Origin of the sequence: Phenylobacterium sp. LjRoot225 (genome assembly GCF_964252855.1) — a bacterium.
Lineage (GTDB): Bacteria > Pseudomonadota > Alphaproteobacteria > Caulobacterales > Caulobacteraceae > Phenylobacterium.
In genome coordinates this window covers 1-55887 of sequence record NZ_CAXUPL020000002.1, presented here as the reverse complement: position 1 = coordinate 55887, position 55887 = coordinate 1, and the positions used below count along the sequence as shown (strand labels likewise).

At 69.4% G+C, this 55887-nt stretch carries 51 protein-coding genes, 1 tRNA gene and 1 pseudogene (1 of these 53 only partly in view); 26 read left to right on the top strand and 27 right to left on the bottom strand.

Going from position 1 to position 55887, the window contains the following annotated elements; genetic code table 11:
- The 6 genes from ACSQ2B_RS10600 to ACSQ2B_RS10575 all read left to right on the top strand — a co-directional run.
- A protein-coding gene (locus tag ACSQ2B_RS10600) for an ABC transporter ATP-binding protein (RefSeq protein WP_436049702.1) crosses the window boundary here: on the top strand, positions 1–484 show its 3' portion. It extends 341 nt beyond the left edge of the window; the window shows 484 of its 825 coding nt (coding positions 342–825); the start codon falls outside the window, past its left edge; the stop codon is at positions 482–484.
- Complete coding sequence (locus ACSQ2B_RS10595) at positions 484–1287, top strand: ABC transporter permease (RefSeq protein ID WP_436049700.1); 804 nt, start codon at positions 484–486, stop codon at positions 1285–1287. Before ACSQ2B_RS10600 ends, ACSQ2B_RS10595 begins: the two co-directional genes overlap by 1 nt.
- A 52-nt stretch (positions 1288–1339) precedes the next feature.
- Positions 1340–1966 carry a glutathione S-transferase family protein gene (locus tag ACSQ2B_RS10590; RefSeq protein WP_436049699.1) on the top strand — a complete coding sequence of 209 codons (627 nt, stop codon included), beginning with the start codon at positions 1340–1342 and terminating at the stop codon, positions 1964–1966.
- Positions 1963–2508 carry a DUF1697 domain-containing protein gene (locus ACSQ2B_RS10585; protein WP_436049698.1) on the top strand — a complete coding sequence of 182 codons (546 nt, stop codon included), beginning with the start codon at positions 1963–1965 and terminating at the stop codon, positions 2506–2508. Before ACSQ2B_RS10590 ends, ACSQ2B_RS10585 begins: the two co-directional genes overlap by 4 nt.
- 138 nt (positions 2509–2646) lie before the next feature.
- A complete protein-coding gene (locus ACSQ2B_RS10580) occupies positions 2647–3060 on the top strand; it encodes a hypothetical protein (protein WP_436049697.1) in 414 nt (137 codons plus the stop codon).
- Between the two features lie 56 nt (positions 3061–3116).
- Positions 3117–4487, top strand: coding sequence for a L,D-transpeptidase family protein (locus ACSQ2B_RS10575; RefSeq protein WP_436049696.1), 1371 nt, complete (start codon positions 3117–3119; stop codon positions 4485–4487).
- A 6-nt stretch (positions 4488–4493) separates the two neighbouring features.
- Here the strand turns inward: ACSQ2B_RS10575 and ACSQ2B_RS10570 are convergent, their stop codons facing one another.
- Positions 4494–5096 (bottom strand): alpha-ketoglutarate-dependent dioxygenase AlkB, encoded by a 603-nt coding sequence (locus ACSQ2B_RS10570; RefSeq protein ID WP_436049695.1) that lies wholly within the window; start codon positions 5094–5096, stop codon positions 4494–4496.
- Between the two features lie 117 nt (positions 5097–5213).
- On the opposite strand from ACSQ2B_RS10570, the gene ACSQ2B_RS10565 reads away from it, so the two are divergent.
- Positions 5214–6338, top strand: coding sequence for a mechanosensitive ion channel family protein (locus ACSQ2B_RS10565; protein WP_436049694.1), 1125 nt, complete (start codon positions 5214–5216; stop codon positions 6336–6338).
- 101 nt (positions 6339–6439) lie between these two features.
- Positions 6440–7225: a glycosyltransferase family 2 protein gene (locus ACSQ2B_RS10560; RefSeq protein ID WP_436049690.1), complete on the top strand. Its 786-nt coding sequence runs from the start codon at positions 6440–6442 to the stop codon at positions 7223–7225.
- Positions 7226–7261: 36 nt separating this feature from the next.
- Here the strand turns inward: ACSQ2B_RS10560 and ACSQ2B_RS10555 are convergent, their stop codons facing one another.
- Entirely contained in the window at positions 7262–7888 is a 627-nt protein-coding gene (locus tag ACSQ2B_RS10555) for a DUF4142 domain-containing protein (RefSeq protein WP_436049689.1), read from the bottom strand.
- A 250-nt stretch (positions 7889–8138) separates the two neighbouring features.
- Between ACSQ2B_RS10555 and ACSQ2B_RS10550 the strand changes: the two genes are divergently transcribed.
- On the top strand, positions 8139–9059 hold the full coding sequence (locus tag ACSQ2B_RS10550) for a sugar kinase (protein WP_436049687.1): 921 nt from the start codon (positions 8139–8141) through the stop codon (positions 9057–9059).
- Positions 9060–9344: 285 nt separating this feature from the next.
- Here the strand turns inward: ACSQ2B_RS10550 and ACSQ2B_RS10545 are convergent, their stop codons facing one another.
- Both ACSQ2B_RS10545 and radC read right to left on the bottom strand, forming a co-directional pair.
- Entirely contained in the window at positions 9345–9596 is a 252-nt protein-coding gene (locus ACSQ2B_RS10545; RefSeq protein WP_436049685.1) for a GlsB/YeaQ/YmgE family stress response membrane protein, read from the bottom strand.
- 134 nt (positions 9597–9730) lie between these two features.
- The gene (gene radC, locus ACSQ2B_RS10540; RefSeq protein ID WP_436049684.1) at positions 9731–10477 is read right to left on the bottom strand and encodes a RadC family protein; all 747 of its coding nucleotides are present in this window, start codon (positions 10475–10477) and stop codon (positions 9731–9733) included.
- A gap of 111 nt (positions 10478–10588) precedes the next feature.
- Here radC and ACSQ2B_RS10535 point away from each other — a divergent pair, with 111 nt between their 5' ends.
- The gene (locus ACSQ2B_RS10535; RefSeq protein WP_436049682.1) at positions 10589–10897 is read left to right on the top strand and encodes a putative quinol monooxygenase; all 309 of its coding nucleotides are present in this window, start codon (positions 10589–10591) and stop codon (positions 10895–10897) included.
- Between the two features lie 18 nt (positions 10898–10915).
- Here the strand turns inward: ACSQ2B_RS10535 and map are convergent, their stop codons facing one another.
- The 4 genes from map to sfsA all read right to left on the bottom strand — a co-directional run bounded on the left by map (position 10916) and on the right by sfsA (position 14991).
- Positions 10916–11737: a type I methionyl aminopeptidase gene (map, locus tag ACSQ2B_RS10530; protein ID WP_436049680.1), complete on the bottom strand. Its 822-nt coding sequence runs from the start codon at positions 11735–11737 to the stop codon at positions 10916–10918.
- Between the two features lie 122 nt (positions 11738–11859).
- Complete coding sequence (locus tag ACSQ2B_RS10525) at positions 11860–13419, bottom strand: cytochrome P450 (protein ID WP_436049678.1); 1560 nt, start codon at positions 13417–13419, stop codon at positions 11860–11862.
- Positions 13420–13595: 176 nt separating this feature from the next.
- Complete coding sequence (locus tag ACSQ2B_RS10520; protein WP_436049676.1) at positions 13596–14231, bottom strand: TetR/AcrR family transcriptional regulator; 636 nt, start codon at positions 14229–14231, stop codon at positions 13596–13598.
- A 64-nt stretch (positions 14232–14295) separates the two neighbouring features.
- Positions 14296–14991 (bottom strand): DNA/RNA nuclease SfsA, encoded by a 696-nt coding sequence (gene sfsA, locus ACSQ2B_RS10515; RefSeq protein WP_436049674.1) that lies wholly within the window; start codon positions 14989–14991, stop codon positions 14296–14298.
- Between the two features lie 52 nt (positions 14992–15043).
- On the opposite strand from sfsA, the gene ACSQ2B_RS10510 reads away from it, so the two are divergent.
- The gene (locus ACSQ2B_RS10510) at positions 15044–15802 is read left to right on the top strand and encodes a competence/damage-inducible protein A (RefSeq protein WP_436049672.1); all 759 of its coding nucleotides are present in this window, start codon (positions 15044–15046) and stop codon (positions 15800–15802) included.
- A 73-nt stretch (positions 15803–15875) separates the two neighbouring features.
- On the opposite strand, the gene ACSQ2B_RS10505 is transcribed toward ACSQ2B_RS10510, so the two are convergent.
- The 6 genes and pseudogenes from ACSQ2B_RS10505 to purU all read right to left on the bottom strand — a co-directional run bounded on the left by ACSQ2B_RS10505 (position 15876) and on the right by purU (position 21400).
- The gene (locus ACSQ2B_RS10505; protein WP_436049670.1) at positions 15876–16601 is read right to left on the bottom strand and encodes a capsular biosynthesis protein; all 726 of its coding nucleotides are present in this window, start codon (positions 16599–16601) and stop codon (positions 15876–15878) included.
- Positions 16598–18190 (bottom strand): phosphotransferase, encoded by a 1593-nt coding sequence (locus ACSQ2B_RS10500; RefSeq protein WP_436049669.1) that lies wholly within the window; start codon positions 18188–18190, stop codon positions 16598–16600. The genes ACSQ2B_RS10505 and ACSQ2B_RS10500 overlap by 4 nt, the downstream gene beginning before the upstream one ends.
- Before the next feature lie 6 nt (positions 18191–18196).
- Positions 18197–18305 (bottom strand): annotated as a pseudogene (locus ACSQ2B_RS10495) (hypothetical protein); the annotation flags it as partial.
- 19 nt (positions 18306–18324) lie between these two features.
- Positions 18325–18687 carry an HAD hydrolase family protein gene (locus ACSQ2B_RS10490; RefSeq protein ID WP_436049668.1) on the bottom strand — a complete coding sequence of 121 codons (363 nt, stop codon included), beginning with the start codon at positions 18685–18687 and terminating at the stop codon, positions 18325–18327.
- Between the two features lie 104 nt (positions 18688–18791).
- Positions 18792–20417, bottom strand: a complete 1626-nt coding sequence (locus ACSQ2B_RS10485) for a GMC family oxidoreductase (protein ID WP_436049666.1) — start codon at positions 20415–20417, stop codon at positions 18792–18794.
- Between the two features lie 140 nt (positions 20418–20557).
- Positions 20558–21400 (bottom strand): formyltetrahydrofolate deformylase, encoded by an 843-nt coding sequence (gene purU, locus ACSQ2B_RS10480; RefSeq protein WP_436049664.1) that lies wholly within the window; start codon positions 21398–21400, stop codon positions 20558–20560.
- Between the two features lie 156 nt (positions 21401–21556).
- Between purU and ACSQ2B_RS10475 the strand changes: the two genes are divergently transcribed.
- On the top strand, positions 21557–23089 hold the full coding sequence (locus ACSQ2B_RS10475; RefSeq protein ID WP_436049662.1) for an acyl-CoA carboxylase subunit beta: 1533 nt from the start codon (positions 21557–21559) through the stop codon (positions 23087–23089).
- 95 nt (positions 23090–23184) lie between these two features.
- On the top strand, positions 23185–25164 hold the full coding sequence (locus tag ACSQ2B_RS10470; protein ID WP_436049660.1) for an acetyl-CoA carboxylase biotin carboxylase subunit: 1980 nt from the start codon (positions 23185–23187) through the stop codon (positions 25162–25164).
- 150 nt (positions 25165–25314) lie between these two features.
- Here ACSQ2B_RS10470 and ACSQ2B_RS10465 read toward each other — a convergent pair whose 3' ends face one another.
- Positions 25315–25758, bottom strand: a complete 444-nt coding sequence (locus tag ACSQ2B_RS10465) for a hypothetical protein (RefSeq protein ID WP_436049658.1) — start codon at positions 25756–25758, stop codon at positions 25315–25317.
- A gap of 210 nt (positions 25759–25968) precedes the next feature.
- Here ACSQ2B_RS10465 and ACSQ2B_RS10460 point away from each other — a divergent pair, with 210 nt between their 5' ends.
- From ACSQ2B_RS10460 to ACSQ2B_RS10450, 3 genes are all read left to right on the top strand, one after another.
- The gene (locus tag ACSQ2B_RS10460) at positions 25969–28377 is read left to right on the top strand and encodes a TonB-dependent receptor (RefSeq protein WP_436049656.1); all 2409 of its coding nucleotides are present in this window, start codon (positions 25969–25971) and stop codon (positions 28375–28377) included.
- Positions 28378–28537: 160 nt separating this feature from the next.
- Positions 28538–29278, top strand: coding sequence for an NUDIX hydrolase (locus ACSQ2B_RS10455; RefSeq protein ID WP_436049654.1), 741 nt, complete (start codon positions 28538–28540; stop codon positions 29276–29278).
- An 84-nt stretch (positions 29279–29362) separates the two neighbouring features.
- A tRNA-Leu gene (locus ACSQ2B_RS10450) sits at positions 29363–29449 on the top strand.
- Positions 29450–29467: 18 nt separating this feature from the next.
- Here ACSQ2B_RS10450 and ACSQ2B_RS10445 read toward each other — a convergent pair.
- From ACSQ2B_RS10445 to ACSQ2B_RS10430, 4 genes are all read right to left on the bottom strand, one after another.
- On the bottom strand, positions 29468–29773 hold the full coding sequence (locus tag ACSQ2B_RS10445) for a hypothetical protein (RefSeq protein ID WP_436049653.1): 306 nt from the start codon (positions 29771–29773) through the stop codon (positions 29468–29470).
- Positions 29774–29867: 94 nt separating this feature from the next.
- Complete coding sequence (gene scpA, locus ACSQ2B_RS10440; RefSeq protein ID WP_436049652.1) at positions 29868–32033, bottom strand: methylmalonyl-CoA mutase; 2166 nt, start codon at positions 32031–32033, stop codon at positions 29868–29870.
- Positions 32030–33457 carry a methylmalonyl-CoA mutase family protein gene (locus ACSQ2B_RS10435; RefSeq protein WP_436049650.1) on the bottom strand — a complete coding sequence of 476 codons (1428 nt, stop codon included), beginning with the start codon at positions 33455–33457 and terminating at the stop codon, positions 32030–32032. The genes scpA and ACSQ2B_RS10435 overlap by 4 nt, the downstream gene beginning before the upstream one ends.
- 91 nt (positions 33458–33548) lie before the next feature.
- Positions 33549–36329 carry an ATP-binding protein gene (locus ACSQ2B_RS10430; RefSeq protein WP_436049648.1) on the bottom strand — a complete coding sequence of 927 codons (2781 nt, stop codon included), beginning with the start codon at positions 36327–36329 and terminating at the stop codon, positions 33549–33551.
- Positions 36330–36618: 289 nt separating this feature from the next.
- Between ACSQ2B_RS10430 and ACSQ2B_RS10425 the strand changes: the two genes are divergently transcribed.
- The 7 genes from ACSQ2B_RS10425 to ACSQ2B_RS10395 all read left to right on the top strand — a co-directional run bounded on the left by ACSQ2B_RS10425 (position 36619) and on the right by ACSQ2B_RS10395 (position 43353).
- Entirely contained in the window at positions 36619–37611 is a 993-nt protein-coding gene (locus ACSQ2B_RS10425; protein ID WP_436049647.1) for an NAD(P)H-dependent flavin oxidoreductase, read from the top strand.
- Positions 37612–37721: 110 nt separating this feature from the next.
- Positions 37722–39227 (top strand): porin, encoded by a 1506-nt coding sequence (locus tag ACSQ2B_RS10420; protein WP_436049645.1) that lies wholly within the window; start codon positions 37722–37724, stop codon positions 39225–39227.
- Between the two features lie 23 nt (positions 39228–39250).
- On the top strand, positions 39251–40288 hold the full coding sequence (locus ACSQ2B_RS10415; RefSeq protein WP_436049644.1) for a sulfate ABC transporter substrate-binding protein: 1038 nt from the start codon (positions 39251–39253) through the stop codon (positions 40286–40288).
- Positions 40285–41175: a sulfate ABC transporter permease subunit CysT gene (cysT, locus tag ACSQ2B_RS10410; RefSeq protein ID WP_436049642.1), complete on the top strand. Its 891-nt coding sequence runs from the start codon at positions 40285–40287 to the stop codon at positions 41173–41175. The genes ACSQ2B_RS10415 and cysT overlap by 4 nt, the downstream gene beginning before the upstream one ends.
- A complete protein-coding gene (cysW, locus tag ACSQ2B_RS10405) occupies positions 41172–42014 on the top strand; it encodes a sulfate ABC transporter permease subunit CysW (protein WP_436049640.1) in 843 nt (280 codons plus the stop codon). Before cysT ends, cysW begins: the two co-directional genes overlap by 4 nt.
- Positions 41992–43068, top strand: coding sequence for a sulfate/molybdate ABC transporter ATP-binding protein (locus ACSQ2B_RS10400; RefSeq protein ID WP_436051005.1), 1077 nt, complete (start codon positions 41992–41994; stop codon positions 43066–43068). Before cysW ends, ACSQ2B_RS10400 begins: the two co-directional genes overlap by 23 nt.
- Positions 43069–43095: 27 nt before the next feature.
- Positions 43096–43353, top strand: a complete 258-nt coding sequence (locus ACSQ2B_RS10395) for a DUF5961 family protein (RefSeq protein WP_436049638.1) — start codon at positions 43096–43098, stop codon at positions 43351–43353.
- Positions 43354–43365: 12 nt separating this feature from the next.
- On the opposite strand, the gene ACSQ2B_RS10390 is transcribed toward ACSQ2B_RS10395, so the two are convergent.
- The 5 genes from ACSQ2B_RS10390 to ACSQ2B_RS10370 form a co-directional block, all read right to left on the bottom strand.
- Entirely contained in the window at positions 43366–45972 is a 2607-nt protein-coding gene (locus ACSQ2B_RS10390; RefSeq protein WP_436049637.1) for a M1 family metallopeptidase, read from the bottom strand.
- Positions 45973–46011: 39 nt separating this feature from the next.
- On the bottom strand, positions 46012–47454 hold the full coding sequence (locus ACSQ2B_RS10385) for an MFS transporter (RefSeq protein ID WP_436049635.1): 1443 nt from the start codon (positions 47452–47454) through the stop codon (positions 46012–46014).
- A complete protein-coding gene (locus ACSQ2B_RS10380; protein ID WP_436049634.1) occupies positions 47454–47909 on the bottom strand; it encodes a MarR family winged helix-turn-helix transcriptional regulator in 456 nt (151 codons plus the stop codon). Before ACSQ2B_RS10380 ends, ACSQ2B_RS10385 begins: the two co-directional genes overlap by 1 nt.
- Positions 47910–47990: 81 nt before the next feature.
- The gene (locus ACSQ2B_RS10375) at positions 47991–48317 is read right to left on the bottom strand and encodes a hypothetical protein (RefSeq protein WP_436049632.1); all 327 of its coding nucleotides are present in this window, start codon (positions 48315–48317) and stop codon (positions 47991–47993) included.
- Positions 48318–48408: 91 nt separating this feature from the next.
- Complete coding sequence (locus ACSQ2B_RS10370; protein ID WP_436049630.1) at positions 48409–49173, bottom strand: PhoH family protein; 765 nt, start codon at positions 49171–49173, stop codon at positions 48409–48411.
- A 312-nt stretch (positions 49174–49485) separates the two neighbouring features.
- On the opposite strand from ACSQ2B_RS10370, the gene ACSQ2B_RS10365 reads away from it, so the two are divergent.
- The gene (locus tag ACSQ2B_RS10365; RefSeq protein WP_436049628.1) at positions 49486–50052 is read left to right on the top strand and encodes a gamma carbonic anhydrase family protein; all 567 of its coding nucleotides are present in this window, start codon (positions 49486–49488) and stop codon (positions 50050–50052) included.
- On the opposite strand, the gene ACSQ2B_RS10360 is transcribed toward ACSQ2B_RS10365, so the two are convergent.
- Both ACSQ2B_RS10360 and ACSQ2B_RS10355 read right to left on the bottom strand, forming a co-directional pair.
- Positions 50049–50594 (bottom strand): PAS domain-containing protein, encoded by a 546-nt coding sequence (locus ACSQ2B_RS10360; RefSeq protein WP_436049626.1) that lies wholly within the window; start codon positions 50592–50594, stop codon positions 50049–50051. The two genes, ACSQ2B_RS10365 and ACSQ2B_RS10360, sit on opposite strands and share 4 nt — an antisense overlap.
- Positions 50595–50684: 90 nt before the next feature.
- Positions 50685–53528: a M16 family metallopeptidase gene (locus ACSQ2B_RS10355; RefSeq protein WP_436049625.1), complete on the bottom strand. Its 2844-nt coding sequence runs from the start codon at positions 53526–53528 to the stop codon at positions 50685–50687.
- A 74-nt stretch (positions 53529–53602) separates the two neighbouring features.
- Between ACSQ2B_RS10355 and ACSQ2B_RS10350 the strand changes: the two genes are divergently transcribed.
- Both ACSQ2B_RS10350 and ACSQ2B_RS10345 read left to right on the top strand, forming a co-directional pair.
- Positions 53603–54358: a rhomboid family intramembrane serine protease gene (locus ACSQ2B_RS10350; protein ID WP_436049624.1), complete on the top strand. Its 756-nt coding sequence runs from the start codon at positions 53603–53605 to the stop codon at positions 54356–54358.
- Between the two features lie 100 nt (positions 54359–54458).
- Positions 54459–54890 carry a CBS domain-containing protein gene (locus tag ACSQ2B_RS10345; RefSeq protein ID WP_436049623.1) on the top strand — a complete coding sequence of 144 codons (432 nt, stop codon included), beginning with the start codon at positions 54459–54461 and terminating at the stop codon, positions 54888–54890.
- A 125-nt stretch (positions 54891–55015) separates the two neighbouring features.
- Here ACSQ2B_RS10345 and ACSQ2B_RS10340 read toward each other — a convergent pair whose 3' ends face one another.
- On the bottom strand, positions 55016–55471 hold the full coding sequence (locus ACSQ2B_RS10340) for an RrF2 family transcriptional regulator (RefSeq protein WP_436049622.1): 456 nt from the start codon (positions 55469–55471) through the stop codon (positions 55016–55018).
- Positions 55472–55887 lie beyond the last annotated feature (416 nt).

Genomic DNA, 55887 nt, shown 5'->3' with positions numbered 1-55887 from the left:
GGGCAACCTCAGCGTCGAGCAGAACCTGCGGGTGTTCGGCATGATCTATGGGGTGAAGGGCCTGACCGCGCGGATCGACGCGCTGATCGAGGAGTTCGACCTCTCGCGCCACCGCAAGGCCAAGACCGGCGTCCTGTCCTCCGGCGAACAGACCCGGGTGGCGCTCGCCAAGGCCATGCTGAACAGCCCGCGCCTGCTGCTGCTCGACGAGCCGACCGCCTCGATCGATCCGTCGACCGCGCGCGACGTCCGTGGCCACATCACCGACTTCGTTCGCCAGACCCAGGCGGGCGTGCTCTGGACCAGCCACAACATGTACGAGGTCTCAGAGGTCTGCGACCGGGTGCTGTTCCTGTCGCGCGGCAAGGTGCTGCTGTCTGGGACGCCCGAACAGTTGATCGCCGAGCACGGGGCGGCCAATCTCGAAGACCTGTTCCTCGCCGTGGCGCACCAGCATCCGGCGACCGGCGAGGCGGCGGCCTGATGCGCGCCTCTCGCGTCGCCGCCATCGTGCTGCGGCAGTTCTACCTGCTGCGCGGCAGTCCCGTGCGGCTGCTGCCGATGATCGCCTGGGTGGCCATCGACATCGTGCTCTGGGGCTTCATCAGCCGCTACCTCGACCAGGTGACCGGGCCGAGGGCCAACTTCACCGCCTCCCTGCTGGGCGCCGTGCTGCTCTGGGACTTCCTCTCACGCGTCATGCAGGGGACGACGACCGCCTTTTTCGAGGACGTCTGGTCGCGCAACTTCCTGAACCTCTTCGCCACGCCCTTGCGGATCTCGGAGTATCTCGCAGGCCTGGTGACGACGGGCGTCTGCACCAGCATCCTGGGGCTGATCGCCATGCTGGCGCTGGCGACGGGCGTCTTCGGGCTGTCCTTCCTGGGCTATGGCGTAGCCCTGGTCCCCTTCCTGCTGGTGCTGTTCATCACCGGCATCGCCCTGGGCGTTCTCGGCACGGCGATCGTGCTGCGCTTCGGGCCGGCGTCGGAGTGGCTGATCTGGCCGATCCCCTCGCTGCTTTCGCCCTTCGTCGGGGTCTTCTATCCGCTGGCCACCCTGCCGCCGTGGATGCGGATGATCGGCCACGCGATGGCGCCCTCCTATGTCTTCGAGGGCATGCGGACGATCGTGGCGGGAGGTCCGCCGCCCTGGGGCCAGCTGGCGATCGGCATGGGACTGGCGGGCCTATATCTTGTGCTGGCGGGCCTGGCCTTCGCCGCCGTCTACCGGCACGCGATCCGCACGGGCCTCATCGCGCGTTACAGCGCTGAGACCGCCAGCTAGGCGTATTTCGCCGTCGGCCTGCAGGCTGGCGCATTCGAAGGAGAGCGAGAGAATGGAACTCGTCATTGGCGACAAGGCGTGGTCGAGCTGGTCGATGCGTCCCTGGCTGGTGCTGAAGAAGGCCGGCGCGGAGTTCACGGAAATTCCGGTGGCGTTGCGCCAGGGCGATCGTACGGCCGCGGCCATCGCGCCCCTGAGCCCCAGCGGCCACGTGCCGGCGCTGAAGGACGGCGAACTCGTCATCTGGGACTCCCTCGCCATCTGCGAATACGTCGCCGAGAAGTTCCCCGAGGCGCGGCTCTGGCCGGAGGATCCGGCGGTCCGCGCCCTGGCCCGGGCGGCGGTGGCGGAGATGCACTCCGGCTTCGCCTCGCTGCGGGGCGAATGTCCGATGGACCTGAACGCCACGCCCAAGGAGGCGGAGCTCTCGGAAGCGACCCACAAGGACCTGCGTCGCATCGCCCGCCTCTGGAATGACCTGCTGCAGCGCTTCGGCGGCCCGTGGCTCGGCGGCGCCGAGTGGGGGATCGTCGACGCCTTCTACACGCCGGTCGCCAGCCGCTTCCGGACCTACGGCGTGCACCTCTCGGACTTCGGCGACGGCGGCCGGGGCGGAGAGTACGCCCAGCGCCTGCTGGAGCGGCCGGAGTTCCTCGCCTGGGACGCCGGCGCGCGATGAGCCAACGTGCGGTGGGCGTGCTGCTGCGGGCGGTGAACGTGGCCGGGCGGCGCCTGGCCATGGCCGACCTCAAGGCGGCGCTCACTGCGGCAGGTTTCGAGGGCGTCCACACCCTCGGCGCCACCGGTAATGCGGTGGTCCGGGCTCCGGCCGCGGACGCGACGCTGGAGGCGCGGCTCGAAGCGGGGCTGAAGGCCGCCTTCGGCGCGACGCCGGACGTCCTCGTGCGCGACGCCGAGCAGCTGCAGGCGGTGGTCGCGGCCAATCCCTTCACGAAGATGGCCGAGGAGGCGCCGCACCACCTGGTGGTGATGTTCCTGCGCGGCGAGCCGGCGCCCGCCCTGGTCGAAGCGCTGCGGGCGAAGATCAAGGGGCCCGAGGAGGTGGCGGCGGGGCCGGCCTGCCTCTACGCCCGCTATCCCGACGACATCGGCCATTCGAAGCTGACCGGCGCGGTGATCGAGCGAACCCTCAAGCTGTGCGGCACCGCCCGCAACTGGAACACGGTGACCAAGCTCGCGGCCTTGCTCGAAGAGGCCTGACAGCACCCAAGCGCGGCGCTGGCGGCCCTCGACAGCGGACGTCACTGCCGTGGAACCAAATTGCTAAAAAGCAATCTTCGGAACGGCCGCGGCCGCGAGTGGTTGGGGACGGGGCTGGGGGATACCGGAGACCACCACATGAAGACGAAGATCGCTTTCGCCGCCGCCGCCGGTGCAGCCCTGCTCGCCGGCGCCGCTCTGGCGCAATCCACCGCCGGCTCGAGCACCGGCTATACGGGAGCCCAGACCGGCGCCACCACGTCCGCCGGGGTCGGCGCGCCACAAGCCGGCGCCGCCGCCAACGATGCCGCGGCGTCCACCAGTTCGCCGAGCACCTACGGCGCCAGCCAGGCGACGTCGCCGTCCGCTCCGAGCCCGGCCACCGCCGGAGCCGGCGCGACCACCCCCTCCGGCGCGGACGGCTCGACGAGCTCGGCCGGTCAATATGGCGCCGACACCTCGGCCACCACCTCCGAGACCGCCCCAGGCGCCTCGACGACAAGCGGCAGCTACGGTTCGAGCACGAGCTCGACCGCTGGCGAGCGCGGCTAACTCTGACGGGCCCCGCGCCCCGTTCTGAAAAGACGGAGGCGCGGTCGGGTTGGCTGGTGGGGCTGATCGCCCTGGCCGGCGGCCTGGCCGCGCCCGTTTCCATGCCTGTGGCAGGGCCGCTGACATCCGCAGCGGCGGCCCTGCGACCGGGGCCGGTCGGTGAGATCCTCGCCAGCCGGTTGGCGACGCCGGCCGCCGACGCAGAGCTCGCCGCCTTCTATGCGGCTCGCGGAGACCGGCCCCTGTGGACCGCACGCGGGCGCCTCGGGCCTGAGGCGGATCAGCTCGTCGCGCTGCTGCGGGCCGCCGCCGACGACGGCCTCGATCCGCAGGCCTATCGTCCGGACAGGCTGCAGGCCACTGTCCGCCGCGCCGCGAGCGGTCGACCAGCCGACCTCGCCAGGGCCGAGATCGAGCTCTCCGGGGCGCTCGCCGCCTGGGGCGCCGATCTGCATCGGCCCAACCCCGCCGCCGACCTGCTCTACAGCGACCCGCAGTTGCGCCCGCCCGTCCTCGGCCGCCGCGCGGTGCTGGAGATGGTCGCCCGCGCGCCGTCGCTGCAGGCGGGCCTGGCCCAGGTCTCGCAGATGAACCCGATCTACCAGCGCCTGCGCTCGGCCCTGGCGGTGGAACGGGCCCAGGGGGGACCCAGGACGGCCCTGATCCGCGCCAACCTGGAGCGGGCGCGGGCCTTGCCGACCGATCTCGGCCGCCGCTACATCCTGGTCGACGTCGCAGCCCAGCGGCTCTGGACCTATGAGGCCGGCCGCCCGACCGACAGCATGAAGGTGGTGGTCGGCAAGCCCACCGATCCGACGCCGGCCATGGCCGCCCTGGTGCGCTACGCCGTCTTCCGCCCCTACTGGAACGTGCCGCCGGACATGGTGGCCAAGTCGATGGCGCCGAAAGTGGTGGCCGAGGGGCTGGGCTACTTCCGCGGCCAGCGGCTCGAAGCCCTCTCCGACTGGACCGATCGGGCGACGCGGCTCAACCCGGCGAAGGTGAACTGGCCCGAGGTGGCCGCCGGACGCCAGCAGTTGCGGGTGCGCCAGCTGCCCGGCCGGGCCAATATGATGGGCCAGGTCAAGTTCATGTTCCCCAACGAACTGGGGGTCTACCTCCACGACAGTCCCTTGCGCGCCCTCTTCACCGGAGAGGAACGGCTGGCCAGCGCCGGCTGCGTGCGGCTGGAAGATGCGCCCAGGCTCGCCCGCTGGCTGCTGGGCGAGGCGGTTACGGCGGCGGGGCGGCGGCCCGGACCGCCGGAGACCCGTGCCGACCTGACCGAACCCGTGCCGGTCTATCTCGTCTATTTCACCGTCGCCCCGACCGGCGAGGGGCTGAACCCGCGCCGCGACATCTATCGCCGTGATCCGGCGCTTATCGCCCAACTGGAAGCCGGCTCAACCCGGCTCGCCAGCCGTTGACGCCGCCTAGGCGCCTTCGGCCGGCGGCCTCACGTCAGGGCGGAAGGTGCGGAAGGTGACCGAGTAGCGCAGGGTCTGCAGCGGAGGGATGGAGTGCTGCCACTCGCGCCGCGCCGGGCCGCGCAGCAGATAGGCCGAGCGCGGCTCCGCGGTGAAGGCGCAGCGCTTCCAGCCAGCCTCTTCCTTCAGCCGGAAGCGAAGCCGGCAGGGCGACAGGAAGGAGACGCCGACCACGTCTTCGAACTGCGGCCGGTCGCGATGCCAGCCGATGCCGGCGCCGGGCGCATATTCGGTCAGAAGGGCGTGGGCGAAGGCCCCGGGCGCGACGCCGGCGAAGGCCGCGGCCCGCGCCGCCAGCGGCCGCAGCCAGTCGGGGAAGGGCTCGGCGCGCTTGAGCCCGCCCTCGTTGAAGTCGTAGCGCCAGCCGAAGGAGACCACCCGCCGGTTGCCCTCGAAGCCGTGGAACTGGAAGGCCTGGAACGGCAAGGCCGCCAGCCGGCCGACCAGCTCGCCCTCCTCGTCCGGGCTCAGGAATTCCGGGCGATAGACGAAACCCTCCGGCAGGCCGGGTGGCGCGGCGTCGAACAGGCTGGGCTGGGCGATGCTCATGGTGTGTGCAGGAACGTTCCGGCGGCGCGCCAGGCTCCCGGCACGGCTCCCTCGCCGTGAACCATAGTGAGGCTCGCGGGTTTCCACCCCTCGGCGGGGGCGCCGGACCGGACACCCATGACCCTGATCACTGCATTGAAAGACCTGCAGCCGCTTTTCGCCTGGGCGCCGGACTGGGTCTTCACCCTGGTCCTGATGGCCCTGGCGCTGGTTGTCGCCCTGGTCGCCCACGCGGTGCTGGTGCGCCTGGTGCGCCGCAGCCTGCGGGGCAGGTCCGACTTCTGGCGGCCGCTCCTGATGCGCACCCGTGCGCCCGGCCGGCTGGCCATGGTGATCGTCGCCCTGAGCGCGGCGCTCGCCGCCTCGCCGCTCACCAAGTCGGAGACCGCCTTCGCCCAGCACGCCTTCGCCATCGCCTTTATCGTCCTGGTGGGTTGGAGCGCGCTGGTCGCCCTCGACATCTCCGCAGCCCTGTTCCTCCGGCGCAACCGGGTCGACGTGGCCGACAATCTGCTGGCGCGCAAGCACCTGACGCAGATCCGCATCCTGCAGCGCGCGGCGGGCGTGTTGGTGGTGGTGGTGACCGCCGGCTTCGCCCTGATGACCATCTCCACGGTCCGCCAGTGGGGGGTAAGCCTGCTGGCGGCCGGCGGCGCGGCCGGCGTGCTGGTCGGCCTGGCGCTGCAGCCGCTGCTGTCCAACCTGATCGCCGGCATCCAGATCGCCACCACCCAGCCGATTCGCCTGGAGGATCAGGTGGTCGTGGAGAACGAGGTCGGATTTATCGAAGAGATCACCGCAACCTTCGTCATCGTCCGCCTCTGGGACGAGCGGCGGATGGTCCTGCCGCTCACCTACTTCCTCACCAAGCCGTTCCAGAACTGGACGCGGGAGACGGCCGCCCAGATGGGGGCCGTGATGCTTTATGTGGACTACATCACGCCCGTCGAACCTCTGCGCGCCAAGCTGATGGAGGTGCTGAAGCAGGCGCCGCTGTGGGACGGCCGCGTCGCGGCCCTGCAGGTCACTGAGGCCAAGGAGCGCAGCATGGAGATCCGCTGCCTGATGAGCGCGGGCGACGCCGGCAAGCTGTTCGACCTGCGCTGCATCGTACGAGAGACGATGATCGCCTATCTCCGCGAAGCCTATCCCGACGCCCTGCCGCGCGACCGGTTGGAGGTCGCCGCCCTGGGGGCCTGGGCGCGCGAGGCCGCGGCGCCGAACGGGGCGCGTCCGCAATAGGTCGTCCGCAGGAGGTCGGTCCGCGCTCGCGCGGCGATTGCTCCTTCCTCCGCCTGGGGTCGCCCTATAAGGGGCGCTGCGACTCAAGGAGGATGGACGGCGTGAGAATTTCGGCCCTGGTCTGTGCGCACAACGAGGCGGCGCAACTCGGCGCCTGTCTCGCCACGTTGCGCGGGTTTGACCAGATGGTGGTGGTCGCCGATCGCTGCACCGACGCCACCGTCAAGATCGCTCGCCAGGCCGGCGCGGTTGTCGTCGAGGGCGCTTTCGATCTGGAGAGCCACCGCAAGCAAGCGGGCTTTGCGGCCTGCGACGGCGAATGGGTCCTGGAGATCGACGCCGACGAGCGGGTCACGCCGGAGCTGGCGGCGGAGATCCGCCGGGCCGTGGCCGAGGCCCGGGGCGACTGGTTCAAGATCCCGATCGACAACTACGTGGGCGCGGTCCTCGTGCGCCATGGCTGGGGCGGCAGCTTCGGCAGCACCCTCGGCGCGCGCCTGGCGCGGCGGGGCTGCAAGCACTGGAAGCTCGAGCGGGTCCATCCCGGGGTCAAGTTCGACGGCGTCAGCGCGGGCGTGCTGACCTGCGCCATCCAGCACTATGTGGACGAGGACCTGAGCGACATGGTCCAGCGGCTCAACCGCTACACCCTGCTGCGCGGGCTCGACCTGGCCGATCGCGGCGACCCGGGCGAGCTCTGGGACAATGTCTTCCGCGGCTTGCGGCGGTTCTGGAAGTGCTATTTCGACCGCAAGGGACGGCTGGACGGAAACTTCGGTTTCGCGATCTCGCTGATGGCCGGGCTCTATCCTCTGCTCTCGCACATGAAGGCCAAGGAGATCCTTCATCAGCGAGCCGCGCAAATGCCCCAAAACGTTATGAAATAGCGGCGGTCGTCCGGGACGACCGCCGCATCGTTCGGCCTAGCCGCCGCTGAGCTTCGCCTGGATGGCCTTGGCCTTGTCCAGGTGAGCCTCGACCTTGGGCGCGGTCTTGGCCGCCGCGGCCTTCAGGCCGGCGTCGTCGCCGTTGTCGGCGTAGCCCTTCATCAGGTTGAGGGTCTCCTCGTGCGCCGCGACCTGCTGGTCGATGTAGGCCTTGTCGAAATCCTGCGCGCTGGCGGCGCTGAGATTGTCGAGGAAGCCTTTGCGGCGCTGGTCGAGCTCGGTCGGCGCGGTCTTGCCGGCGGCGGAGATCAGCGGCTTCATTTCGTTTTCCAGCGCCGTGTGGTCGATGACCATCATCTTGGCGTAGGCCTTGACGTCGGCCGCCTTCGACTTCTGCTCGGCGATCTTCGCCGCCCGGATCTCATAGATGTTCCCTTGGCCCGCATTGTCGACGAACGCGCCCGTGTCATGCGAGCCGAGCGTGGTCGACGAGGCGGCGCCGACGGCGGCGCCCATGGCGTCCTGAGCCGCGTTGACCGGCGCCGATTGGCCGGGGTTCATCGTGTTCCCGGCGTCTGCCGTGTTGCCCGCATTCTGCCTGTTGCAGGCGGCTAGGGACAGGGCCGCAGCCGCTGCGGCGGTCAGAAGCAGTGCGCGTTTCATGGGCGTCTCCCGAGGTTTTGACTCGCGACAGAACCCCTTGGGGAAGCGCAGGTTCCGGGCAGGATCACATTTCTGTGCAAAGAAACTGTGCAGGCCCCGGTCCCTTGGGGGCGGCGCGGCCTGCGGGTCTTCGACCCCGGCAGTGAACAGAACGTCCGCCCGCGCCCCAGGCGCGAGGGTGTGATCACCCGCGGGCGGAACCTTGGCCGCAGCCGCGCGATAAAGGGCGATCGAAAGCTCGGAGAGTTTTGTGACCGAGGTCGTCGCGCTTGGAGAGTGCATGGTCGAGGTCGGCCTGACGGCGCCCAGTCAGGCCGCGCTCGGCTATGCCGGAGACACCTTCAACACGGCGGTGTATCTGCGCCGCCTCGGCCTGTCGGTGGCCTATGGCACGGCGATCGGCGAGGGCGATCCGTTCAGCGCCGGCATTCTGCGGATGATGGCCGTCGAGGGCCTGGACGCCGCCCTGGTGCGGACCGCGCCCGGGCGGCTGCCCGGCCTCTACGCCTTCGATCGCGACGAGGCGGGAGAGCGGCGGTTCTTCTATTGGCGCGCGGAGTCGCCGGCGCGGGACTATTTCGCGCTCGCCGATCGCGACGCCCTCCGACAGGCCGTCTGCGCGGCCCGGCTGGTCTATGTCTCGGGCGTCACCCTGGCCATCGTCGGCGAGGCCGGCCGTGCGGCCCTTCTGGAGCTGTTGACCCAGGCCAAGACGTGCGGCGCGGCGATCGCCTTCGATCCCAATCATCGGCTGCAGCTGTGGACCAGCCTCGAGCAGGCGCAGGCCGCCATTGAGGCCATCGTCCCGCTCTGCCGCTACGTGTCGGCCGGACGTTCGGACCTGGACGGCCTCTACGGCGACGCCGCGGACGCGATGGCCGCGGCCTGGGCCGGCCAGGGCGCCGAGGTCGTGGTTCGCAGCCACGACCACGCCGTCATGGTCCGCGCCGGAGGGAGCATCCTGCGGGTTTCGCGCGAGCCGCCGGTGCGCGCGCTCGACACCACGGGCGCCGGCGACGCGTTCAACGCCGGCTATCTCGCGGCCCGCCTGAGGGGTGAGGATCTGCGGGCTTCGGTGACGGCGGCGCGACGTCTGGCCAATGTCGTGGTGCAGCACATCGGGGCAATCATTCCGCGCGCCGCCATGCCGGGGATCGGCTCGGCGTTCTGACGCGGCCCTCCCTGCGGGGGCGTGCGCCGCCGAGAGAGGACCGACCCGACTGGAGTGGGGGCTCGTCGTTCATCGGGTCGGTCCGTTCGACGCCCGGCGGTGACCGATGCGGAACTTCCACGTAACCTCTCGACAATAAGTCGGGTTCCCGACCCCTTGGATGAAGAGGCGCAACCTCGGCGGATCTGACCGTCGCCTAGGCAGGCGCGCCGCCCGATGAGCAGGAATTCGGCGCGCCGCCGCGGAGGGCGGCCCGCGGAGCCGCCCTTATCCGCTGTGGGAAGCCTAGGCGCGACGCTTGACGAGGCCCCAAAGGAAGAGGAGCAGCACCGCGCCGGCGGTGGACACCACGAGACTGCCGATCCAGCCGCCGAAATTGATGCCCAGAAGGCCGGCGACCAAGGCGCCGAGCAGCGAGCCCACGAGGCCGACGACCAGGTTGGTGACCAGGCCGTGGTTGCGCTTCATGATCTTTTCCGCGAGCCAGCCCGCCAGAATGCCGATGATGATCGCGCCAAGGAATCCTACGCCGCTCATGGTTCTTTCCTGTGCTGGGCCTCGGCGAAGTTCCGCGGCCTGGCAAGCTTAAGCATCATGCCGCGTCCTTGGTTCCGCCAGGGTCCTCCGCCCCGGTCGATGTCGGGACGGCCGGCGTCGCCAGCGCAGACCGCTCAGAGCAGTCCCAGAGCCTTGAAGCTGGCGATTCCGTCGCGGCCGACGACCAGGTGATCGTGGACGGAGATCCGCAGCGAGCGGCCCGCCTCGACGATCTGGCGGGTGATCTCGACGTCCGCGGAGGAAGGCGTGGGATCGCCCGACGGGTGGTTGTGCACCAGGATCAGGGCGCTGGCCGAGAGCTCCAGGGCCCGGCGCATCAGCTCGCGCGGATAGACCGGGGCGTGATCGACCGTGCCTTCGCCGGTCACCTCGTCGGCGATCAGCTGGTTCTTCTTGTCGAGGAAGAGCACGCGGACCTGTTCGCGCGGCTCGTGCGCCAGGGCGGTCTTCACATAGGCGAGCAGGGCCGACCAGGAGGAGATCACGGTGCGCCGGGCGACCTCTTCGCGCGACGCCCTGAGGGCCGCCTCCTGCACCAGCTTCAGGTCGAGCGCCAGGGCCGCGCCGACGCCGCGGACCGACTTCAACGCCTCCGTGTCGGCGCCCAGGACCGCGCCCAGCGAGCCGAACCGCGCGATCAGCTGCTTGGCCAGCGGCTTGACGTCGCCGCGCGGGATCGAGCGGAACAGCAGCAGCTCCAGCACCTCATAGTCCGGAAGGGCGGCGAGCCCGCCGGCGGAGGCCCGCTCGCGCAGCCGGTCGCGATGGCCGGCGTAGTGCGGCCTGGGGGCTGGCTCAGGCTTGGCGGCCCAGAGGTCGGGCTGGGGCGTGGCGTCCTGGAGGGCGGGGCGGCGGTCCATGGAGGACCAATGTTCCGCATTTGTTCATCTAGCGCAAGGGCTATGGCGATGGCGACCTGTCGGCCGGACCCGGCGCCTGCCGTCGGGCGCAAGAACCCAAGGGAGAGAACCATGGCCGACGCGGATGGCGTGACGATTACGTTCGAGATGGGACTGAAGCCCGAGGCCGTCGCGGTCTTCCTGCAGGCGGCGCCTGGCATGATGAAGGAAACGGCCGCCTACCCGGGGTGCCAGGCCATTCGCATCGTCCAGCACAAGGACGACCCGTCGCGCCTGCTGTTCGTCGAGCGCTGGGACAGCGAGGAAGCCTACGGCAAATATATCGCCTGGCGGATGGAGCGCGGGGACTTCGAGAGCCTCGGACCGATGCTGGTGTCGACGGAGACCAACGTCTGGCCGACCACGGTGGCCCAGGCTTGAGGCGAGCGGCCTGAGGGCTCAGGCCGCCTGCACGGGCGGCTGGAAGAGGCCGGCCGGCGAGAGGGTGAAGATCTCGACGCCGGTCTCCGTCACCCCCACCGAATGTTCGCACTGGGCGGAGAGGGACTTGTCGCGGGTGACCGCCGTCCAGCCGTCGGCCAGCAGCTTCACCGGGTGCTTGCCGAGGTTCACCATCGGCTCGATGGTGAAGAACATGCCGGGCTTCAGCTCCTCGCCCGTGCCGGGCTGGCCGAAGTGCAGGATGTTCGGGGCGTCGTGGAAGACCCGGCCCAGGCCGTGGCCGCAGAAGTCGCGCACGACAGAGCAGCGCATGCTTTCGACGTAGGTCTGGATGGCGTGGCCGATGTCGCCGGTGCGGGCGCCGGGCTTCACCGCCGCCAGGCCGCGGGCCAGGCCTTCGTAGGTGATCTCGATCAGCCGCTTGGCGCGCGGGGCCACTTCGCCCACGCCGAACATGCGCGATGAGTCGCCATACCAGCCGTCGACCACCACCGTGTGATCGACGTTGACGATGTCGCCTTCGCGCAAGGTGCGGTCGCCAGGAATGCCGTGGCAGACCACGTGGTTGGGGCTGATGCAGAGGGTCTTGGTGTAGCCGCGATAGCCCAGGCAGGCGGGCAGGCCGCCATGGTCGAGGGTGTACTCGCGGGCCAGCTTGTCGAGATCGTCGGTGAGCACGCCGGGCTTCACATAGGGCGTCAGCATGTCGAGGCATTCGGCCACCAGCCGGCCGGCCTTGCGCATGCCTTCGAAGTCTTCCGGCGTGTGCAGCTTGATCTGACCGGTGCGGTAGTCGGTGTCGAGGGCGTCGTCGTGCATCGGTCTGGCTCCGCGAACCGGGCGCCGGCTCGACATTGCGAATGAGCCTATGTCGCAATCCTGGAGCGGAAGTTCAACGGGGCGCTGCGTCGCGCGGGAGACTTCGGTCGGCCGCCGCCCCGCTAGACGCGCTCTCCGGTGAGCGGCGCGCTGCCGAACACCCCGAGCTTGGCCTTGCCGGTCATCCTATCGCCGGCCACCGTCACCTCGAAGCCGAGCTTGATGGCCGTCGGCTTGGTGACGTTGAGGGTCCAGGTAAGCGTGTCCCCGGAGACCTTGCCGTTGCTGATCGCCTCCGACCCCATCGGGCTCTCGATGCGGCCGGTGAGGGCCTCGCCCTGCCGGGCGAGCTGCAGGGCCATCTCCTGCGGCCCCATCGGCGTCTTCATCGTCAGCTTCCAGGACTCGGCGCCCGGAATCACGGCCTCAGCCGTCGGCGCCGGCGCCTGCGCCGCCTGGGTCTGCGGCGCAGCCTTGCCCCGGGCTTTCGGCGTGAAGGCCGGCAGGGTCTCCCAGCCGCGCACGGTCGAGGTGGACGACAGGTGGGCGTTCTCCAGGTCGACGTCCCACTCGGGGAAACGGTTCAAGAGTTCGTCCAGGGCCACGCGGCCTTCGACGCGGGCGAGCGCATTGCCGACGCAGACGTGGAAGCCGTGGCCGAAGGTCAGGTGCGGCTGGCGCTCGCGGTTGATGTCGAAGGACTCCGCGTTGGGGATCCGCCGCTCGTCACGGTTCGCCGCGGCGACCAGGAAGCAGATGGCGCTGCCGGCCAGCACGGTCGTCCCGTGAATCTCCACGTCCTTGGCCACATAGCGGGCGACCGACGGGCCGGGCGGCTCGAAGCGGAGGATCTCCTCTATGGCCTGGGGAATGAGGGCGCGGTTCTGGTAGATCTCGCGGCGCTGGTCGGGGTGCTCGGCCAGCACCTTGCCGGTCCAGCCGATCAGCCGGTTGGTGGTCTCGTTGCCGGCGCCGGCCAGGATGTTGCAGAAGATCAGCACCTCCTCGCGGGTCAGCCGCCGCGTCGCGCCGGTCTCGTCGACGAACTCCGCGTTCAAGAGCTCCGTCATCAGGTCGTCGGAGGGGTGTTTGGCGCGCCAGTCGACGTATTCGTCGAAGCCTTCGCCGACGAAGCTGTGGCTGGTGAGGTCCATCGGCTTGCCGACCTCCGTCGCCAGGGCCGCGTCGGCCCGCGCACGGACCGCCTGCTGATCCGCCTCGGGAATGCCCAGCAGCATGCCGATCACCCGCATCGGCATCTGGGCGCCGAGGTCGGCGATGAAGTTGAAGACTCCGCCTTCGACCAGCGGGTCGAGCGCATTGGCGCAGAACTCGCGGATCTTGGGCTCCAGCGCCGTCATCTTCTTCGGCGTGAAGATGCGGCTGACCAGGGCGCGGTGGATGGTGTGCAGCGGCGGGTCCTCGAAGATGAAGACGCCCTGCGGCACCGGCATGTTGGCCTTGATGTATTCGAGGATGCCGCCGCGGGCCGAGCTGAAGGTGTCCCGGTCGGCCAGGCCGCGCTCGACGTCCTCGTAGCGGCTGACGGCGTAGAAGTCGTACTGGGCGTTGTAATAGAGCGGCGCCTCCTCGCGCAGCCGCCGGAACGTTGGGTAGGGGTCGGCGAAATACCTGGGATCGTAGGGGTCCCAGTGGACCGGAGCCTCGCTCAGGGCGTTCATCGCGTCAGCCTCACCTATGCACGACTTCGCCCGCGGGTCGGCCTCTGGCGGGCCTTGGATCGGGCGGCTGAGCAGTTGCTTAGCGGGCCCCCGACGCGAGCGTCAAGCGAATTTGGGCGATCGCCAAAACATGTGAGCCGTCGGTCTCCGCGAGCGCGCGGGGTTCGCTCAAGACGTCAGGAGGCGTCCGGCGCCGCTATGAATCCCGGGATGGCGTCGCCCGCTTCTTCGAACCGGCGCAAGCAGGCCTCGACGAGGGCTTCGGTCTCCGCATGGGCGTTCGACATGCCGATGGCCCCTTCGAGCACCAGCACCAGGCCGACGCTCGACGCCAGCAGGGTGACGACGCCGGGCGGAATGCGCGGCTCGATCCCGCGCAGCGCGAAGTGCCGCGCCAGCGCGTCCTGCTGGAGCCGCCGTAGCCGTTCGCCATTTCGGGCCATCTCGGCGCGGATGACCTTGCGGTGGTTGGCCAGCGCCATGAACTCCAGGTTCATCGCCGCCCCGCTCGGATCGCGGCTCTGCTCCCAGAGCGCGCGCAGCGGCTGGTCGGACTCCATGGCCTTGGCCGCGAGCTGCAGCCCGCGTTCGGAGATCCGCCGCAGCACGGCCAGGAACAGGTCGTCCATGGTGCGGAAGTAGTAGTGGACGAGTTGCGGCTTCAGCCCAGCCTTGGCGCCCAGCCGGCGCGAGGTCACCGCCGCGTAGCCCTCTTCCCGCATCAGCAGCTCGGCCGCATCCAGCAGGGCGGTGCGCGTCGCGGAGTTCTCGAGGCCGACCTTCTGCCGCCGTGTCGTCTTGACCTCGTCCATCGACCCCTCGTCTGCGCGAAGGATATCTATAGGCCAGGTCCGAGCGAGGCGCCCATTGACCCGCTCAGACGGCGATCGGGCGGCGCAGGGTGACCGCCTCGGGACTCATCTCGCAGGCGTAGACCAGCACCTCGACGCCTTCGTCACGCACGCGGTCCAGGGCCGCGGCGAAGGCAGGGTCGAGGTCGCGGGCCAGGGCGAAGCGGTCGCAGTCAGAGCGCTGGACGACGAACAGCACCACGGCCCGGTCGCCCAGCCGCGCGACCTCGGCCAGCTCGGCGACGTGCCGGGCGCCCCTGGCGCTCACGCAGTCCGGCCATTCGGCGAGACCGCCGCCGCGATGCAGGGTGACGCCCTTGACCTCGACCCAGGCGGCCGGCCGGCCGGCCGCCTCCAGCAGGAAGTCCACGCGGCTGGCCCCGCCATAGCGCACCTCGCGCCGGTGGCTGGCGTAGCCGGACAGCTCCGGAATGGCGTCGGCCGCCAGCGCCTCGGCGACCAGTCGGTTGGGGTGCAGGGTGTTGACGCCCACCAGGCCGCCGTCGGCCTCCACCAGCTCCAGGGTGTGGGCGAGCTTGCGCTTGGGATCCTCCGACCGGGAGACCCAGCAGGTCAGGCCGGGGACATTGAGCCCCAGCATGGCGCCGGGGTTGGGGCAGTGGGCGGTGATCTCCGTCCCGTTCTCCAGCGCCACATCGGCGAAGAAACGCTTGTAGCGCCGGACCAGCTTGGCGCGCGTGAGCGGTTGCGGGAAGTCCATGGATGGCTTTAGTCCGTAGGGCGGAGACTGGATTTAGGCGAGGAACCGGCCGATGGCGAGCGACCAGGGAGCGCGGGTGACCGCTGCGGTGCTGATCATCGGCGACGAGATCCTGTCGGGCCGCACCCAGGACACCAATCTACGCGACATCGCCCGCTACCTCGGCGTCCACGGGGTCGACGTGGCCGAGGTGCGCATCGTGCCCGACGTCATCGACGAGATCGCCACGGCGCTGAACCACCTGCGCGGCCGCTACGACTATGTGGTGACCACCGGCGGGATCGGGCCGACGCATGACGACATCACCGCCGACGCGGTGGCTTTCGCCTTCGGGGTCGAGCTCTACGAGCACCCGGACATCCTCAAGATGATGCAGGCCAAGTACGAGCTGACCCCCGCCCGCCGGCGCATGGCGCGAATCCCGACCGGCGGCGGCCTGGTGCAGAACCCGGTGAACGGCCCGCCCGGCTTCACCATCGGCAACGTCTTCGTCCTGGCCGGCGTGCCGCAGATCATGCGCGGCATGCTGGAGGACGTCGGCCATCGGCTGAAGGGCGGGGCGGTCACCGTTTCGCGGACCGTCCGCGTCCTGGGCTCGGGCGAGGGCGTGATCGCCGCCCCGCTGGAAGCCGTCGCCAAGGCGCATCCGGGCATGTCCCTGGGCAGCTACCCCTTCTTCAGCCCCGAGAGCTTCGGCTCCAACCTGGTGCTGCGCGGGCGCGATCCCGACGAGGTGGAGGCGACGGTGGGGGAACTGATCGCCGCGCTGCAGGCGGCGGGGATTGCGAACGTGGCGGAGGTCGAGGGGTAGGGCGGCGAGCGCCGCAACGCCCCCTCCGTCGGCTTCGCCGACACCTCCCCCGCTACGCGGTGGAGGATCTGGCCTATCCGGCGCCGCGGGCGTCAGGGGAGGACTTCAGCGCCTGGTACTCGGCAGGCGTGCCGCAGAAGACCACGTCATCCGGCGCGATCAGCCGCCAGCCGATGCGGCGCCCCCTGGCGATCAGGTGGTTGTAGAGCGGCGCGACGTAGAGCTCCACCGCCTGGGGCCGCTCGCGCTCAGCCGCCAGCGCCTCGCGAAAATCGGCGGCCTGCGCGAAATGATAGAGGCCGGTGCAGCAGAGGTCCGAGATCGGCCGCTTCTCGGCGGTCTCCAGCGCCCAGGGCTCCGGGCCCGGCGCGGGCTTCACATAGGACCAGTTGGCGCCCGACCCCTTGAACACCTCCAGCCAGCCGTCGGCGCCGGCCAGCGGCTCGCCGGGGACGGCGAAGCCGGGACGGAGGGTGTCGATGTTGAAGATGGTCAGCGGCCCCGACCAATCCACGGCGTCCAGTCCGCGCTCCACCGTCTCGGCCTGGCCAGCGGTGACGGCGGTGAGGCTGACCACCTCGAACTCGGCCACGCCCAGGGCGCGCGCCTCGGCGCGGACGAAGGCTTCGGCCTCGGCGGCGGCGATGAACAGGAAGGGCGTGGTCGCGAACGCCGCCTCGAAGCTTACGACCGCATGGGCGAAGACGCTGCGGCCGTCGAGGTCCAGCCTGTACTTCGGCCGGTCGTAGCCGGCGTCGTAGAACCGCTGGGATCGCCCCGCCATGGGGATGACGATCACGCGTCGAGCTCGCACCAGAGCCTGAGCGCATTGGCGACGAAGGCCTGTTGGCGCTCGGGCCGGTCGGCGTGCAGCGGCAGCATGGACAGGAACAGGCTGACGGTCACCGCGCGCACCGGATCGGACAGGCCGCCGACGCCATCGACGACAAGATCACCTAGCGCCTCGGCCAGCCAGGGCTGGCAGGCCGCCGGATCGAAGGCCAGGTCGTAGGCCCGCCCGTCCCGGGTCGCCCGGCAGCGGCCGGCGATGATCTGGTCGTAGCGGCCGACGATGGAGTGGCCGAGCTTGCCCAGGTCGTAGCGCAGATCGCCGTAGAGCGAGGGCGTGCGATCCACCGAACCGCGTGGGTCGATGGCTTTGATGCGCCGGTTGCGGCTGTCGTAGAGCAGGTTGGAGAAGCAGAAGTCGCCATGCATGGCGCAGGCGACCCGGCCGCTGTCGAGGTCCATCGCCGGGACCAGCCGCTCGACGATCTGCAACAGCGAGGGGCAGGGCCGGCCGGCGTAGGTGAGCGGCTCGGAGATCCGCACGTCGGCCGCGCGCGCGAAGGCCTCCAGCCGGGCGATCGTCTTGTCCGCCGTCAGCGCCCTGAGCGCCAGGTCGCCGGAGCTGTCGCCGCGAGTAGCCGCCAGCGCCCGCAGGAAGTCTTCGCAGGACGCGAGGATCCGCAGCCAGGGCTTCTTCCCCACCGCGCCGTAGACGAACAGCTCGGAGAGCACCGGCAGGAACTCGTATTCGGTCTCGTAGAAGGCGCGGCCCTGCTCCAGGCCGAAGCCCAGCAGCCGCGCGCAATAGATCTGCACGCCGGGCGGGGCGGCCTGCAGCCAGTGGGCCTCGGCGCGCATCTTGGCGGTGTCGTCGCTCGACTTGCGCGCGGTCAGCCCGTCGATGCGCACGGTGTTGAAGGCCCTGGCGGTGGTGACCGCCAGGCGCGACTGGAAGTAGGTCGTCAGGTGGCCGAAATCGAGCCAGTCCTCGGCCATGACAGCGACGACCGGGCGGCCGGCGAGATAGTGGTTCACGCCGGCGATGAAGTCGCCGCGCTGGCGGGTCAGCGCCCGCAGCAGGTCCAGCCCCGAGGCGAAGGCGAAATAGCCCGCCGCGATCGGCCAGCCGTCGTGCCCGTCCTCGCCGGCAGGCGTGTTGACCAATGAGGCGGTCCGGCCGTCGGCGCCCACCTCCATCTCGGCCCAGGCGTATTCGGTCGAGCGGGCCCCGGCGACGATGACGTCGTGGACGTCGAGCGGCGGCCTGGCGATCAGGGTGTCGCCGTGCAGCAGGTGGACCGGGGCGTCGCCGGCGCCGATGGCGTTCAGCGCATAGACCACCGCCTCGCCGTGCTTCAGGCCATCCGGGGCGAGCACGATCTCGACGCCGAGCTCCGCCAGCCGCGTGGCGTCGGCCTCCGGCACGGCGAAGGCTTCCGGCAGCACCAGATGGACGGGACCCGCGCCCTCGAGCGCCTGCATCTGCAGTTCGTAGAGCCGCTGGGCGCCGACCGGGAGGAAGGACGGCGGCAGCGGGCCGAACTCGGCGGCGAGCTCCTGGCCGACCAGGGCGCCCGACATGATCAGCCGGACGGTCATGACAGATCACCCCCATCCGTCATCCCGGACGGCCGCCAGACCGATCCGGGACCCAGGGGGTTCTGCAGTGCGGCGGCCCTGGGTCCCGGCTCTCCGCTGCGCTCCGGCCGGGATGACGGGGAAGAGGGGATCATTCAGGATTCCCTGGCAAGCAGGGCCTGGATCTCGTCGTGGCCGAGCGCCAGGAATTCGCTCGGCCGGATCGCCTTGTCGTCGACGTAGAAGCCCTCGGTCCCGCACCAGGGCTTGCCGACGTGCAGCTCGTCGTAGGGGATCTCGTGGCGCGCCAGCCAGTCGAGGATGACCGGCAGCGTGTGGGCGTTGATCTTGCCGATCTGGCCGTCATAGGTGCGCATGTTGCGCGCCGAACATATGACGATCGTAAAGCCCTGGGCCTGGTAGGCGCGCAGCTTCTCGACAACCGCCACGTTCGGCCGGCGCTCGGCGTAGCCCACCGACGTATCGTCGTGGGTCAGCGTCCCGTCGAGGTCGAACACCAGCCGCTTCATCGCCGGGAAGGCTAGGGCGATTCTGCGGGAGGCCGGGACGCGGCGGGCCGCGGTTGTTTGTCCACGAACGAAGCGGCGAGCGCATTCAACTCTCAGCGCTTCGCGTCTTCCAGCACCATGGCCGCGCCCTTCTCGGCGATCATGAGGGTCGGCGAATTGGTGTTGCCGGAGGTGATGCGGGGCATGGCCGAGGCGTCGATGACGCGCAGGCCCTGGATCCCGCGCACCCGCAGCCGTTCGTCGAGCACCGAGCGCGGGTCGTCGGCGGGGCCCATGGCGGCGGTGCCGACGGGATGGAAGATGGTGGTGGCGAGCTCGGCGGCGGCCTGCAGCAGCGCCTCGTCGGTCTGCGCCTGGGGTCCGGGTCGGAATTCCAGCGGGTGGAAGCGGGCGAGGGGGTGCTGGGCGACGATCCTGCGGGCCAGCCGCACGGAGTCGATGGCCACCCGGCGGTCTTCCTCGGTGGAGAGGTAGTGGGGCGCGATCAAGGGCTTGGCCGACGGATCGGCGCTGGCCAGGCGGATGCGGCCGCGGCTGGTGGGACGCAGGTTGCAGACGCTGGCGGTGAAGGCGCCGAAGGGATGCAGGCCGTCGCCCCATTTGTCGAGCGACAGCGGCTGGAAGTGGAACTGCAGGTTGGGTGTCGCATAGGCCTCGGAAGACCGGGCGAACATGCCGAGCTGTGAGGGCGCCATGGTCAGGGCCCCCTTGCGGAAGAGGGCGTACTCCAGCCCCATGCCCGCCCGCCGGATCAGGTTGGCGTAGTCGGTGTTGAGGGTGCGAACGCCGCTCACCTTGAAGACCGGGCGGATCTGCAGATGGTCTTGCAGGTTTTCGCCGACGCCCCGCAGCACGTGGGCGAGGGGGATGCCGAAGCTGCGCAGCATCTCGGGGTCGCCGATGCCGGAGAGCTGCAGGATCTTGGGCGAGGCGACCGCGCCGGTCGCCAGGATCACCTCCCCCTGGGCGCGGACCGCGAACCGTTCGGCGCCGCGGCGGAAGATCAGGCCCGTCGCCCGCTTGCCCTCGAAGGTGACCCGTTCGACCTCGACCCCGGTCTCCAGCCGCAGATTCGGTCGTTTCAGCACGGGTTTGAGGAAGGCGCGCGCGGCGCTGACCCGGCGGCCGGCGCGCTGGTTGACCTGGAAATAGGAGGAGCCGGCGTTGTCGCCGGAGTTGAAGTCGCGGATCGGCGCGACCCCGGCCGCAGCGCCCGCCTCACGGATGGCGTCGAGGATGTCCCAGCGCACCCGCGGATGCTCCACGCGCCACTCGCCGCCGGCGCGGTGGTGCTCGCCCTCGGGCTTCATATGGTCCTCGTGCGCCAGGAAGTAGGGGAGGACGTCGTCCCAGCCCCAGCCGGTCAGCCCCAGCTGGCGCCAGCCCTCGTAGTCGGCGGCCTGGCCGCGCATGTAGATCATGGCGTTGATCGCCGAGGAGCCGCCGATCACCTTGCCGCGCGGATAGGCCAGCCTGCGGCCGGCGAGACCTTCCTCGGCCTCGGTTTCGAACATCCAGTCCGCACGCGGATTGCCGATGGCGAACAGGTAGCCGACGGGGATGTGGAACCAGATCCAGTTGTCCTGGCCGCCGGCCTCCAGCAGCAGGACGCGGGTCTTCGGGTCTGCGGACAGCCGATTGGCCAGCAGGCAGCCGGCCGAACCCGCGCCGGCGATGACGTAGTCGTAGGTCCCGAAGTCCTGCGCCTGGTCGCTCACGGCCTACCCCAAAACTATCTGCGTCATCCCGGCCGTAGCGAAGCGTAGAGCCGGGACCCAGGGCGGCGCGCACGGCCCCTGGGTCCCGGATCGGCCTGCGGCCGTCCGGGATGACGACAACTTATGCTGAAACGTCCGCCTCAGCCGGAGAAGACCACGGTCTTGGAGCCGTTCAGCAGCACCCGGTCTTCCAGCACCCCGCGCACCGCACGCGCCAGGACCCGGCGTTCGATGTCGCGGCCCTTGCGGACCAGGTCCTTGGGCGTGTCGCGATGGCTGATGCGCTCGACGTCCTGCTCGATGATCGGGCCCTCGTCGAGGTCGGCGGTGACGAAGTGGGCGGTGGCGCCGATCAGCTTCACGCCGCGGGCGTGGGCCTGGTGGTAGGGCTTGGCGCCCTTGAACCCCGGCAGGAAGGAGTGGTGGATGTTGATGCAACGCCCCGCCAACTTCTGCGTCAGGTCGTTCGACAGCACCTGCATGTAGCGGGCGAGGATGACCAGGTCGGTCCGCGTCTCCTGGATCAGGCTCCAGAGCTGGGCCTCCTGCTCGGGCTTGGTCTGCGGCGTGATCGGCAGGTGACGAAAGGCGATGCCCTTCAGGTCGGTGTGCGGGTAGGTCGTATCCGGATGGTTGGAGACCACCGCGGTGATGTCCATCGCCAGCTCGCCCTGGCGCCACCGCCAGATCAGGTCGGCCAGGCAGTGATCCTGCTGGGAGGCCAGGATCATCACCCGCCGGCGTTCCTTGCGGTCGCGCAGCCGCCAGTCCATCGAATATTGCTCGCCGACCTGGGCCAGCGCCTCGTGCAGCGCCGCACGGTCGCCCTCGCCGGGATCGAACACCACGCGCATGAAGAAACGGCCGGTCTCCTCGTCGTCATACTGCATGGCGTCGAGGATGTTGGCGCCTCGCTCGAACAGGGTGGTGGCGACGCGCGCCACGATTCCCGGCTGATCGGGGCAGGACAGGGTGAGGATCATAGGGCGGCTTCTGCCTCAAACAGCCGTTGGAACACAATCATCTGGCGCTTCAGAAGCTTCGCTGGGGCGGCATCTTTGCCATTTCGCGTAACGAACGCTTGCCGCTGGGCCAAGAGGCCAATATGCGCTGCCCCGGAAGAGATCGAAGGAGCGGGCGTGAAGCACATCCTAGCTGAACTTGAGAAGCGCCGGGCCGAGGCCCGGCTGGGCGGTGGCGAGCGTCGGATCGCGAACCAACACAAGAAGGGCAAGCTGACCGCCCGGGAGCGGATCGACCTGCTTCTGGACGAAGGCTCGTTCGAAGAGTTCGACATGTTCGTCGAACCGCGGGCGAACGACTTCGACACCGGCGAGCAGAAGATCCCCGGCGACGGTGTCGTCACCGGCTGGGGCCGAATCAACAATCGCGTCGTCTTCGTCTTCTCCAAGGACTTCACGGTGTTCGGCGGTTCGCTGTCGCACGCCCACGCCCAGAAGATCCTCAAGGTCCAGCGCCAGGCCATGAAGGTCGGCGCGCCGATCATCGGCCTGTTCGACGCCGGCGGCGCCCGCATCCAGGAAGGCGTCGACAGCCTCGCCGGCTACGCCGACATCTTCCTCGAGAACACCCTGGCCTCGGGCGTGATCCCGCAGATCAGCGTCATCATGGGCCCGTGCGCCGGCGGCGACGTCTATTCGCCGGCGATCACCGACTTCATCTTCATGGTGAAGGACACGAGCTACATGTACGTGACAGGCCCGGACGTGGTGAAGACGGTCACCCACGAGGACGTCACCCACGAAGACCTCGGCGGCTACCGCGTCCACGCCATGAAGTCCGGCGTCGTCGACGGCGCCTTCGAGAACGACCTGGAGGCGCTCACCCAGGTCCGCCGGCTGATCGACTTCCTGCCGTCGTCGAACCGCGAGAAGCCGCCAGTCCGCGAAAGCTACGACGACCCGAACCGCGACGAGGCCTCGCTCGACACCCTGGTGCCGGCGAACCCGAACAAGCCGTACGACATGAAGGAGCTGATCCTGAAGGTCGTCGACGAGGCGGACTTCTTCGAGTGCAGCCCGGACTTCGCCAAGAACATCATCTGCGGCTTCGCCCGGATGGACGGCCAGCCGGTCGGCATCGTCGCCAACCAGCCGCAGGTGCTAGCCGGCGTGCTCGACATCGACGCCAGCCGCAAGGCGGCCCGCTTCGTGCGCTTCTGCGACGCCTTCGAGATCCCGGTCATCACCTTCGTCGACGTGCCGGGCTTCATGCCGGGCACCCGCCAGGAGCAGGGCGGCCTGATCCGTCACGGCGCCAAGCTGCTGTTCGCCTTCGCCGAAGCCACCGTGCCGAAGATCACCCTGATCACCCGCAAGGCCTACGGCGGCGCCTATGACGTGATGAGCTCCAAGCACATCCGCGGCGACATCAACTATGCCTGGCCGACCTCGGAAATCGCCGTCATGGGCTCGAAGGGCGCGGTGGAGATCATCTTCCGCTCCGAGATTGGCGATCCTGACGCGATCGCCGCGCGCGAAGCCGAATACAAGACCCGCTTCGCCAACCCGTTCGTGGCCGCCTCGCGCGGCTATATCGACGACGTGATCATGCCTCACGGCACGCGCCGTCGCATCGTCCGGGCGCTGAAGAACCTCAAGGGCAAGCAGCTGACGAACCCTTGGAAGAAGCACGACAACATCCCGCTCTGAAGGCCGAGGGCGCGCCATCCTGGTGACAGGGTGCGCGCCTTCGCTGACGGGGGCTTCGAACAACTCATTTACGGCAAGGACGTCGGGCTTAAGCCATGTTCTCCAAGATCCTGATCGCCAACCGCGGGGAAATCGCGGTCCGCATCATCAAGACCTGCCGCAAGCTCGGCATCAAAACCGTCGTCGTCTATTCCGAGGCGGACGCCGACTCGATGGCTGTCGAGATGGCCGACGAGACGGTCTTCATTGGCCCGGCGCCCGCCGCCGAGAGCTATCTGGTCGCCGACAAGATCGTCGCGGCCTGCCGCGAGACCGGCGCCGAAGCGGTCCACCCGGGCTTCGGCTTCCTCTCCGAGAACGCCGGCTTCGCCGAGCGGCTGGCGGCTGAGGGCCTGGTCTTCATCGGTCCCAACCCCCACGCCATCAAGGCCATGGGCGACAAGATCGAGTCCAAGAAGTTCGCCGCCAAGGCGGGCGTCTCGACCGTCCCCGGCCACGTCGGCGAGATCGAGGACACTGCGCACGCGCTGAAGATCTCCGACGACATCGGCTATCCGGTGATGATCAAGGCCTCCGCCGGCGGCGGCGGCAAGGGCATCCGCGTCGCCTGGACCAAGCAGGACGTCGAGGAAGGCTTCCCGGCGGTGCGCGCCGAAGCCAAGGCCAGCTTCGGCGACGACCGGATCTTCATCGAGAAGTTCATCGAGAGCCCGCGCCACATCGAGATCCAGGTGCTCGGCGACAAGCACGGCAACGTCGTGCACCTGTTCGAGCGTGAGTGCTCGATCCAGCGCCGCAACCAGAAGGTCATCGAGGAGGCGCCGAGCCCGCTGCTCGACGAGCAGACTCGCGCGGCCATGGGCGCCCAGGCCGTCGCGCTCGCCCAGGCGGTCGGCTACGACAGCGCCGGCACCGTCGAGTTCGTCGCCGGCCAGGACAAGAGCTTCTTCTTCCTGGAGATGAACACCCGCCTGCAGGTCGAACACCCGGTCAGCGAGCTGATCACCGGCGTCGACCTGGTCGAGCAGATGATCCGCTCGGCGGCCGGCGAGAAGATGGCGTTCGGCCAGAGCGACCTGAAGATCAACGGCTGGTCGATCGAGAGCCGGATCTACGCCGAGGACCCCTACCGCGGCTTCCTGCCCTCCATCGGTCGTCTGGTGCGCTACTCCCCGCCGCAAGAAGGCGAGATCGGCGACATCATCGTCCGTAACGACGCAGGCGTGCGCGAGGGCGACGAGATCTCGATGTTCTACGACCCGATGATCTCGAAGCTGTCGACCTGGGCCCCGACCCGGTTGGCGGCGATCGACGCCATGGGCCGGGCTCTGGAGGATTTCCACATCGAAGGCCTGGGCCAGAACGTGCCCTTCCTGGCCGCGGTGATGGACCAGGAGCGTTTCCGCTCGGGCCTGCTGTCGACCAACTACATCAAGGACGAGTTCCCCGACGGCTTCCACGGCACGCCCGCGACCCCCTTCCAGCGCGACGTCATGGCCGCGGTGGCGCTGTCCATGCACCGCACTCTGACCCGTCGCGCCGCCCCTGAGCAGCTGCGCGACGAGTGGGTGGTGATCGAGAACGGCGAGCGCCGCGCGGTGCGCGTCGCCAACGGCGGGGATTCGTTCTCGGTGGAGTTTGTCGGCGAGAACCGCACGCTGAGGCTCGAAAAGGCCGTCTGGCGCCCCGGCAAGCCGGTGTTCGCCGGCGTACTCGACGGGACGCCCTTCACGGTGCAGGTCCAGCCGCTCGCCGAAGGCTTCCGGATCCGCCACCGGGCCGCGGCGTCCCACGTGCTGGTGCTGACCGAACGCTCGGCGGACCTCCACGGGAAGCTGCCGCCGAAGAAGGCGGCCGACACCTCGAAGATGATCCTGTCGCCGATGCCGGGCCTGGTGGTCAGCCTCGAGGCGGAAGTCGGCCGCGAGGTCCGCTCGGGCGAGGTGGTCGCCATCATCGAGGCGATGAAGATGCAGAACATCATCCGCGCCGAGCGCGACGGGGTGGTGAAGGCGGTCAACGCCAAGGGCGGCGACAGCGTCGCCGCCGACGAGGTGCTGGTCGAGTTCGTCTAAAGGTCGACGTCGGCGTCGCTGCGAAGCGCCGGGTCCTGGTCAGCCAGACCCTTCCCGGTTCAGGTGGAGTCACCTGAACCGGACAAGAAGGGTCTATCTTCAAAAGCTTAGAGCGTGACGGCCGGCGCAACCGGCATCCACTTGCGGCTGTCACGCTCTAGGGCCCGGCGTTTTCGTATCCGCCGCCGCGAGCCGTTTCGATCCACGACGCGCGCGCCAGTAGTTCCAGGCCCCGAACGCTACGACGAAATCAGCGAGCAGGTCCCAGGTGCCGTGGATGATGGCGTAGGCCTGGGGTGAGGCGTGGACGAGAAGCTGTGCGGCGACCGTCATCAGGCTCGCCACGCACACCGAGGCGACCACGAGAGGCCAGATCCGGCTGGAGCGCAGCGCCAACGGCAGCAGGATCGCCAGCACCGCCAGGTCCAGCAGGATGGGGCGGGTGATGTCGTGCCCGAATCGCACGGCGCTATGTCCGGCGAGCCCGGATGCGGCCTGGGCGAGGACGAAGATGCGCTCCTCGCGGCCTCCGAAAATGGCCGCGAACGCCAGCGCCGCCAAGCCCAGGGCCAGGAGCAGCCATCCCAAACCCATGGTGAGGGGTCCTCACACGGCAGGTCGCCGGAAGAAACCCTAGAGCAGTGTCGCGGCCGACAACATCCGAGGGCTACCCAGCGCGGGGATCGGCGAGCGGCATTTCACCAAACTGTCGCCGATCCATCGCGGACCCTTGTTGGACGCTCCCTATCGCCGCGGCTTCGGAGCCGCTCTGGAGGCGCGCCCCGATCGTCGTTGGGGGATTAGATGCCGAGTCTGAATTCGAGCTTGCGGGCGAAACTTGCGTTCACCGCCTCCGCGGTGGTGCTGAGCGCCCTTTCCGGCCTGGCGCACGCTGAGGAAAGCGTGGCGGCCGCCCAGGTTTCCGAAGTGGTGGTCACCTCCGCCCGCACCACCCGGTCCGCCGTCGCGCTCGAGTCGCGGGAGATCCAGAAGATCCTTCCGGGCGCGAGCCCGCTGAAAGCGATCCAGACCCTTCCGGGCGTGCTGTTCGTCACCGCCGACCCGTGGGGCAACAACGAGCAAAACGCGGCGCTGTTCGTGCACGGATTCTCGACCCAGCAACTCGGCTACACCTTCGACGGCGTGCCGCTCGGCGACCAGCAGTACGGCAACTACAACGGCCTAAGCCCATCGCGGGCGTTGACCAGCGAGAACGTCAGCCGGGTGGTCCTGGCGTCCGGCGCCGGCGCGCTCGGCGTGGCCTCGACCAGCAACCTCGGCGGCGCCATCGAAACCTTTTCGCGCGACCCCTCGGCCGAGCGGGGATTCAGCGTCCGTCAGACCGTCGGCAGCTACGAGACCACCCGCACCTTCCTGCGCGCTGACAGCGGCGACATCGGCGGCGGGAACAGCGGCTACATCTCCTACCTGCACCACGACGCCAAGGCTTGGGACTTCGACGGCCACCAGCGCGGCGACCAGGTGAACGCCAAGTTCGTCCACCAGGGCGACCGCGGCAAGCTGACCGCCTATTTCGACTGGAACGACAAGGTCGAGCCGAACGAGGACTCCACCGCCTTCGGCAACGCCCAGACGGCGACCTCGACCTATTTCCCCTACACGCGGCCGTTCCTCTACCCGGACCTGGCGGCCTGCTCGTCGACGCTGACGAACGGCGCCCCGCCGGCCTTCCAGGGGAACAACTTCTCGAACTGCTTCAGCGCCGCCCAGCGCGAGGACCTGCTGGGCTATGTGAAGTACGACTACAAGGTCGCCAGCAACATCAGCTGGTCGAACCAGGCCTACTACCACCACAACTACGGCCGCGGCATTGTCGCCGGGCCGATCAACCAAGCCGGCCTGCCGGCCCTGTTCGCCGCCTATTTCCCGGAACTGGTGGTGGGCTCGCCGACCAGCCCGGCCACGCTCGCGGCCATCTCGGCGAAGTTCGGCGGCACCGGCAACGAGGTGCGCACCACCGAGTACCGGATCAACCGCGGCGGCCTGATCTCGACGGTCAACGCCGAGTTCGGCGACCATAAGATCGAAGCCGGCGTCTGGTGGGAGCACAACGAGGACGCCCAGCACCGCGCCTGGTACCCGTTCGCTGCGGCGAACAACGACCTCAGCCCCTACGACATCCCGAAGCACCCGCTGTTCATCCAGTACTACGCCCAGTTCTTCGTGAACGACGTTCAGCTGCACCTGCAGGACCACTGGCGGATCCGCCCGGACCTGCGCCTGGAGTTCGGCTTCAAGTCGAGTCTGCAGAACGCGACGGGCAAGTTCCCGATCAACCAAGTGAACCTGCCGACCGTCGCGGTTCCGGTGCACTACCCGTCGGGCAGCATCACCTCGAACAAGTGGTTCCTGCCCCAGGCCGGCCTGTTGTGGGACGCGACAGAGCATGAGCAGGTCTTCGTCAACGCCCAGAAGAACATGCGCCAGTTCATCCCCTACGGTGCGGGGTCAGGCTCTCCGTGGAGCCTGGGCAGTCAGGCCGCCTTCGATCTCTTCAAGCAGACGGTGCACCCTGAGACCTCTTGGAACTACGAGATCGGGGTGCGCACCCAGCGTCAGGTCGACCTGGGCTTCCTGACGGCCTTCAGCGGTCAGGCCAGCGCCTACCACGTGAATTTCAAGAACCGGCTGCTGAACATCGCCGCCTACAACTTCATCAACCCCGGCGCCTCCGTCCTCGCCAACGTCGGCGGCGTGACGACCAATGGGGTCGACGTGGCGGGGACCCTGGAGTTCGGGCCGCACTTCCGCCTGTACAATGCGATCTCGTACAACAAGTCGACCTACGACTCCGACTACCAGACCGGCAGCGCGACAGGCGCCATCACCACCGTCCGCACGGGCGGAAAGGTGGTTCCGCTGACGCCCAAATGGCTGAACAAGACGATCCTGAGCACCAGCTGGGGCGCTTTTGACGCCCAGCTCAGCGCCGACTACGTCGGCAGCCGCTACGTCACCCACCTGAACGACCTCTCGGTGAAAGCGACCACGGTGGTCGGCCTGGAGGCGGGCTACCGGTTCGACGTCACCGGTTCGACCTGGCTGAAGGCGGCGCGGGTCAGCGCCAACATCACCAACCTGTTCGACCGCAAGGGCGTCTCGACCGCGGTGGTGACCGGAAACTCGGGCGGCTACGCCGCCTTCCCCCTGGCCCCGCGCATGGGCTTCGTGACCGTCGCCGCCGACTTCTAGGCCGAGAGAAGCCCGCCCGGAGCGATCCGGGCGGGACCCCTCCGCCGTTGACGCCCAAGGGCGCCGACCGCCAAACTGTTCGCGATCCGAAAATAAGAACAGCGGACGGGAGCGAGACGATGAACCTGCCCAGATCCCGAGCCTCCGGAGGCTCGGCGCGATGACGGTTCCGGTCCCGCGTCCCTCGACCACGGTGCTGCTGGTCCGCGACGGGGCGGACGGGCTCGAAGTGCTGATGGTGGTGCGCAACGCGCAGTCGCACTTCGCCTCGGCCCTGGTGTTTCCCGGCGGCGTGATCGACGCTGAGGACGCCGATACGGCCTGGCTCGACCTGATCGACGGCGCGGCGGACCTGGAGGAGGTCGAGCGCACCCGGCGAATCGCCGGCTTCCGCGAGCTCTACGAGGAGACCGGCGTCCTGCTGCTCGAGGCGCCGAAGCGCCGGCCGGAGGCGGGCGGGGAGGGGGCCTCGTTCCTGGAGGTGGTGCGCCAATCCGGCGGCCGGCTCGACCTGGCGGCCATGGTGACCTTCGCCCACTGGGTGACGCCGGAAAGCGCGCCGAAGCGCTACGACACCCACTTCCGGCTCTGCTGGCGGACGACGGAGATGACCGCCATCTCCGACGGCCGCGAGACCGTGGCGGCCGAGTGGCTGCGGCCGGCGGACGCCATTTCGCTGGGCGCCTCGGGTGAGCGGAACCTGCTCTTCCCGACCAAGTGCCAGCTGGACCTGCTGGCCCAGGCGGACACCGTCGAGGCGGCGGTGGCCGCAGCCCGCACGCGGCGGATCGTGCCCGTGACGCCGTCCCTCGACCGCCGGCCGGAGGGGACCTTCCTGTCGATCCCCGAGGAGACCGGCTACCCGGTGCGCGAGTTCTTCATGGGAGCGCGGCCGGCGTAGCGGGGGGTGGGGCGGCGGGAAACCCTGCGCCTCAGCGCCAAACCGCTCGCGAGTCGCCGCCGGCTATGGCACGAGCGCAGACATGCGGACGTGGCGAAACCGGTAGACGCAGCAGACTTAAAATCTGTTTCCCGAAAGGGAGTGCGGGTTCGATTCCCGCCGTCCGCACCAAGGTCACGCGCCGCCCGCCTAGCGCGGACCGCCCAGCTGGACCGAGCGGTAGCGTTCCACGCTGACGCTTCCGCTCGCCGCGTCCACGGTCACGAGGTGACCGGCGAGCGAGCTTTCACGCCTGCGGGTCGTCACGATCCAGGCGCCGCCCTGCCGGTCGGCGGCGACGATCTGCTCGTCCACGCCCGCCGATCTAAGCGTCCGTTGGGCGATCTCGCTGGCCTGCATCGGCGTGCGCACTGGCCCGGACGGCTCGCCGCGCCCGCAGGCGGTCAGCAGGGCGATCAGGGCGGCGGCGCTCAGGAGCGGCAGGCGACAGGACATCGCCGCCGATGCGAAGACCGGCCGTCCCCGCTGTCAAGCACGCTCTGCGCGCGCCCGCGGCCGGCGGACGGCGCTGGCGAGGGAAGCGCTCCGACTACTGCGCCGCCGCCTGTTCCTGGGCGTAGCCGAGGAGGGCGTTGAGGCGCTCCAGCACGGTGATGGCGGCTTCCGGGACCACGGTGCCCGGGGTGAAGATCGCCGCCACGCCCATGTCGCGCAGGGCCTGGAAGTCCTCAGGCGGGATGACCCCGCCGACCACCACCATGATGTCCGGACGGCCGAGCTTGGCGAGTTCGGACTTCAGCTCGGGCACCAGGGTCAGGTGGCCGGCCGCCAGCGAGCTTGCGCCCACCGCATGGACGTCCTGTTCGACCGCCAGGGCGGCGGCCTCGGCGGGGGTCTGGAAGAGGTCGCCGATCTCGACCTCGAAGCCGAGGTCGGTGAAGCCCGAGGCGATCACCTTCTGGCCGCGGTCGTGGCCGTCCTGGCCCATCTTGGCGACCAGGATCCGCGGCTTTCGGCCGTCGACGGCGGTGAAGTCCTTGATCATCGCCTTGGCGCGCTGGGCGATCGGGGTCTCGCCGGAGGCGCGCAGATAGACGCCCTTCACCGCGTCGGCGGTGGCCTTGTGGCGGTTGAAGACGACTTCCAGAGCGTCGGAGATCTCGCCCACGGTGGCCCAGGCGCGGGCGGCGTTGACCGACAGCTCCAGCAGGTTGCCGTTGCCGCGCGCGCCGTTGGTCAGGGCCTCCAGGGCCTGGGCCACGGCGACGGGGTCGCGCTCGGCCTTCAGGCGCTTCAGCTTTTCGAGCTGGCGCTCGCGCACCGCGCCGTTGTCGACCTTGAGCATCGGGATCTCGTCGGCGATGTCGGGCTTGTAGCGGTTGACGCCGACCAGGGTCTGCTCGCCCGAGTCGATGCGGGCCTGGGTGCGCGCCGAGGCTTCCTCGATGCGGCGCTTCGGCAGGCCTTGCTCGATGGCCTTGGTCATGCCGCCAAGCGCCTCGACCTCGGCGATGTGGTCCAGGGCGCGGGCGGCGAGGTCGGCGGTCAGCCGCTCGATGTAGTAGGAGCCGCCCCAAGGGTCGATGACCTTGGTCTGGCCGCTCTCCAGCTGGATGAACAGCTGGGTGTTGCGCGCGATCCGCGCCGAGAAGTCGGTGGGCAGCGCCAGCGCCTCGTCGAGCGCGTTGGTGTGCAGGCTCTGGGTCTGGCCGCTGGTGGCGGAGATCGCCTCGATCAGGGTCCGGGGAACGTTGTTGAAGACGTCGAGCGCCGCCAGGCTCCAGCCGGAAGTCTGGGTGTGGGCGCGCAGGCTCAGCGAGCGGCTGTCCTTGGGGTCGAACTCCTCCTTCATGAGCTTGGCCCAGAGCAGGCGGCCGGCCCGCTGCTTGGCGATCTCCATGAAGACGTTCATGCCGGCGCACCAGAAGAACGACAGGCGCGGCGCGAACTTGTCGACCGTCATGCCGGCGGCGATGCCGGCGCGGACGTAGTCGATGCCGTCAGCGATCGTATAGGCCAGCTCCAGGTCGAGCGTCGCCCCGGCCTCCTGGATGTGGTAGCCGCTGATCGAGATCGAGTTGAACTTCGGCATCTCCTTGGCCGTGTAGGCGAAGATGTCCGAGATGATCCGCATCGAGGGCGACGGCGGATAGATGTAGGTGTTCCGGACCAGGAACTCCTTCAGGATGTCGTTCTGGATCGTGCCCGAGAGCTTCTCGTGCGGCACGCCCTGTTCTTCACCCGCGACGATGTAGAGCGCCAGGATCGGCAGCACCGCGCCGTTCATGGTCATCGACACGCTCATCTTGTCGAGCGGGATGCCGTCGAACAGGGTCCGCATGTCCAAGATAGAGTCGATCGCGACCCCGGCCATGCCGACGTCGCCGGGCACCCGCGGGTGGTCCGAATCGTAGCCGCGGTGGGTCGCCAGGTCGAAGGCTACCGACAGGCCCATCTGACCGGCCGCCAGATTGCGGCGATAGAAGGCGTTGGACTCCTCGGCCGTGGAGAAGCCCGCGTACTGGCGGATGGTCCACGGGTTGGTGAGGTACATGGTCGGGTAGGGGCCGCGCAGGAACGGCGCGATGCCCGGATAGGCCCCCCGCAGCATGTCCAGGCCGTCGGTGTCCTGCGGCCCGTAGGACGGCTTCACCGAAAGCGCCTCCGGCGTCAGCCAGGGATCGCCGGTCGCCGGCGAAGGCGTCGGCAGCTTGGAGTCGAAGGACAGGGTGGAGAAATCAGGGAAGGCGCTCATTGGGCGGCCTCATAGGCTTCCGCGAGGCGGATGGCTTTCAGGGCGGGGCAGGCGCTGTCCGGGCCCGGCAGGGTGGCGGACGGCGCTTCGACGGACGTCGGCGAAGGCGTCTCGATCTCGACCGGATGCTCCTTGGCGGGCGGGAAGGCGTTGACGCCGACCAGCTTGGGTTCCGGCCGGGCGGCCTTGGCGGCCTCCACGTCGCGGGCGATCAGGCCGGAGGTCAGCGCCGCGGCGAGGCCGCCGGCGGCCTCGATCTCCTGCAGCTTGGCCCAGGCGGCGCGGGCCAGCTGTTCGGTCATCGCCTCGACATAGCCGGACCCGGCGGCCGGATCGGCCACGCGGCCGACGTGGGCCTCTTCCATCAGCACCAGCTGAGCGTTGCGGGCCTGGCGCCGTGCGAAGGCGGTGGGCAGGCCGATGGCGTCGGTGAAGGCGCCGAGCATGATGGCGTCGGCCCCGCCGACGGCAGCGCCGAAGGCCGCGGCGGTCATCCGGATCATATTGGTCCAGGCGTCCTGGCGCGCCAGCATGCGGCGCGAGGCGCGGGCCTCGATGCGCGCCGTGGGCCCGGCTTCGCAGGCGACCGCGATCCGCGCCCAGATCTCGCGCGCAGCCCGCAGCTTGGCGATGGTGATGAAGTAGTCGGCGTCGGCGGAGAGGCCGAGCGTGATCCGGCCGAAGGCCTCGGTCATCGGCAGGCCGGCCCGGACCAGGGCCTTGGCGTAGGCGATGGCGGCGGCGGCCGCGAAGGCCAGCTCCTCGGCCTCGCCGCCGCCGGCCTCATGCACCACCCGGCCGGAAGCCAGGAAGAGCTCGCCGTGCGGATAGGTCTCGGCCAGGCGCGCGCCGACGGTGGCGGCGCTGATGATGTGGCTCTCGATCGGGCCCGGGCTGGTCCCGGCCTCGGCGAAGGCGCTCAAGGGGTCCATGTGGAAGTTGAGCTTCGCGCCCGGCGAGGACTTGGCCACCGCGCCCAGCCAGTCAGCGGCCTTGGGGCCCAGGAAGCCCGCGTCGAGGCCCATCGGCGCGAGTTCGAGGATCGCGTCTTTCAGGACCTGGGCGAGGTGGTCGGCCGAGCCGACGGCGACGCCGGCCTGGCCGGTCGGGTCGATGCGCACCACCGCCGACGAGGCGCCGCCCTCCAGGTCGCCGAGGATCTCGACGTTGGCGTGGGCCGCGTCCGGATGGGCCGTGAGCACGCGCAGGTCCCATGGACGCTCGGCGTTGAACGGCCGGGTCGGAAAGGCCTGTCCGCCGGGAAGATCGCCCGGCGGATAGAGGGGCGCGATCGGCAACCCCTCGGCCGTGGTCTTCTCCAGGTCGGAAAAGGGTTTATCGCCAAGGGTCTTGGCGACCAGGGTGCGCCAGGCCTCGGCCGTGGCGGGTGAGAAATCAGCGCTGAGGCGGCTTGCGTCTGCCATGCGCGCAAATGGGCCGGAGCGCGCCGTTCCGTCAAGCTGGAGCGGGGGTCTCAAGGCGCTTCACCGCACCGGCGTACGATCGGGACGCGCCTTAGGAGGCTTCCGCCACGCTTGTGCAGGCGTCGGGCCCTTTCAAGGCGGCGGCGATCGCCTGTAACAGGTTGGCGCCGGTCACCGGCTTGGCGACATGGCCGTCTGCGCCGGCCTGTTCGCTCGCCGCGACATGTTCGGGCAGGGCGTTCGCCGTAAGCATCAGGATCGGGGTCCGCGGGCGACCGGTCCGCAGCTCGCAGTCGCGTATCGCGCGCGTCGCCCGCAAGCCGTCCATCACCGGCATCTGCATGTCCATGAGCACGACGTCGAAGTCGCCGTGCTCGAAAGCTTGGACGGCCGCGGCGCCGTCCTCGACGGACAGGGAATCCGCGCCCAGCTGTTGCAGCATGAGCTCTACGACCGTCCGATTGGTCGGATGATCGTCGGCGATCAGGACGCGCAGAGCCTGGCCGGCGCATGCGAGGTCGTCTTCGCTCGCCGGCGCCTGCGTCAGTTCAGCCGGCTCCAGCGGCAGCTCCGCCCAGAAGGTGGAGCCTTCCCCGACGACGCTCGTACAATCGATGTCGCCGCCCATCAGCAGGGTCAGCTGCTGGCTGATCGCAAGCCCAAGTCCGGTTCCCCCGTAGCGGCGGGTGATCGAGCCGTCCGCCTGCTCGAAGCGGGTGAAGATGCGTGCACGTTGCTCCGCGTTGAAACCGACGCCCGTGTCTCGCACCGCCAGCCGCGCGCGGCCTCCGCCCGTGGAGGTGGCCTGGATGGCGACGCTGCCGGCCGCCGTGAACTTCACCGCGTTGGAGACGAAGTTGGTCAGCACCTGGCGGATCCGCAGGGCGTCGCCCAGGAAAGCACGATCGAGCTCCGGCGCGATCTCCACCGTCAGCAGCACGCCGCGCTCGTCGGTGCGCAGCCGCCAGAGGCCGGCGACGCCGCGCACGAGGTCGCCGAGGTGGAACGGCGCCATCTCGATATGCAGTTGTCCCGCTTCGATGCGCGCTTCGTCCAGGATGTCGGACAGCAATCCAGCGAGCGTGTCCCCGGACGAGCGGATGATCTCCACGAGCTCGCGATCGCGCGTCGTGAGGTCGGAGCGGGCGAGGATTTCGGCCGTGCCGATGATGCCGTTGAGCGGCGTCCGGATCTCGTGGCTCATGTTCGCCAGGAATTCCGACTTGGCGCGATTCGCCCTGTCGGCCGCCTCGTGGGCGAGCTCGCGGGCGATGGCCGAGGCGATCAGGTCGGCGAAGACGCCAAGGTCGACCGCATGCTGTTCCTGGAAGGCGGCGACCTTCTCCGAGCCGATCTTGATCACGCCGAAGACGCGGTCGCCGTCGATCAGGGGCGCTGCGATCACGGAGCGGATGCCGTCGCGGATCCGCGCCGGAGGGACCCGTGGATCGGTGTAGACGTCCTCGCAAAGGAGGGTGCGCCGGCAACGTACGGCCTCGCCGGCGAAGCTGGCGGACAGCGGGATGCGCCCGCCAAGCATGTCGCGCAGTTTGACCGTGGCTGCCCGGCAGACGAGCTCCTCGCCTTCGATAAGTTCGACCACCCCGCCCTCGGCGGCGGTCAGAGAGACCATCTCCGCCACGATCAGTTCGAGGAATTCCTGCAGCGGCAGGTTGGCCGAGGTGATCCGCAGCTGGGCCGAGCGCTCGCGCGCGATCTGTTCGGCCTTTCGGCGGGCGTCCTCCGCCGTCGTGGCGCGGGCCGCGTAGTCTCTGAAGGCGTCCAGCGCCGTGCCCATCTCGTGGACTTCCGTGAATTCCCGCGTCCACGGAATCTGCGCCGACAGGTCGCCCTGGGCCATGCGCCGCATCGCGGTCGCCATCTCCGTGACCGGACGAGCGAGCTTGCGCCCCAACCGGCGCCCGAGCGCGGCCGAGACGATGCTCAGCAGGACGCCGCCCAGGACGGCGAGCGCGACCAGTCTCCAGGTCTTGGCCAGAACGGCGGTCGTGGGCTCGGCGACGAGCAGTCGCCAGGGCCGCTGTGACGAGTCGAAGGTCACAGGCAGGGAAACGAGGGCGACCTGTTCGCCGGACCAGACGCCGACCACCCCGCCCGCACCTGCCGAGGCGGCGCGCGAGAACAGGCTTTTGACGGCGGGGTCGCTCGACAGATCGTGACGGATCAACCGCCGATCGTTCGAGAGGACCGCCACGCCCTTGTCGGACAGCAGGACGAACTTTGCGCGGGCCGCATCCGGCCGGCCGGAGATCTGGTTCGAGAGTTCCTCGAGGTACAGGTCCACGCCGACGACGCCGATCAGATGATCGCCGAGCTTCGCCGGGCCGGCGATGCTGCTCATCGTCTTCCATTCGCCTGCGCCTTCGCCCATCCGCCAGACGAAGGGCTCCGTGACCACGATGCGGTTCTGCTCGACGGGCATCCGGTAGAAGGACGAGGCGCGATCCGCGGCGACGTTGTCGCGCCGGCCGGTGGTGTCCTGGACGATGTGTCCGTCAGTGCGCCGATACCAGTAGGGGTAGAATTCGCCGCTCGCGCTCGCCGCGAACGCGCCGCGATAGTTCGCGTCCCGTCCATCGAAGCCGTTCGGCTCGGCGATCAGCCAGACGCCCTGGACCTCGGTTTCGCGTACCAGGATCTCCTTGAGGCCGCCGATCACCTGTTCACGAGACGGCTGTCGACTCTCGGCGGCCAATCTCGTCAGGCGCTGGAGGTCCTGGGTGATCTGCGCGCCGTGGTTCAGCCGCTCGGCCAGTTCGCCGGCGATATAGCCGGCGTTGGCCCGCGCGCCCTCGATGGCCTCGACCTGACCGTAGCGGTAGAGCAGAGCCACGACCGCGAGTGTCGACATGAACACGCTGCCCACAGCGCAAAGCCCGATAGCCCGGCCCAGCTTCGAGGCGATCGATTCAAGTCTGTGCGGCAAGGGCGCTCCTTTCGGCCCTCAGGCTCCACGGCCGACGTAAAGATATGCTGGCGACGAATGCGGCGGACTGTCGCAGTCTTGGCCCGGCGTAGCCGCGCAGCAGGACGGTGAGCGCAGGCGCGAATTGATTGCAGGCGGCGCGGCATGTTCTTGCGCTTGCGGAAGGGCGCGCTTCTGTGCGCCCTTCCGGCCCGACCACGTCCGAGGAGCGCCTATGGCCCTGCCGCCCGTCCTGCATGAACGCCTGCGCCTGCCGGTGATCGGCAGTCCGATGTTCATCGTCTCCGGTCCGGAGCTGGTGATCGCCCAGTGCAAGGCGGGGATCATCGGCGCCTTCCCGGCGCTGAACGCCCGGCCGGCCGCCCAGCTCGACGAATGGATCTGCCAGATCGCCGAGGCGCTGGCCGCGTGGGATCGCGACCATCCGGAGGCGCCGGCCGCGCCCTTCGCGGTCAACCACATTTCGCACCGGACCAACGACCGGCTGGAGCACGATCTCGAGGTCACCTGCCGGCGCAAGGTCCCGGTGGTGATCACCTCGCTGGGCGCGCGGCGCGAAGTCTATGACGCGGTGCACGCCTCCGGCGGGGTGGTGATGCACGACGTGATCAGCGCCGCCCATGGCCGCAGCGCCGTCGAGAAGGGCGCCGACGGCCTGATCGCCGTGGCGGCCGGCGCGGGCGGCCATGCCGGGGCGCTGTCGCCCTTCGCCCTGGTGCAGGAGCTGCGCGAATTCTTCGACGGGCCGCTGGCGCTGGCGGGGGCCATCGCCACAGGGCGATCGATCTTGGCGGCCCAGGCCGCGGGCGCGGACCTGGCCTATGTCGGCTCGGCTTTCATCGCCACGCAGGAGGCCCGCGCGGCCCCGGCCTACAAGCAGATGATCGTCGACAGCTCCGGCGGCGATATCGTCTATTCGAACCTCTTCACCGGCGTGCACGGCAACTATCTGAAGTCCTCCATCGCTGCCGTGGGCCTGGATCCGAACGCCCTGCCGGAATCGGATCCGTCGCGGATGAACTTCAGCTCCGGTGCGACCAGCGACGCCAAGGCCTGGCGGGACATCTGGGGGTGCGGCCAGGGAATCGGCGCGGTCCACGAGGTGGTGGCCGCCGGCGCGCGGGTCGCCGAGCTGGCGGAGCAATATCAGCAGGCGCGGCGCGAGCTGGCGGCCAAGACCGGACTGTTCGGTCAGGGGGGCGAATAGCTCTCTTTGCGGGTGCTTTAGTTTTTCTAGGTGCCGACCGAGGATAAACCCACTGGTCCGATCGGAAATGCCGAGGTTAGTACCGTCCTCATAAGAACTGGGGGATAGACATGACTGCGCCTTCACATCGGATTTTCCGGGCCGCCGCCTTGGCCGGCCTGCTTTGCAGCGTTGCGCCCGCCGCCTTGGCGCAGACCATTTCGACCGCGCCGGCTCATGCGGCGAGCGGCATCAGCCAGGAGCAGGCGCTGGCGCTGACCGCGCGGCTCGACGCGCTCGAGGCGCAGAACGCCGCCCTGCAGGACCAGGTCTCGGACCTGAAGGCCCAAGTGGGCGCCGGCGAGCAGGCGCTCCGCCAGGACGCCGCGGCCCTGCCGAAGGTCAGCCTTTCGAACGCTCGTCCGCAGATCGCCACGGCCGACGGCGCCTTCAAGTTCGCCCTGCGCTCGGTGATTCAGTTCGACGCGGCCAACTACAGCATCAGCCCGACGCGCACGGACAACGACCTGGGGACCGGCACCAACTTCCGGCGCGCCCGGCTCGGCTTCGACGGAACCGCGTTCAAGGATTGGAACTATGCGCTTTGGGCCGAGTTCGGCGGAAGCGGCGGCGAAGCTGCCGGCCTGAACCAGGCGTACCTCGAGTACGCGGGCTTCAAGCCGTTCGGCTCCGACGTCGATTTCCGCATCCGCGGCGGCGCCTGGGCGACGCCGGCTGGCCTGGAGGACGCCACGAGCAACACCGAAAGCCTCTTCCTGGAGCGCGGCGCGGCGGCGGAGTTGGTCCGCGGCCTGGCGGGCGGCGACGGCCGCACGGGCGTCGGCGTCTTCGCGTCGGGCCAGCGCTGGTATGGCTCGGCCGTCTACACCGGCAAGGTGATCGGCACGCCCGCCACCGCCGAGTTCGACCAACAGTCGGGATATATCCTGCGGGCGGCCTTCAATCCGCTGCACGGCCAGGACTACGACGTCCACCTGGGCGGCGGCGTGACGGGGATCATCTCCGCCGCTGACACGACCGCGGGCCCGGTGCGGACCCGCACCATCCGCCTTCGCGAGCGTCCGGAAATCCGTGTCGACGGCAACCGCCTCGTCGACACCGGAAACCTGAACGCCGGCGGCCTGACGACCTATGGCCTCGAGGCGGGCGCCAGCTTCAAGAACTTCTACGCCGCCGGCGAGTGGTTCAAGATCGACGTCAACCGCAGCCCGACCTTCAACCCGTCCTTCTCGGGCTGGTACGCCCAGGGCGCCTATACGCTCACCGGCGAGCGGCATGTGTGGAGCTCGGCCAACGGCGGCTTCCGCGGCATCAAGCCGGATCGTCCGTTCAGCCGCGGGGCGGGCGGCGGCCTCGGCGCCTGGGAGATCGCGGCGCGCTACAGCGTTCTCGACCTCAACGATCATGACGGCGTGGCGGGGGTTGCGACGCCCGCCGGCGGCATCCGCGGGGGCGAGCAGAAGATCACCACCGTGGGTCTCAACTGGTACCCGAACAGCGTGCTTCGTTTCCTCCTCGACTATCAGTGGGCCAAGGTCGACCGCCTGAACGCAGCCGGCGCCGATATCGGCGAAGACGTCAACGTCGTCTCCTTCCGCTCGCAAGTCGCCTTTTAAGCCTCGTCTGGAGAGCTAATCCGATGACCGACACCCTGATCACGCGCCGCGGCCTGGTTGCGAGCGGCGGCCTCGCCGCCGCCGGCGCCGCGGCCCTTCCGCTGCTGGGCGGCCAGGCGCTGGCAGCCGCCAATCCGCTGACCCTCCTGAACGTGAGCTACGACCCGACCCGGGAGCTCTACAAGGACATCAACGCCGCCTATGCGTCCTACTGGAAAGGCAAGACCGGCCAGTCGATCACCATCAACCAGAGCCACGGCGGCTCGGGCAAACAGGCCCGCTCCGTCATCGACGGCCTGCAAGCCGACGTAGTGACCCTGGCGCTCGCCGCCGACATCGACGAAATCGCCCAGCGGGCCAAGTTGCTGCCGGCCAACTGGCAGTCGCGCCTGCCGAACAACTCCACGCCCTACACCTCGACGATCATCTTCCTGGTCCGCAAGGGGAACCCCTGGAAGATCCGCGACTGGCCGGACCTGGTGAAGCCGGGCGTGGGCGTGATCACCGCCAATCCGAAGACCTCGGGCGGCGCGCGCTGGGCCTATCTCGCGGCCTGGGCCTATGGCCTGAAGAACGGCGGCCCGGCCGCCGCCCAGGCCTATGTGACCAAGCTCTTCAAGAACGTGCCGGTCCTCGACACCGGGGCGCGGGGCTCGACCACCACCTTCGCGCAGCGCCGCCTGGGCGACGTCCTGCTGTCCTGGGAGAACGAGGCCCACCTGACGCTCGAAGAGTTCGGCCCGAACTTCGAGATCGTCTATCCGTCGAGCTCGATCCTGGCGGAGCCGCCGGTGGCCCTGGTCGACAAGAACGTCGACCGCCACAAGACCCGCACCCTGGCCGAGGGCTATCTCAACTTCCTCTACAGCCCTGTGGCCCAGGACATCATCGGCAAGCACCACTTCCGCCCGCGCAACGCGCAGGCGCTGGCCAAGTACGGCAAGGAGTTCAAGCAGATCCCGCTGGTGACCATCGACGACACCTTCGGCGGGTGGAAGAAGGCCCAGGCGGTCCACTTCGCCGACGGCGGCGTCTTCGACAAGATCTACAAGCCGTCGTGACCGACCAGCTCGCCCTTTCGCCGATCCCAAGAGCAGGCGGGGCCGCAAGGCCCCGCCTCGCGCGTTGGCGTGAGCGATCCATCCTGCCGGGCTTCGGCCTGTCGATCGGGATCACGCTCACCTACCTGGGTCTGATCGTCATCCTGCCGCTCGCCGCCCTGGCGATCCGTCCGTGGGAGCTCGGCCTCTCCGGAGTCTGGCAGACGCTGACGGAGGACCGGGTCGCTGCCGCCCTGAAACTCAGCTTCAGCCTCTCGGCCTACGCCGCGCTGTTGAACGCGCCTCTCGGCCTGCTCATCGCCTGGGTGCTGGTGCGCTACGAATTTCCCGGCCGGCGCGTGCTCGACGCCCTGGTCGACCTGCCGTTCGCCCTGCCGACGGCCGTGGCCGGCATCGCGCTCACCGCCATCTATGCCCCCAACGGTCCGATGGGCGAGCTGGCGGCCAAGGTGGGTCTCAAGACCGCCTATTCGCCGATCGGCATCTTCATCGCCCTGGTCTTCATCGGCCTGCCGTTCGTCGTGCGCGCCCTGCAGCCGGTGATGCAGGACCTCGACCGCGAGGTGGAGGAGGCGGCCCATACGCTGGGGGCCAGCGACTGGCAGCGGACCATCCATGTGATCCTGCCGACGCTCGCGCCTGCGCTGATCAGCGGCGTGACCCTGGCCTTCGCCCGCGCGGTGGGGGAGTACGGCTCGGTGGTCTTCATCGCCGGCAACATGCCGATGAAGACCGAGATCGCGCCGCTGCTGATCGTCATCAAGCTGGAGCAGTACGACTACGCCGCCGCGGCCGCCGTCGGACTGGCCATGGTCTTCATCTCCTTCGGGGCCCTGATCCTGATCAACACCGCCCAGTTGTTCCTCGCCCGGCGAGGCCGCGCATGAGCCGCAAACCGATTGTCCGCCTGCCGGGGATCGCTCCGCTGCTGGTGATCGCCGCCGTGGCGGTGATGGGCCTGCTGGTGATCCTGCCGCTGGTCACCGTCTTCCACGACGCCTTCGCCAAGGGCGTGGGGACCTTCCTGGAAAAGCTCAAGGAGCCCGACGCCCTGGCGGCCATCCGGCTGACCCTGATCGTCGCCGCCATCTCGGTGCCGCTGAACGCCGCCTTTGGCGTGGCGGCGGCCTGGGCGATCGCCAAGTTCGAGTTCAAGGGCAAGTCCCTGCTGCTCACCCTGATCGACCTGCCGTTCTCCATCTCTCCGGTGGTCTCGGGCCTGGTCTGGGTGCTGCTGTTCGGCGCCCAGGGCTGGTTCGGCGAGTGGCTGGTCGATCACGACGTGAAGATCATCTTCGCCCTGCCGGGCCTGGTGCTGGCCACCATCCTGGTCACCTTCCCCTTCGTCGCCCGTGAGCTGATCCCGCTGATGCAGGACCAGGGCGCGGACGAAGAGGTCGCCGCCCTGACCCTGGGCGCCAGCGGCTTCACCACCTTCTGGAAAATCACCATACCCAACATCCGCTGGGCGCTGCTCTACGGCGTCCTGCTCTGCAACGCGCGCGCCATGGGGGAGTTTGGCGCGGTCTCGGTCGTCTCCGGTCATATCCGCGGACTTACGACCACGCTCCCCCTGCACGTGGAGGTGCTCTACAATGACTATGACTTCGTCGGCGCCTTCGCGGCGGCCTCTATCCTCGCATCCCTCGGACTCGTCACCCTGGTCCTCAAAACCGCCCTTGAATGGCGACACGCAGGTGAACTTGCAGCCAGCCGCAGACACTAACCCCTCCCGTCATTCGCTGGAGATCCGTGGAATCTCCAAGGCTTACGGCCGCTTCCCAGCGTTGAAGAACGTCTCTTTGCAGGCGCGCGACAAGGAGTTCCTGGCGCTGCTCGGCCCCTCGGGCTCGGGCAAGACCACCCTCCTGCGCGTGCTCGCCGGGCTGGAGACGCCCGACGAGGGCGAGGTGCGATTCGACGACGAGGACTTCCTGGCGCTGCCGGTGCGGCGCCGGCGGGTGGGCATGGTGTTCCAGCACTACGCCCTGTTCCGCCACATGACGGTGGCGCAGAACATCGCCTTCGGCCTCAACGTGCGGCCCCGCGCCGAGCGTCCGGCCAAGTCGGAAATCGCCGACCGGGTCCAGCACCTGCTGTCGCTGGTCCAGCTCGAGGGGCTCGACAAGCGCTTCCCGGCCCAGCTCTCCGGCGGTCAGCGGCAGCGCGTGGCGCTCGCCCGGGCGCTGGCCATCGAGCCGCGCATGCTGCTGCTCGACGAGCCGTTCGGCGCGCTCGACGCCCAGGTGCGCCGCGATCTTCGCCGCTGGCTGCGCGAACTGCACGACCGGGCAGGGGTGACCACGGTCTTCGTCACCCATGACCAGGAGGAGGCGCTCGACCTCGCCGACCGGGTGGCGATCCTCAAGGACGGCGAGCTGGTCCAGCTGGGCGCCCCCAACGAGCTCTACGAGGCGCCGGCCAATCCCTTCGTCTACGACTTCCTCGGCGCGGCCTGCCGCCTGCCGGGCGTGGTCGAGGACGGCCGTCTGCGCGTCGCCGACTGGGAGACCGCCGCGCCGAAGGATGCGCCGCAGGGCCCGGTCGAGGTCTTCTTCCGGCCGGACGAGGTCGCCTTCGCCCCGATCGACGGGGCTGGCCTCGCCGCCGAGGTGCGCGGTGCGGCTGCGCGCGGGCCGAAGGTGCGCATCGACTGCATCATCGAAGGCCGTACGATGGAGCTGGAGGCCCACAGCCGTGACGCGCCTCCAGGGGTCGCGCCCGGCCTGGCCGTGCGGATCAAGCCGCTGCGACCGCGGGTCTACGCCGCGGAGGGGTGAATCCTTTCGCGCGTCGGCGCGTTGACCTTGGCCCAGGAGACCTTCGCCATGCTCGCCGTCGACGTCCGCCGTTTTGCGATCCACAGCCACCAAGCTGCGCCCGGCCGGGCGCAGCTGATCGACGGCGTGGGGTTCGAAGACGCGGCGTTGCGCTTCGTCGAAGAGTTCCATCCGGCGGCTGACGCCGATGACGCCGTCTCGCTGATCGTCGAGGACTGCGGCACGGGCGAGCGGCAGTGTTTCACCATCGACCTCGCCACCGGCGAGGCCGAGCCCTGCGACTAGCCTGCCTCTGGACTAGCCAGGATGGGCGGCGAGCCAGCGGTCCGCCTCGATCAGCCGCTTTTCGAATTCGCGGCGGTGGCGGATCTCGGCGGCGGCCTTGCGCGCGCCGCCGCGGCTGGAGGCCGGGAGGGTCGCGGCGAGGGCGTCCAGCTTCTTCAGCATGGCCGCATCGCGTGACCCGCGGGCCAATTTGGTGAAGAAGATCGCGCGGCTGGTCGGCTCCAGCAGCGCCTCCACCTGGGCGCGATGCGCCAGCGCGAAGTCGAAAGCCTTGTCCGGAAAGAGGACGCTGACGCTTTCGATGATGGAGGGTGCGGTGGTCGGCGGCGGCTCGCCGCTCAGCGCCAGCGCCAGGGCGCGGTCGGCGAGCGCCGGATCCTTCGCCGCGCCGAGAAGCCGATAGAGGCGGCTGCGATCGCGGGTGACCTCTTCCTTCCGCGCCAGATCGTGGAGCTCGTCCCAGACGGCGGCGTCCGCCTGGCGGGCGGCGACCGACTGAATCGTTGCTTCGAGCGCGCCGGACAGGCTGTCGGGCGCAGAGAGGGAGGCTTCGAAGCGCCGACGGGCTTCGGCCCGGACGCCTGCGTCGTCCAATTCGCCCAGGCCGCGGATCAGGTCGTCGCGCAGGCCCGGCACATTGTCCGCCTCGCCGGGACGCGGATCCCAGCCGATCCGCGCCAGGATGGGCGCCAGCCTGGCGCGGGCGTAGGCGCGGTAGGCTTCGCCGCCGTCCTGCGGATAGGCCCGGCCCAGGGTCGAGAGCTGGGTGGCGACGGCGGAGAGCACCACCGGCTCGTCGACGTCGGCCGCCGTGCGCGCCAGCGCCAGAAAGTCGCCGATCGGCGCCAGCCCGGTCTCGCCCAAGGCGCGGGCGTCGTAGAGCAGGCCGAGCTGGTCGGCCGGCTCCAGCTGGGCGAAGCGCGGCGTGATCCTCGTCCAGAGCTCGGGCGCGTAGCGGGTACGGAAGTAGCCGCCCTGGCCGGCGTTGACGATCGGCGCGGCGCCGGCCGCGGCCGGCGCCGTCTGCGGCCGCGTGCGGCTGACGAGCCCGGTCCAGTTGTCCGGCTGGCCTGGCGCGGCGACCCGCACCGGGGTCAGCCACGATCCCTTGGCCTGCAGATGGCCGGAGGCGAAGCGCGACTGGGTGAGGCGCAGCCCGGCCGCCGCCGGTTCGGCGCGGATCATCGGCACGCCGCTTTGCAGGGTGAAGTCGTGCGCCACCTGGGTAACGGGTCGCGGGGAGACCCTCTCCAGCTCCGCCCAGAGCTGGTCGGTGGTGGTGTTGCCGTAGGCGTAGCGGGTCATGTAGCTGCGGATGCCGGCGCGGAAGGCGTCCTCGCCGACGTAGCGCTCCAGCATGCGCACCACGGCTTCGCCCTTCTGGTAGGTGATGGCGTCGAAGGCGTTGGAGGCGGCGAAGACGTCGCGGATCGGCGTGATCACCGGGTGGGAGCCCGCGCCGGCGTCGATGCGCATCGCCTGCTCGCGGCTGGCCATCGCCTGCAGCGACATCTTCCATTCCGGATGGAAACGATCGGCGGCCTTGGTCTCCATCCAGGAGGCGAAGCCCTCGTTCAGCCAGAGGTCGTCCCACCAGGCCATGGTCACCAGGTCGCCGAACCACTGGTGAGCCATCTCGTGGGCGGTGACGGTGTAGACGCGCTGCCGCTCGGCCGGGGTGGAGGCGGGCTCCAGAAGCAGGTCGCGATCGAAGGCGAAGATGGCGCCCCAGTTCTCCATGGCCCCGAAGAACTGGCTCTCGCCGGGCCCGGCCACCATGTCGAGCTTGGGCAGCGGAAAGGGGACGCCGAAGTAGTCGTTGTAGTACCCGAGCAGGTCGGCGGCGGCGTCCAGGGCGAAGCGACCCTTCTCCGCCTGGCCGCGGCGGGCGACGACGCCGATGTCGACGCCGCCCACCTGGCGATGGATCCGCTCGAAGTCGCCCAGCGCCAGGAACAGCAGGTAGGAGCTCATCTTCGGGGTGTCGGCGAAGGTGACGGCGGTCCGCCCGTCCGCCAGGGGCCGTTCCCGCGCGACCGGCATGTTGGAGATCGCCATCTGGCCGGCCGGCGCCTCGACCGTCAGGGCGAAGACCGCCTTGATGCCGGGCTCGTCCCACAGCGGGGCGAATCTGCGGGCGTCCGAGTTCTCGAACTGGGTGAAGAGGCCGCGGGTCCTGCCGGCGCCGGTTCCGCTGTCGAGGGCGAAGAGGCCGGAGGCCTGCTGGTAGATCTTGCCCGTGTAGGCGACGTCCAGCGTGTAGCGGCCCGGGGCGAGCTTCTCCGGGAAGACGAAGGCGGCCGTCTGCTGCTCTTGATCGAACACCACGCGAGGCGGCGCGGCGCCGTCCGACAGGCTGGCGCTCTGGATGGCGAGGTCGGCGGTGTTGAGCACGATGCGGTCGGTCGGCCGCTTCACCACCAGGGCGATGCGGGCCTGGCCGCGGAAGACAAGGCGTTCGGCGTCGGGCGCGATGCGGATCTCGTACCGCTCCGGCGCGACCTCGGTCGGCAGCACGATCCGGTCGGAGGCGGCGGCGGCGTTCGGGGCGGCGGTCGCGGTCCAGGCGGGCGCGACGAACGCCAGGCTCGCCGCGGCGAGCAGGGAGAGGAGCTTCATCGCGGCAGGCTAGTGGCGTCGCGCCCGGGGCGCCACTCGTCAAACCATTCGCGGCGCGTGCAAGGCGTGGCCGGCGTTGCGCGGCAGGCGGACGAACCAGGCGAGCGAGATCAGGCTCACCAGCCCGACCGCCAGGAAGCCCGGACTGATCGCCTGCCAGGTCAGCTCGGGCTCGCCGCGGGAGAGCTGGACAAGGTGGACGAAGGCTGCGGCCAGGCCGACCCCCATCGACTGCACGAGCTGCTGACACATGGCCGAGGTGGTCGAGGCGCGGCTCATCCGCCCCTGGTCGATGTCGGCGAAGGCCAGGCTGCCCAGGGCGGTGAACTGCAGGGAGCGGAAGAAGCCGCCGGTCGCCAGCAGCAGCATGATCGCCCAATGCGGCATCCCAGGTGTCAGCACGGCGTAGATGACGAAGCTCAGGCCGGTGAGGGCGCCGTTGACGACCAGCACGGTGCGGAAGCCGAAGCGGCGCAGCACCGGCGGGGCGATGCTCTTCATCACCAGGGCGCCGGCCGACGAGAGGAAGGTCATCAGGCCGGCGGTCAGCGCGCTCATGCCGAAGCCGACCTGCAGCAGCATGGCCAGCAGGAAGGGCATGGCGCCGATGCTGATCCGCACGAAGCCGCCCCCGACGGTGGCCGCGTTGAAGGTCCCGATCCGGAATACCGCCAGGTCGATGATCGCGTGCCGGTTGCCCGCCGCATGGCGCCAGTAGAGGGCGAAGCAGGCGAGGCTGACGGCGAACAGGGTCGCGACCTGCCAGGCCGGCAGGAAGTCGCGTCCGAGGTTCTCGAAGCCGAACATCATCGACGCGAGCCCGACGCCGGTGAGGGCGATGCCCAGTCCGTCGATCGGCGAGACCTCGTGCTCCTTCACCTCGGGGACGAAGGCGCGAACCAGGATCACGGCGATGATCGCGATCGGCAGGTTGATGAAGAAGATCCAGCGCCAGTTGAAATAGGTGACGATGAAGCCGCCGAGGAGCGGCCCGACCACGGGGCCCACCAGGGCCGGCATGGTGAAGATCGACATCGCCGCGACCAGCTCATGCTTGGGCGTCATCCGCAGCAGGACCAGGCGGGCGACGGGGACCATCATCGCCGCCGAGGCGCCCTGGAAGATCCGCGCGAGGATCAGCTGGTAAAACGAGCCTGCGAGGCCGCAGCCCGCCGAAGAAACGGCGAACAGCACCATGGAGACCAGGAAGATCCGCTTCGCGCCGAACTTGTCGGCCACCCAGCCGCTGATCGGCAGGAAGACCGCCGCGGACAGCAGGTACATGCTGATCGCCATGTTGAGCCGCAGCGGCTCCTCGTGCAGCGCCCGCGCGATGCTCGGCAGGGCGTTGGACATCACCGTGGATTCCAGCGACGACATCAGCAGCGCCGAGCCGATGATCGCCGGCACGATCCAGCCGGGCCGCTCGGAGGCGGGCGGATCGGCCAGGGCCAGTCGCGGGTCGAACGCGTCGTCGGCCATCACTCGACGCTCGCCAGCTTCAGGAGCGCGGCGGACGCCACGGCCAGCTGCTCGCGTTCGAGAGGCTCCAGCCGGGCCAGGCGCTTGGCCAGCCAGTCGTTCCGCTGGGCGCGGATCTGTTCGAGCTTGCGCACGCCGGCCGCCGTCAGCGTCAGGCCGGAACGGCGCCCGTCCTCGGCGTCGGCGTCCCGCACCAGAAGACCCTCGGTCTCCAGCCGTTTGACATGGCCGCTCATGGTCGGGCGCGAAGTGTGCTCGGCGTCCGCCAGGCCGCTGACGCCGACCCCGGGCTTGGCCTTCACCAGCCCCAGCAGCACCGCATCCTGCGCCGACAGTCCGGCCTTCTGCGATTCGTTGCGGAGCCGGCGCGACAGGAGCAGCAGCGCCGTGCGCAGGGAATCGGCGAGGGCCACGGTTTCGCGGGCGGGCGGGGCAGGGGGTGCGGCGACGGTCATCACGACTCGGAGATAGATAGTTAGGTTGTCGAACTATCTAGTCGCGTCGGGCAGGCGCCGCAAGCTGTCGGGGCGAAAATGTCAGTGGTCGGCGGACTCTTCGTCCGCCTCCAGCGGCCGCGCATCCCAGACGGAGGGCTCTTCCGGCAAGATCCGGACGTCTTCCACCGGCGGGGCGTCAGCGGAGGCCGCAGCGGCGCCGTTCGGATCCTGGGGAGGGAGGGGGCCTCGCGGCCTGACCTCATGCCTAACGACGAAGAGTTGATCCGGATCGGGCTCGAAGTGGATCTCGTCCTGCCGGTCGCCGGTGGCGATGACGCCGCCCGAGGCGGGATCGTCCCGATCTGGGACGGTCGCTCGTGGATCGCGGGGTTCGGGGCCGCGGGACTCGGTCGAGGTCGGGATCATGCTCGCCTCCGCCGAGGAAAGCGGTCGAGCGAAGGGGCGGTTCCGTAAACCGGAGCCCTCTCCCCACGCCGTGGGGAGAGGGCCGGCGGCCTTAGAGAACGCCGAGCATCTCCGCGACCAGCGGGTGGCGGACGATGTCGCGGTCGGCGAGGCGAACGACGGCGATGTTGCTGACGGCTTCGAGCTTTTCGGCCACCGGACCGAGGCCCGACAGCTCCGGCAGCAGGTCCGACTGGTTAGGGTCGCCGGTGACCACCATCGTCGAGTGCCAGCCCAACCGGGTCAGCAGCATCTTCAGCTGGCCGTAGGTGCAGTTCTGCGCCTCGTCGATCACCACGAAGGCGTTGTTTAGGGTGCGGCCGCGCATGAAGCCCACGGGCGCGATCTCGATGGCGCCTTCGGCCATCAGCGCCCGGACACGTTTCATCGAGAGCCGGTCGGAGAGGGCGTCGTAGAGCGGGCGCAGATAGGGGGCGAGCTTGTCCTCCATCTCCCCGGGCAGGAAGCCGAGGGATTCACCCGCCTCGACTGCGGGCCGCGACAGGACGATGCGGCCGATGCTTCCGCTCTCCAGCGCCTCGACCGCCTTGGCGATCGCCAGATAGGTCTTGCCGGTGCCGGCGGGGCCGAGGGCCAGGACGAGATTCTTGTCGTCGATCGCCTTGATCATCTCCTCTTGGCCGGCGGACTTGGCCTTGATGGTCTTGAGGTAGCCTTGCTCGCGATCGTCGTTGTGATGCGCCAGGGGCGACCACCCGCGATCGATCGGCAAGCGGCGGACTTTATCGTCCCCCTCGAATTGACCGGCGTCGAACGCACCTTCGCGCAGCTGTCGCTTCATGGGTCGCTTGCTCATAAAGGCCTCCGTGGGGGCATGAAAAAAGGGCGTCTCCGTGAGTGGAGCGCCCTTTCAGACTGGTCAGAACAGGAACGGATGCGGCGTGCGGGACCGGGTGGTCCGCCGGGTTGAACGCGATCGGGTGCTTCGACCCGAAGAAAAAACCCACTCAGCGCCATCAACTCCGCCCAGCGCGAGACACGGACCGGGGACCGGTCCGCAGCGGCTTTCGAGAAGGCCTTCGCCCTCTCGAATCGCCTGACTAGAATGATCCTAACGTGCTTTCAGATCCGTTAAATCCGTACGTCAGGCCAGTTCAGGAGAGACTCCATGCCGATCTATAGTCTGGGAAGTGTGACACCTGAGCTACCAAACGATGACGAATATTGGATTGCACCCAGCGCCGCCGTGATTGGCCGAGTGATTCTGAAGAAGAACGCCTCGATCTGGTGGGGGTGCACGCTGCGCGGAGACAATGATCCGATCGTTATCGGCGAGAACTCCAACATCCAGGACGGCTCTGTGCTTCACACCGACTTGGGTACGCCCCTGACCATCGGCGCCAACGTCACCGTCGGACACCTGGCGATGCTGCATGGCTGCGACATCGGCGACAACTCGCTGATCGGAATCGGCGCCGTTGTCCTGAATGGAGCCAGGATCGGGAAAAACTGCCTGATCGGCGCAAAAGCGCTGATCCCCGAAGGCAAGGTGATTCCCGACAACTCGCTGGTCATGGGCGCGCCCGGCAAGGTGGTGCGTGAAGTGTCCGTAGCCCAGGCCGAGATGCTGGCCGCCAGCGCCGACGGCTACGTCCGCAACTGGAAGCGTTACGCCGGCGAGCTGAAGCCGGCCCGGGGGCTACCTCCTGCGCTGCGCGGCAGAGATGAGGATTAGGCGATCCGGCGGCCGTGCAGGGTCGCCAGCCGCACCGGGGCGGTCTCTTCATTCGCCGCCGCGGGACGGCGCAGCGCGCGGACCGAAAGCTCGAGCGCGGGGCGGCCCTTCAGTCGGCTGACCATGGCCAGCGGCTGGTAGAGGCCGAGGTAGCGCTCCGGCCCGCCGTCGTGGGCGGCGAGCGGGGCGAACAGCACCTCGAGGGAGAGGCTGGGCCCGTCGGTGAGGACCTCGGCCATGGCGACCAGGGGTTCGGGGCGGATGCAGATGTCCTCCAGCGCGCCCTGCAGCCGCAGCCGGTCGCGCTCGGACCACAGCATCAGGCCGTTGACGCCGCGCAGGTCGGCCTGATGCAGGTCGCCGACGAAGCCGCCGGCGAGCCGGATCTGATAATCCCCGCGGCCCTCACGGCCGAGGATGAAGGTCTGGGTCATCAGCTGGCGGAAGTCGCCAGGATTGATCGCCGCGCGGCTCGGCGCCCGGCCCGGCTGGGCCCGGGCGTTCCAGTAGTCGATCAGCCGCTGTGTGTTGGCGTGAAACATATGAGAGCCTCATGCGGCCCTTTGTGACCGCATGAGGCTTGCAGCGAGATCGGCGCCAGCGTGGTGAATGTGCCGAAACGGGACAGGCGCTCAGCCCCCTTTCGGCCGCACGATCAGACGCACCGCCTTGTCGTCGCGCAGGAACTGCCGGGCGACGGCCTGAACGTCGGTCGGGGTGACCCGGCCGGTTCCCGGCGCGATGTCCCGGGTCAGCTGGAGCCGCCTCGGATCGGCCTGGGCGCCCGAAAGTTCGGCCAGCCAGTACTGGTTGGTGACCTGCGCCCGCTGGATGCCCTGGATGCGCGGCTGCTTGGCGCGGGCCAGCTCGTCGGCGCTGACGGGCTTGGCCCGGAGGTCGGCGGTGATCTTCGCCACGTCGTCGAAGAAGGGCTTCAGCTTCTCGGGGGGGACCTCGACGCTGGCGGACATATAGCCCCAGCCGTCCCAGACCAGGCTGTGGTTGTACCCCACCGACGGACTGTAGGTGGCGCCCTCCGCCTCGCGCAGCTGGTCGGTGAGGCGGGTGCGCATCACCTCGCCCAGCACCGCGGTGGCGAAGGCGCGTTGCGGATCGGCCCAGACGTCGGTGGTCGGCCAGGCGATGTAGCCGATGGCCTGGTCGGCGCGGCCCTTGTGGACCAGGGTGACGGGCTGGGGCGTCGGCGCCGGGAAACCGACGCGGCGGTCAGCGGCGGGCGCCAGCTCGGGCGCAGGCCTGGGCGGCAGGGCGCCGAAGGTGCGGGCGACCTCGGCGATCGCCGTCTCGGGCGTCACGTCGCCCACGACCACCACCTCGATCGCCCCCGTGGCGAGCTCGGGCGCGATCTGGCCCTGCAGGTCGGCCAGCCGGGCGTCGGCGATCTCCTCGCGCGACGGGAAGGTCCAGCGCCGGTCGCCGCTGTGCAGGATGCCGCCGAGGTCGCGGGCGAGCACGCCGGAATCGGTCGCCTCATACTGGTCGTGGATGGTCTTGCCGCTGGCCTGCAGCCGCAGGAAGGCCTCCGGCCGCCAGCCCGGATCGGACACATAGCCCGCCAGCACCTCGAGCTCGGTGGGCAGATCGTTGGTTCGCGTGGCGCCCGACAGCACGAAGGCGTCGTCGGCCGCGCCGAAGCGGGCGCCGTAGACCTTCGCCGCCAGGACCCGCTCCATGTCCTCGTTGGAGATCTGCTTCAGCCCGCCCTCGATGAAGGCGTTCCCCGCCCAGGTGGCGGCCTGGCGGTCCTTGGGCAGGTCGATCAGGCCGCGCCCGACGTTGGCTCGCACCAGCACCTCGTCGTCACGGAACCTGGTCGGCTTGATCGTCAGCCGCACGCCGTTCTCGAAGCGGACGAAGGTGACGCCGAGGTCGTCGACCTTGCGCTGCTCGGCCACCTTGCCGGGCGCACCGAAGCCCGCATACGGCCAGGCGATCTGCGCCGGGGCGACGGGCGGGGTCACCGCGACCGTCTGGGACTGGGCCAGCGCCGCCAGCAGAGTGGCCACGCCGCCGTCGATCGGCTTGGGCGACGCGGCGAACAGCAGCGGGCCGGAGCCCGAGAAGGCGCTCTTCAAGGCCGCGGAGACCTCGGCGGCCTTCAGGTCCTTCACGATCTCGTCGAACAGCGCCAGGTCCTGGGCGGGACTGGTGACCACCTCGCCGTCGCCCAGGGAGCCGACGATCTCGTCGGCGATCTCCTGCGGGCGGCGGGTGGCGGCGCCTTGGGCGGCGGCCTTCAGGCGTGCGCGGATCTCGACGATCTCGCGGTCCAGCTCGTCCTGGCGCACGCCATAGAGGACGGCGCGACGCTGTTCGGCGTCCACCGACGCCAGCGCCTGGCGCCAGCCGTCGGCGTCGGCCACGACGTTCAGCAGGGTGATCTCGGCCGAGCGGTTCTGGTCGAACTTCATCGCCGCCGCGCCGATGAACGGGGGGGAGGGGGCTCGCGCGATGGCGGAGAAGCGCCGGTTCATGACCGCGAGGCCCAGCTGTTCGACGAGCTCGCGGCGCTGCCGGGCCTTGCTGTCGAGCGACAGGTCCGGCGGCGCGGTCCAGCTGAGCTGCATTCCGAGCGGCGCGCCGGGTTCGACCAGCAGCCTGGCCTCGGTTCCGCGGCGCTTCACAGGCCCCAGATCGGGATCCGGTCGGGCGGGCGCCGCGGCGCGCCAGTCGCCGAACCGGGCGTGGATCTTGGCCTCCATGGCCGCCGGGTCGAAATCGCCCACCGCCACCAGCACGGCGCGGTCGGGCCGGTAGTAGTGCTGGTAGAAGTCGGCGATCTGCGCGGCCGGCGCGGTCTTCAGCACCTCGACCTTGCCGATCGGCATTCGCTCGGGAAGCCGCTGGCCCTCGAGCAGGAAGCCCAGGCGCTGCTTGACGATCCGGTAGCCCGGGGTGTCGCGGGCGCGTTCCTCCGAGAGCACCACCCCGCGCTCGCGGTCGACCGCCTCGGGGGCGATGGTCAGATTGCCGGCGGTTTCGCGCAACAGCATCAGCGAGGTGTCGAGCGTCTCTGCATTGGTGCGCGGCAGGTCGAGCTTGTAGACGGTCTCGTCGAAGCCGGTCGAGGCGTTGGTGTCCGGTCCGAAGGCCAGGCCCAGGCGCTCGAGGATGCGGATCATCTCGCCCTCCTTGACGCCCTTGGAGCCGTTGAAGGCCATGTGCTCGAGGAAGTGGGCGAGCCCTTGCTGGGCGTCGGACTCCGCCAGCGCGCCGGCGCCGATCCAGAGCCTGAGCGCGCCCTGGCCGGCGGGAATGGTCTGGCGGCGAACCGCATAGCGCATGCCGTTCGGCAGGACGCCGAACCGGATGTCGGGATCGGCCTTGAGGTCGGAGCGCGCCTGGGCCCATTCGCTGGCCGCCAGCGGGTGAGGCGAGGCGGCCGTCGTCTGGCCGACGACGAGCAGAAGGGCGGCGGCGGCGAGCGCCGCGCCGGCCCGGAAAGTGCGGATCATTGGAAGCTTTGGCCTCATGGGCGAGTACATTCGTTGGGCAACATCGCCGCCGCGGGCGCCCCGAGCAAGGCGAGATGGCCGCGACCGCTCGCGCCGGCGGCCAAGAACACCTAAATGGTGGGGCGATGCAGGCGAGCCTCTTCCAGGACACCTCGAACGATCCCCGCCGCGGCTTTCCGCAGAGGCCGGCGCCTGATCGCGAGCCGGTGCGCGAGCCGGTGTTCAACGCGCCCTGGCCGGCGATGGCCCTGGTGGTGGTTATTCTCGGCGGTTACGCCTTGCAGGCTCAGACGCCGAGTCGTCTGGTCGACGCCTTTGTGTTCACGCCGGTGTCGTTGCGCTCCGGGGAATGGCGCGGCGTCTTCACCGCCATCTTCCTGCATGGCAACTGGCTCCACGCGATGACCAACGCCGCCATGGCGCTCGCCTTCGCGACGCCGGTGGCGCGCTATTTCGGGGAGCGCCCCCGCGGCGCCTTCGCCTTCTTTTCCTTCTACCTCCTGTGCGGCGCGCTCGGAAACCTGGGCTTCGCCGCCGTCCACCCGGGCGGGGAGGCGGGCATCGTCGGCGCCTCGGGCGCGGTCTGCGGCCTGATGGGGGCGGCGGCGCGCCTGATCGGCGGGCGCGGCCGGCTGGGCGGCGTCACTTCGTCGGCGGTGCTCGGCATGGGCGCAGCCCTGCTGGTGATCAATCTGCTGGTGGGGGTTCTCGGCGGCGCCTGGGTGCCCGGAAGCGGCGGGGCCAGCATCGCCTGGGAGGCGCATCTCGCCGGCTTCGCCGCGGGTCTGGTGCTGGTCGGACCGTTCGCCATGCTCGCCGGCCGCCGCTGAGCGCCCCGGCCCAAGTCGGTCGCCGTCACAGCGGTGTGCGTTGATCTTGCAACAAAATTGCGCAACGGTGTTCTTCCAGAAAAGACGGGAAGAAGCGCCGATGCTTGTGTCGCAAATCCTCAAGGGAAAGGGCGACCTGGTCTTCACGACCAGCCCTTCCGAGACCATCGCCGCCGTGGCCTCCCAGCTTCACGCCCGCAGGGTCGGCGCCCTGGTGGTGCTGGACGCCGGCGGCCAGGTCGCCGGCATCGTCTCCGAGCGCGACATCGTCCGTGTGGTGGCTGAAGGCGGCCCCGCGTCGCTGGCCGAGCCGGTGTCCAGCTGCATGACGCGCGACGTGCTGTTCGCCGAGCCCGGCGAAACGATCGATTCGCTGCTCGGCCGCATGACCGACCGCCGCATCCGCCACCTGCCGGTCTGCCACAAGGACCGCTTGGTCGGCCTGATCTCCATCGGCGACCTGGTGAAGTGGAAGATTTCCGAAGTCGAGGCCGAGGCGGAAGGACTGAAGTCCTATATCGCCGCCGGCTGAGGATACCCTCCGATGGAGGGCTGGACGCCGGTCGCCAGCCGGCAGGGCGGGGAAGGGGGACTTCCCCGCCCGTTCCATGTCTGGCCAGACGTGTTTCGTCGCGGATTGACGCCGCGCGGCGGACGTCAGGCGGAGACGGCGGCCTCGATCTCCTCGATCGCCCCGCCGGTCGCGGCCGCTTCGGCCAGGCTATAGGCCTCCAGCACCTCGGCGGTGGCGTCGCGCGCGCGGCGCAGCGCCTCGCGGAGCGCGCAGAGCGACGGGTCCTCGGGACAGTCGTCGCACTTGCGGAAGCCCATCCGCTTGCTGACGCAGGGCGCCAGCGCCAAGGGGCCGTCGATCACGCGAATCACCTGGGCGAAGCTGATCTGCTCGGCAGGCTGGGCCAGGACATAGCCGCCGAATTTGCCGCGGCGGCTGACCACCAGCTGGTTGCGCGAGAGCTCCAGAAGGATGGCCTCGAGAAATTTGCGCGGCGCGTCGGCGCGGAGCGAAAGCTCCCCGGAGGTGAGCTGCGCGCCATCGGCCCGGGCCAGTTCGACCAAGGCGCGCAGGGCGTAACGGGCTTTCTGCGAGAGCATCTCGATAGGTTTCCTTCCACCTCCCTTAATAGGGGGCGAACGTTCCGGATGCGAGGGGGCGGACGTCCTGCGCGGCGTCTTGGCGAGGAAAACCGCTCCGTGGACGGTTGACTCCCCCCGGGCCCGGGCCTAGAAGCCGCCTCCGCTCCGGACGACACCCGCCGGAGAGAACCAGTCGCCGAAAAGCGCTTGATTTTCTCCAGCAAATGGGTATTTTCCCCAGCCTCAATCGAATCGCGACGGACTTATGGGGGAAGCCCCTCGGCGGCCCGCTGCGATCTTTGCGCTCTAAATCCTCCCCGGAGGCCGGAGCAAAAAGTCGGAAACGAGCGATTGACACCAAAGAGGCCGGCCACTAGATAGCCGCCTCCGCCGCCCACCGGCGCAAAACAGTGGGGTCGACGGAAAGTCGATCG

Coding starts and splice junctions, on each gene's coding strand:
- purU (WP_436049664.1), bottom strand. CDS start 21,400: ATGATCCTCACCCTGTCCTGCCCCGATCAGCCGGGAATCGTGGCGCGC.
- ACSQ2B_RS10545 (WP_436049685.1), bottom strand. CDS start 9,596: ATGAGCGGCGTAGGATTCCTTGGCGCGATCATCATCGGCATTCTGGCG.
- cysW (WP_436049640.1), top strand. CDS start 41,172: ATGAGCCGCAAACCGATTGTCCGCCTGCCGGGGATCGCTCCGCTGCTG.
- sfsA (WP_436049674.1), bottom strand. CDS start 14,991: ATGGACTTCCCGCAACCGCTCACGCGCGCCAAGCTGGTCCGGCGCTAC.
- map (WP_436049680.1), bottom strand. CDS start 11,737: ATGCACGACGACGCCCTCGACACCGACTACCGCACCGGTCAGATCAAG.
- ACSQ2B_RS10470 (WP_436049660.1), top strand. CDS start 23,185: ATGTTCTCCAAGATCCTGATCGCCAACCGCGGGGAAATCGCGGTCCGC.
- ACSQ2B_RS10420 (WP_436049645.1), top strand. CDS start 37,722: ATGACTGCGCCTTCACATCGGATTTTCCGGGCCGCCGCCTTGGCCGGC.
- ACSQ2B_RS10590 (WP_436049699.1), top strand. CDS start 1,340: ATGGAACTCGTCATTGGCGACAAGGCGTGGTCGAGCTGGTCGATGCGT.
- ACSQ2B_RS10525 (WP_436049678.1), bottom strand. CDS start 13,419: ATGAACGCCCTGAGCGAGGCTCCGGTCCACTGGGACCCCTACGATCCC.
- ACSQ2B_RS10375 (WP_436049632.1), bottom strand. CDS start 48,317: ATGATCCCGACCTCGACCGAGTCCCGCGGCCCCGAACCCCGCGATCCA.
- radC (WP_436049684.1), bottom strand. CDS start 10,477: ATGGACCGCCGCCCCGCCCTCCAGGACGCCACGCCCCAGCCCGACCTC.
- ACSQ2B_RS10390 (WP_436049637.1), bottom strand. CDS start 45,972: ATGAAGCTCCTCTCCCTGCTCGCCGCGGCGAGCCTGGCGTTCGTCGCG.
- ACSQ2B_RS10445 (WP_436049653.1), bottom strand. CDS start 29,773: ATGTCCTGTCGCCTGCCGCTCCTGAGCGCCGCCGCCCTGATCGCCCTG.
- ACSQ2B_RS10520 (WP_436049676.1), bottom strand. CDS start 14,231: ATGGACGAGGTCAAGACGACACGGCGGCAGAAGGTCGGCCTCGAGAAC.
- ACSQ2B_RS10345 (WP_436049623.1), top strand. CDS start 54,459: ATGCTTGTGTCGCAAATCCTCAAGGGAAAGGGCGACCTGGTCTTCACG.
- ACSQ2B_RS10385 (WP_436049635.1), bottom strand. CDS start 47,454: ATGGCCGACGACGCGTTCGACCCGCGACTGGCCCTGGCCGATCCGCCC.
- ACSQ2B_RS10415 (WP_436049644.1), top strand. CDS start 39,251: ATGACCGACACCCTGATCACGCGCCGCGGCCTGGTTGCGAGCGGCGGC.
- ACSQ2B_RS10585 (WP_436049698.1), top strand. CDS start 1,963: ATGAGCCAACGTGCGGTGGGCGTGCTGCTGCGGGCGGTGAACGTGGCC.
- ACSQ2B_RS10360 (WP_436049626.1), bottom strand. CDS start 50,594: ATGTTTCACGCCAACACACAGCGGCTGATCGACTACTGGAACGCCCGG.
- scpA (WP_436049652.1), bottom strand. CDS start 32,033: ATGAGCGCCTTCCCTGATTTCTCCACCCTGTCCTTCGACTCCAAGCTG.
- ACSQ2B_RS10500 (WP_436049669.1), bottom strand. CDS start 18,190: ATGACCGTCCGGCTGATCATGTCGGGCGCCCTGGTCGGCCAGGAGCTC.
- ACSQ2B_RS10380 (WP_436049634.1), bottom strand. CDS start 47,909: ATGACCGTCGCCGCACCCCCTGCCCCGCCCGCCCGCGAAACCGTGGCC.
- ACSQ2B_RS10365 (WP_436049628.1), top strand. CDS start 49,486: ATGCCGATCTATAGTCTGGGAAGTGTGACACCTGAGCTACCAAACGAT.
- ACSQ2B_RS10570 (WP_436049695.1), bottom strand. CDS start 5,096: ATGAGCATCGCCCAGCCCAGCCTGTTCGACGCCGCGCCACCCGGCCTG.
- ACSQ2B_RS10355 (WP_436049625.1), bottom strand. CDS start 53,528: ATGATCCGCACTTTCCGGGCCGGCGCGGCGCTCGCCGCCGCCGCCCTT.
- ACSQ2B_RS10595 (WP_436049700.1), top strand. CDS start 484: ATGCGCGCCTCTCGCGTCGCCGCCATCGTGCTGCGGCAGTTCTACCTG.
- ACSQ2B_RS10425 (WP_436049647.1), top strand. CDS start 36,619: ATGGCCCTGCCGCCCGTCCTGCATGAACGCCTGCGCCTGCCGGTGATC.
- ACSQ2B_RS10460 (WP_436049656.1), top strand. CDS start 25,969: ATGCCGAGTCTGAATTCGAGCTTGCGGGCGAAACTTGCGTTCACCGCC.
- ACSQ2B_RS10370 (WP_436049630.1), bottom strand. CDS start 49,173: ATGAGCAAGCGACCCATGAAGCGACAGCTGCGCGAAGGTGCGTTCGAC.
- ACSQ2B_RS10435 (WP_436049650.1), bottom strand. CDS start 33,457: ATGGCAGACGCAAGCCGCCTCAGCGCTGATTTCTCACCCGCCACGGCC.
- ACSQ2B_RS10465 (WP_436049658.1), bottom strand. CDS start 25,758: ATGGGTTTGGGATGGCTGCTCCTGGCCCTGGGCTTGGCGGCGCTGGCG.
- ACSQ2B_RS10535 (WP_436049682.1), top strand. CDS start 10,589: ATGGCCGACGCGGATGGCGTGACGATTACGTTCGAGATGGGACTGAAG.
- ACSQ2B_RS10340 (WP_436049622.1), bottom strand. CDS start 55,471: ATGCTCTCGCAGAAAGCCCGTTACGCCCTGCGCGCCTTGGTCGAACTG.
- ACSQ2B_RS10455 (WP_436049654.1), top strand. CDS start 28,538: ATGACGGTTCCGGTCCCGCGTCCCTCGACCACGGTGCTGCTGGTCCGC.
- ACSQ2B_RS10350 (WP_436049624.1), top strand. CDS start 53,603: ATGGCCGCGACCGCTCGCGCCGGCGGCCAAGAACACCTAAATGGTGGG.
- ACSQ2B_RS10430 (WP_436049648.1), bottom strand. CDS start 36,329: ATGTCGACACTCGCGGTCGTGGCTCTGCTCTACCGCTACGGTCAGGTC.
- ACSQ2B_RS10565 (WP_436049694.1), top strand. CDS start 5,214: ATGACCCTGATCACTGCATTGAAAGACCTGCAGCCGCTTTTCGCCTGG.
- ACSQ2B_RS10555 (WP_436049689.1), bottom strand. CDS start 7,888: ATGAAACGCGCACTGCTTCTGACCGCCGCAGCGGCTGCGGCCCTGTCC.
- ACSQ2B_RS10580 (WP_436049697.1), top strand. CDS start 2,647: ATGAAGACGAAGATCGCTTTCGCCGCCGCCGCCGGTGCAGCCCTGCTC.
- ACSQ2B_RS10510 (WP_436049672.1), top strand. CDS start 15,044: ATGGCGAGCGACCAGGGAGCGCGGGTGACCGCTGCGGTGCTGATCATC.